Below are 55,972 nucleotides of genomic sequence, written 5' to 3' on the forward strand. Positions count from 1 at the left end.
GGGCCGGATCGTCCTTGGCCTTCATCGGGTCGTAGGCGCCGACCTTGTCGATGAAGCGGCCGTCGCGCGGGGCGCGGGCGTCGGCGACGACGATGCGGTAGTAGGGGCGCTTCTTGGCGCCGCCGCGGGTGAGACGGATCTTGAGGGCCATGGTCTGACTACTTTCGCTGTTGCTCGATCTGGGACTCGTGGTCCGCCTTGATCGACTGGTGGTGCCGAATGACTTCCTTGACCACGAAGGCCAGAAACTTCTCGGCGAAGTCGGGGTCGAGCTTGGCCTCGACCGCGAGCTTGCGGAGCCGGGCGACCTGACGGGCCTCCCGGTCCGGATCGGAAGGGGGGATCCCCTTTCGGGCCTTGAGCTCGCCGACCCGCTGCGTGCAGCGGAAACGCTCGGCGAGGAGGTGGATCAGCGCCGCATCGAAATTGTCGATGCTGTCCCGCAGGCGCGCGAGTTCGGGATCGACGGCCTGGGCCGCGAGCACGCTCATTTCTTCTTCCCCGGCATGAACCCACCGAGACCCGGCAGCTTCGGACCGCCGAGGCCCGGAAGTCCGGGAAGCTTGGGCATCCCGCCCCCGCCCAGGCCCGGCGGCATCGGCGGCAGCTTGCCGCCGAACTGCTTCTCGAGCTGCGCGATCTGCTCCGGCGTCGGCTCCGGCATGCCGGGCGGGAGACCGGGCATTCCACCGCCCATCCCGCCACCGAGGCCGAACATCGAGCCGAGCGCCTGCCCGATCCCGCGCTTGCCCTGGCCCATCGCCTTCATCATGTCGGCCATGGTCCGGTGCATCTTCAGGAGCTTGTTGATCTCCGAGACGTCGACCCCCGAGCCCGCCGCGATGCGCTTCTTGCGGCTGTTCTTGAGGAGGTCGGGGTTCTTCCGCTCCTGCGGGGTCATCGACGAGATGATCGCCCGCTGGCGCTTGAACATCTTTTCGTCGAGGTTGGCGCCCTCGACCTGCTTCTTGATCTGGCCCATCCCGGGCAGCATGCCCATCAGGCCGCCGATGCCGCCCATCTTCTCCATCTGGGCGAGCTGCATGGACAAGTCTTCGAGGTCGAACTTGCCCTTGCGCATCTTCTCCGCGGTGCGGAGCGCCTGCTCGTGGTCGATGGTCTCGGCGGCCTTCTCGACGAGCGAGACGATGTCGCCCATGCCGAGGATGCGGTTGGCCACGCGGGCCGGATGGAACTCCTCCAGCGCGTCGGCCTTCTCGCCGACGCCGACGAGCTTGATCGGCTTGCCGGTGACGGCGCGCATCGACAGCGCCGCGCCGCCGCGGGAATCGCCGTCCATGCGGGTCAGCACGATGCCGGTGACGCCGAGCCGCTGGTCGAAGGCGCGGGCGGTGTTGACCGCGTCCTGGCCGGTGAGCGCGTCGGCGACGAGCAGCACCTCGTGGGGCCTCGTCGCGGCCTTCACCTCGGCGGCCTCGGCCATCAGGCCCTCGTCCACCGTGGTGCGGCCGGCGGTGTCGAGCATCACCACGTCGAAGCCGCCGAGGCGGGCCGCGTCCATGGCGCGCTTGGCGATCTGCACCGCCGACTGGCCGGCGATGATCGGCAGGCTCTCCACGCCGACCTGCTTGGCCAGCACCGCGAGCTGCTCCATGGCGGCCGGGCGGCGGGTGTCGAGCGAGGCGAGCAGGACCTTGCGCTTCTCGCGGTCGGAGAGGCGCCGGGCGATCTTGGCGGTGGTCGTGGTCTTGCCCGAGCCCTGCAGGCCGACCATCAGGATCGGCACCGGGGCGGGGGCGTTGAGATCGACGGTCTCGGCGTCGGTGCCGAGCATCGCCACGAGCTCGTCGTTGACGATCTTCACGACCATCTGGCCGGGCGTCACCGACTTGAGCACGACGGCGCCGACGGCCTTCTCCTTCACCCGGTCGGTGAAGCCGCGGACCACCTCGAGGGCGACGTCGGCCTCTAGCAGGGCGCGGCGCACCTCGCGCATGGCGGCGGTGACGTCGGCCTCGGTCAGGGCACCGCGACGGGTGAGCCCCGAGAGGATGCCGGAGAGGCGGTCGGACAGGCCTTCGAACATGTTCCTGACGCCCCGCCGTTACTGCTCGAGCCCGGCGCGCTCGACGCGGCGCGCCTGGAGGGCGGCCTCGAAGCCGCGCACGGCCTTGGCGAACTTGTCCCGGCAGTCCGGGTTGCAGAAGCCCACCACGGCGCCGTTGTAGAGCGTCAGCGAGTCCGCCGAGATCGGCTTGCCCGACCACGGGCAGGTCTCGTTGATCGCGTCCTCGATCTTCAACGCTTCTTGATCTCGCGTCATGCGGGTGCCTCGGCCGGCGGATCCCGTCCTCGCATATCGGCCAACGCCCATCGCGCCCGAGGGCGCGGACGCGCTGTCGGGCGTTGACCTCCGGCCTCGCGGGACCGGTCGGCTTGGCATCGGTCGATCTGCTACGGATCGGGAGGCCGGGGCGTAGCGGCAGCCGGCCGGAAAGTCAATTTTTCGGCCGGCCCGGCGCCGCGGCGGTGCCGAAACGGGCCGCCGATCGGTGTTAACTTTTACCGATCGTTAAGCATGTTGGGATTGTCTTCGGGCTATATTCGATCAGGACGCCCGCCGATGTCGGAACCCGCCCGCTCTCACTCGCCGACCGAGTCCGGCAGCTTTCCCGCGACCGGTCCGCTCCGCGACTGGCTGACGGCGATGAAGGCCCAGGCGCCGGCCGAGGCCCGCGGCGATGCCCGGCCCGAGGAGACCCAGTACGAGGCGAAGCGGCCGCGCGGCGGGGAGACGGCGTGGTCGCCCCGCGTCGTCCCGGCCCCCGAGGCGCCGCGGGCCGCGGCCGAGGATCCCGACATCGCCGAGCTGATGGCCGAGAACCTGATGCTGAAGGCCAGGCTCCGCGTCGAGGCCGAGCGCCAGGACGAGCTGCAGGCCATCCTGGCCGACGAGATCCGGACGCTCCGCGAGCATATCCGCGACGAGATCGGCTCCCTGGAGGATCTCCGGGCCGAGCAGGAGGACGTCCGCGTCGAGCGCGAGGAGTTCCGCGGCGAGCGGGAGCGTTTCCGGGCCGAGCGCGAGGAGCTGCGCGCCGAGCGCGACCGGGCGATCGCCGAGCGGGACGCCCTGCGGGCCGAGCGGCTGACCCTGGCCGGCGAGCGCGACGCCCTGCGCGAGGAGCGCGACCTGTGGCGCGCCCGGACCGAGGCGCTGGCCCAGCCGCTGTTCCAGTCCCAGCGGCGCTGAGCGGCGCTGAGCGGCGCCGACCGCATGTCCGGACCCTGAAACGCCGAAGGGCCACCCGAGAGGGTGGCCCTTCCATTGCCGAACCGTGTTGTCCGGCGGAACTGTCCCGAGATCGGGTCTCTGACGCGTCTTAGAGCGACGCGCCGGAGGCGACGGTCCAGGTCCGATGAGCCGAGACACACGGCTGATGACAATGAGACACTGGATCACCTCCTTTCGTTGGTTGCGGGTGAGGCGAAGGTATGTGGCCGCGCCCGGCTTGTGAAGCCCCGCGCCTGCGCCCGTTTGTCCTCCCCGGCCCGACGCTTCCCCGTCCCGGCAGCCGGGCGTATGACGGGCGCCCCGAGGTCTGCCCGAACCGCCTTGAACGCGCCCTTCGCCAACCCGCCGCGCCCCGCCGACGAGGCCGCGCTCGATCCCGACGCGATGCGCCAGCCGCTCGGCAACGCGTGGTACTGCGTCGGGCAGTCCCGGAGCCTCGGCAGGGCGGGCGGCCGGTCGGCCCTGCGGGCCGTGGCGCTGAACGGCGAGCAGATCGTCCTGGGCCGCGCCCCCGACGGCGCGCCCTTCGCGCTGCGCGACCGCTGCCCCCACCGCGGCATGGCCCTGTCGAAGGGCCGCTTCGACGGCGACACCCTGATGTGCCCGTTCCACGGCTGGCGCTTCGGCACCGACGGGCGCTGCCGCGACGTCCCGACCCTGTCGGAGCACGACGCCGCCGACTTCTCGCGCATCCAGGTGCAGCGCTTCCCCGTGCGGGAGAGCGCCGGCTTCCTCTGGGTCAACCCGCATCTCGGCCCCGCCGCCGGCGCGGTGCCGGAGGTCCCGGCGCTGGAGTTCGAACCGGCCGGCTCCCTCGTGGTCGAGCTGGAGATCGAGGCCTCCTTCGACCTGACGACGCTGAGCCTCGTCGATCCCGGGCACGTCGCTTTCGTCCACGATTCGTGGTGGTTCCGGCCCTCGAAGCAGCTCCGCGAGAAGGTGAAGACCTTCCAGCCGGTGCCCCACGGCTTCGTGATGACGAGCCACGCCACCACGACGAGTTCACCGGTCTACCGCCTGCTCGGCGGCGTCCCCGAGGTCGAGATCGAGTTCCGCCTGCCCGGCGTGCGGCTGGAGCGCATCCGCGCGGGGGCGAAGCGGGTGGCGAACTACACCTTCGCGACGCCGCTGACGCCGGACCGGACGCTGCTCACCAACGCCCTCTACTGGAGCATGCCGGCCCTGAACCTGCTCAAGCCGGTCGCGCGCCCGCTGATGCGGCAGTTCCTGACCCAGGACCAGCAGGTGCTCCAGCACGCGCAGGACGGGCTCGACCGCAAGCCCACCATGGTGCTGTTCGGCCAGGGCGACCTGCCCTCGCAATGGTATTTCCGGCTGAAGCGCGAGGCCCTGGAATCGGCCCGCGACGGGCGCCCGTTCGTCAACCCGCTGGAGCGCCGCGAGCTGCGCTGGCGCTCCTGAGGCGCCGCTACCGCGCCGTCGCGTCGTCGCGGCAGGGCCGGACCGTCTCCGGCCGCGGGCGCGCCTCCGGGGCGGGGGCCGCGAAGATTGCCAGGTAGGCCCCGTCCGCGAGCGGCCGGAAGCCGGTCTCGCGGTAGCCCGCGGCGGCGAGCTCGCAGCGCAGGAGCGCCGGCGGCGTGCCGTGCCGCGACGGGATCGCGTCGGCATCGACGATCCCGACCCGGCCGCCCGGACGCATCGCGGCGGCGAGGTTGTGGAGCAGGCCGAAGGGCTGGGTGATCTCGTGGTACATGTGGACGAGGATCGCCGCGTCCACCGAGGCCGGGGGCAGGCGCGGGTCGTGCGGCTCGCCGCGCACGACCGTGACGTTCCCGAGCACCTTCACCCGCTTCTCCAAGGCCGCCAGGTAGGACGGCGTCACGTCCTCGGCGAGCACGCGGCCCCGCGGCCCGACCCGGGGGCTCAACCGCACCGCGTAGTAGCCGCTGCCGGCGCCGATATCCGCCACCGTCTCGCCGGGCGCGATGCCCATCCCCTCGGCCACCTGCTCGAACTCGCCCGCCCTGTCGCGCTCGGCCTCCGAGGACCAGCGCGGCGCGACGATCTCGGCCACGGGCCGGTCGGGCCTGGGGAAGGCGGCGGCGGGCGCGCCCGGGGGCGCCAGCGGCTCGGCGGCGCGGGCCGGGCCGGCCAGGGCAGCGGTGGCGGCAGCGGCCGCGAGGAGGGCGAGGGCGCGGATCATGGCCGACAACCCGCGGGGCGCGCCGACGGTGCCGGGCCCGTTGACCGTGCCGCACCCCGCGCGCCATCAAGCGCCATGACGCGCGCGGACACGCCCTGGCGGGCCACGATCCTCACCCTCTACCCGGAGATGTTCCCGGGCCCGCTGGGCGTGTCCCTGTCGGGCGACGCTTTGGCGCGGGGCGACTGGACCCTGGAGGCCCGCAACATCCGCGCGCACGGCCTCGGCCGCCACCGCTCGGTGGACGACACGCCGGCCGGCGGCGGGGCCGGGATGGTCCTGCGCTGCGACGTGCTCGGCGCCGCCATCGACGCCGCGACTTACGACGCCGCGACCGGGGCCGACGACCCGCGCCCGCGCCTGCTGATGTCGCCCCGCGGCCGGCCGCTCACCCAGGCCCGCGTGCGCGACCTCGCGGCGGGACCGGGCGCGCTGATCGTCTGCGGCCGCTTCGAGGGCGTCGACGAGCGCGTGATCGCCGGGCGCGGCCTGGAGGAGGTCTCGATCGGCGACTACGTGCTGTCCGGCGGCGAGATCGCCGCCCTGGTGGTTCTGGACGCCTGCGTGCGCCTCCTGCCCGGCGTGATGGGCAAGGTGGAATCCGGCGTCGAGGAGAGCTTCGAGGGCGGGCTCCTCGAGTACCCGCACTACACGCGCCCCCGCGACTGGGAGGGCCGCGCGATCCCGGACGTCCTCTCCGGCGGCAACCACGCCGCCATCGCCCGCTGGCGGCGGGCGGAGGCCGAGCGGATCACCGCCGAGCGGCGCCCGGACCTGCGCCCCGGGGGCAGCCCCGGTCAGGCCGGCTCGAGGTCGATCACCGGGCCGTCGCGGTCGTAATCCGGCGGGTCGAGCCGCAGCGGCTGCGGCACCAGCCGCGGTGTCCGGCCCGCCTGCAGGAGGCGGGGAATTAAGGCCCCAATAACCAAGAGTAGAACGGACCAGACCGCCAATATCGCGGCGCTGTGGAAAGTCATCGGCGCACCTCAAACGCTACGCGGCACCTCATTAAGGCTAACGGGCCGGGATTAATCGACTGTTCCCCGCCGCCCGGGGCCCTGTCCCGACCGGGGGCAGCGCCGCGAAGACTGCCGCCGGGACAGGCGCTTGCAAGCCGGCCGGTTTCGGCGCATGCGCGAGCCGGGACGCGCCTCCCCCGGGAGCGCGGCCCTCTGCAAGGATGGATCCGCCATGACCAGCCGCCCCACGCAGCGCCCGCGCTTGCCCCACTTCTCCTCCGGCCCCTGCGCCAAGCGCCCCGGCTGGACCCCGGCCGCGCTGGCCGACGCCGCCCTCGGCCGGTCGCACCGCTCCCCCCTCGGCAAGGCCAAGCTCGGCCGGGCGATCGACCTGACCCGCACGGTCCTGCAGGTGCCGTCCGACTACCGGATCGGCATCGTGCCGGCCTCCGACACCGGCGCCGTCGAGATGGCGATGTGGACGATGCTCGGGCCGAAGCCCGTCGAGGTCGCCGCCTGGGAGGCGTTCGGCAAGGAGTGGGTCACGGACGCGCTGAAGCAGCTCAAGATCGCGCCGCGCATCCACCAGACGGCCTACGGGATCCTGCCGGACCTCGCGGCGATCGACACGAAGAACAGCGACGTGGTCTTCACTTGGAACGGCACCGCGGCCGGCGTGAAGGTGCCGGACGGCGACTGGATCGCGGTCGACCGCGAGGGCCTGACGATCTGCGACGCGACCTCGGCGGCCTTCGCCCAACCCCTGCCCTGGGACAAGCTCGATGTCGTGACCTTCTCCTGGCAGAAAGTGATGGGCGGCGAGGCGGCGCACGGCATGCTGATCCTCTCGCCCCGCGCCGTGGCGCGGCTGGAGAGCCACACGCCGTCCTGGCCCCTGCCGAAGATCTTCCGCCTTACCAAGAACGGCAAGCTGATCGAGGGCATCTTCAAGGGCGACACGATCAACACGCCCTCGATGCTGGCCGTCGAGGACTACCTCGACACCCTGGACTGGGCCGAGCGGATCGGCGGCCTGAAGGCGCTGCACGCGCGGGCCGACGCCAACGCGAAGGTCGTCTACGACTGGGTCGCGCGCACGCCCTGGATCGCGCCGCTGGCCGCCGATCCCGCGACCTACTCGAACACGGGCGTCTGCCTCGTGATCGCCGATCCGGACGTGCTCGCCCGCGGCGACGCGGCGGTCTCGGCCTTCGCGGCGGGGATCGTCGAGCGCCTCGACCGCGAGGGCGTCGCCCTCGACATCGGCGCCTACCGCGACGCGCCGGCGGGCCTGCGGATCTGGTGCGGTGCCACCGTGGATACCTCGGATCTGGAAGCGCTGACGCCCTGGCTCGACTGGGCCTTCGCGGAGGAGAAGGCAGCGCTGACGCGGGCGGCGTGAATGCTTCGGGGTCGATGCCCGATCGCCGCCCCGCATCGTCTTTGCGAGCGGAGCGAAGCAATCCAGGGCTTCGCTCCGATTCCGGCCGCAGCGCTTCCCTGGGTCGCTTCGCTGCGCTCGCGATGACGGCGTGACGCAACGGAAAACCCCGGTCCTCGCGGAGCCGGGGTTTTCTCGTTCGGGAGACGCGGCCCCGCGGGGCCGCGCCGTCCGTCTCAGTAGTTGTAGGCGCGCTCGCCGTGATCGGCGATGTCGAGGCCCTCGCGCTCCTCTTCCTGCGTGACGCGCAGGCCGATCGTCACGTCGACGAGCTTGTAGAGGATCGCCGAGCCGATGCCCGACCACAGCAGGGTCAGGCCGACCGCCTCCGCCTGGACGATGAGCTGGCTCATCATGTCGTAGGCACCGACGGCGAGCTCGCCCGGCTTCGAGGTGTAGTCGGGGATGCCGACGCCGCCGAGGTTCGGGTCGACCAGGATGCCGGTCGCCAGCGCGCCCAGGATGCCGCCGATGCAGTGGACGCCGAAGACGTCCAGCGAGTCGTCGTAGCCCAGCGCGTTCTTCACGGTGGAGCACATCACGAAGCAGACCACGCCGGCGACGAGGCCGAGCACGATCGAGCCCATGGGGCCGGCGAAGCCGGAGGCCGGGGTGACCGCGACGAGGCCGGCGACCGCGCCCGACAGCATGCCGAGCAGGGACGGCTTGCCCTTGAGGGCCCACTCGGCGAACAGCCACGCCACCGCGGCGCCGCAGGTCGCCACGAAGGTGTTGAGCATGGCGAGGGCGGCGGTGCCGTTGGACTCGAGGTTCGAGCCGGCGTTGAAGCCGAACCAGCCGACCCACAGCAGCGAGGCGCCGATCATCGTCATGGTCAGGGAGTGCGGGGCGAGCAGGTCGCGGCCGTAGCCGATGCGCTTGCCCATGATCAGGCAGCCGACGAAGCCGGCGATGCCCGCGTTGATGTGCACGACCGTGCCGCCCGCGAAGTCGAGGGCGCCCTTCTGGAAGAGGAAGCCGGCATCCTTGTTGACCGCGTCGAGGGCCGCCTGGGCGGTCGCCTTCGAGGCGTCGTCGGTGGCGGCGGCCAGCGCCTTCGCGGCGTTGCCGACGGCGTCCGGGCCGGCCCAGTACCAGACCATGTGGGCCATCGGGAAGTAGATGATCGTGACCCAGAGGATCGTGAACACCACCAGCGCGGAGAACTTCATCCGCTCGGCGAAGGCGCCGACGATCAGCGCGGGCGTGATCATGGCGAACGTCATCTGGAAGCACAGATAGGCGTATTCCGGGATCACGACGCCGTTCGAGAAGGTCGCGACCGTCGAGTTCGCGTCGACGCCCTTCAGGAAGGCCTTCGAGAGGCCGCCGACGAAGTCGTTGAGGCCGCCGCCGCTGGTGAAGGCGAGGCTGTAGCCGTAGAACACCCAGAGCAGGCCGACGATCGACACGATCGCGAACACCTGGGTCAGCACCGACAGCATGTTCTTGGTGCGGACGAGGCCGCCGTAGAACAGCGCGAGGCCCGGGATGCTCATCATCAGCACCAGGGCCGACGAGATCAGCATCCAGGCCGTGTCGCCCTTGTTGGGGATCGGCGAGGGCGGCGGCGAGGCGGCTTCGGGTGTCGGGGTCTGCGCGAGGGACGGCTCGATCAGGAGGGCGGCGATCGCCGCCCCTCCCAAGCCGAGCATGAGGGCATGACGAAGTTTCATGGGCACGTGGCTCCCGGTCTCAAGTCCGTAGTGTTTCAGGAGGTCTGGGGATCGGCGGGCCCGGGCGCACCGGGCCGCGGATCAGAGGGCGTCGGCGTCGGTCTCGCCGGTCCGGATGCGCACCGCCTTCTCCAGCGGCATCACGAAGATCTTGCCGTCGCCGATCTGGCCGGTCCGCGCGGCCCCCGCGATGGCGTCGATCACGCTGGACGTCAGGTCCGAGGCGACGGCGACCTCGATCTTCAGCTTCGGCAGGAAGCTGACGGCGTATTCCGCGCCGCGGTAGATCTCGGTGTGGCCCTTCTGGCGGCCATAACCCTTCACCTCCGTCACCGTCAGGCCGTGCACGCCGATTCCGGTGAGCGCGTCGCGCACCTCTTCGAGCTTGAACGGCTTGATGATGGCCATCACGATTTTCATGGGCGACGCCCCCTTCGAAGTCCTCGGGAACCGTTGCCGTCACCCGACCTGCGGGACGAGCCGACCCGGACCGTCCGCAGGCTCGGGATGACCCGCGGTCGAAGGCCGCTATTCAAGGACTATGCCAGACAAGCTCGGCCGGGAACATTTTGGCCGGTCGCCATTTTGCCCATCGATTAGCCCGATGCGGCCAGATCGCGGGCAGGACCGGTCGCGTTGCCGCACAAAGACGAGGCAATCTGCCCAATTCCGTGCATCTCGCCCCGTTGCGTGCCGGCAACACACGCGCGGCAACGCGTTTTAATCCCGCGTCGGGCGGATCAGACCCTCCTGGGCCACCGACGCCACGAGGTTGCCGGCCCGGTCGAAGATCTGGCCCCGGGCGAAGCCGCGGGCGCCGCCCGCGACCGGGCTGTCCTGGGCGTAGAGCAGCCAGTCGTCGATCTTCACGGGCCGGTGGAACCAGAGCGCGTGGTCGAGGCTCGCCGCCTGGATCATCGGGTCGAACACCGAGCGCGCGTGCGGGATCAGCGAGACGTCGAGCAGGGTCATGTCGGACGCGTAGGCCAGCACGGCCCGGTGCAGCGCCGGATCCTCCGGCAGCGCCGAGGCCGCGCGCAGCCAGACATTGAAGATCGGGTCCGGCGCCCGGCCGCCCGCGCCGGCGGGCAGGTAGCGGTTCAGATCGACCGGCCGCAGCGCGATCGGCCGCTCGCGGCCGAAATAGGCGGCGATCGCCTCCGGCATCCCGGTGCCGCCGACCGCCGCCAGGGCCTTGCCGTCGAGGAGCCCCTCGGGCCCGGCCACCGCCGGCATCGCCGGCTGGTGCGTGAGCCCCTCCTCGACGACCTGATAGGAGACCGTCGTGGCGAAGATCGCGCGCCCGTGCTGGATCGCCTTGACCCGGCGGGTCGTGAAGCTCCGCCCGTCCCGGATCCGCTCGACCTCGTAGACGATGGGCGTGCGCGGGTCGCCGGGCAGCATGAAGTAGGCGTGAAGGGAGTGGGCGGGACGGTCGTCGGGCACCGTCCGGGTCGCGGCGACCAGGGCCTGCGCCACCACCTGCCCGCCGAAGACGCGCCGCCAGCCTGTCTTAGGGTTCTGGCCGCGGAACAGGTCGACCTCCAGGCGCTCCAGGTCGAGGATGGCGATCAGCTCGGCGACGGCGTCCGTCATCGCGTCGGTGTTGGCGTCGGTCATGACCCGCGGGGTTTCCGTTCGTTGCCCGCGTGCGACATAGGCTTTTCGGACGAACCAATCCACGCGTCCCGCGCGGGACCCCTAGGAGATCCGCCCCGATGACGGCCGAGACGCCTCGCCCCGGCAGCCGCAGCCTCCTGATCGCCGGCGGCGGCCTGCCCAGCCTCGCCCTGGCCCTCGCCCTGAAGCAGGCCCACGGGCCGGCGCTGGCCGTGACGGTGATCGACCCGGGCGCCGCCGACCCCGCCCGGCATCGCGGCCGCGCCTACGCCCTCGCGGCGGGCGGGCGGCGCATGCTGGAGCGCCTCGGCCTGTGGGCCCGGGTCGCCGACGCGGCCGAGCCGATCGGCGAGATGGTGATCAGCGACAGCCGCCTCGCCGACCCGGTGCGGCCGGTCTTCCTGACCTTCGGCCGCGAGGCGGACGCGGAGCGCGACGACGGCGAGCCCTTCGCCCACATGATCGAGGCCGAGCCGCTCGCCGCGGCCCTCGCGGAGGCCTGCCGGGCGGCGGGGGTCGCGATCGTCGCCGCCGGGGTCGTGCGCGCGGTGCCGGAGGGGGCCGCGATCCGCGCGGCGCTCACCACCGGCGAGACCCTGCGGGGCGACCTGCTGGTGGCCGCCGACGGCGCGCGCTCGCGGTTGCGCGAGGCGGCACGGATCGGCTGGGTCGGCTGGTCCTACCCGCAGGTCGGGATCGTGGCGACGATCGGCCACGCCCGGCCGCACGAAGGCCGCGCCTTCGAGCACTTCCTGCCCGCGGGCCCGTTCGCGATCCTGCCGCTGCGGGACGGCGGCCCCCTGGGGCACCGCTCCTCCATCGTCTGGACAGAGCGGTCGGACGACGCCGAGGCCCTGCTCTCCGGCGGCCCCGACGAGGTGCTCGCCGAGATCGAGCGCCGGTTCACCCTGGATCTCGGCGCGCTCGCGCTGGAGCACGGCCCCAGCCGTCACCCCCTCGCCTTCGGCATCGCCCGCGCCTTCCGCGCCGAGCGCCTCGCCCTGCTGGGCGACGCGGCGCACGTGATCCACCCGATCGCCGGCCAGGGCCTCAATCTCGGGCTCGCGGACGCAGCGGCGCTGGCCGAATCCGTGACCGGCGCGCTGCGCCTCGGCCTCGACCCCGGCAGCCCCGACGTGCTGCGCGCCTACGAGCGCGCCCGGCGCTTCGACAGCTTCGCCATGGCGGCGGCCACCGACGGGCTGAACCGGCTGTTCTCGAACGACGCCCTGCCGCTGCGCCTCGCCCGCGACCTCGGCCTCGGGATCGTGGACCGGCTGCCGGGGCTCAAGCGCTTCTTCATCGGCGAGGCCGCGGCCGCGCGCGACTCGCGGCCCCGGCTGATGCGAGGCGAGCCGCTCTGAGGTGCCCGCGGGCCGCGCGCGTCAGGCCCGCCCGGGTGCGGGTCCGCCCTCGGGCGCTCCGGGACTGGGCGCGTCCGCGGCCCACCGCCGCCCGAGCGCCCGCGCGGCGCAGATCGCCAGGACGGCGATGACCAGCCCGGCGATCACGTCGACGAAGTAGTGGCCGCCGTCGATCGGCGTGGCGGCGATGAGGAGGACGTTGACGAGGAGGGCCGGGATCTGGGCCGCGCGCAGGTGCCAGAAGGCCCAGATGTAGAGGGCGCCCAGCGCCGCGTGGAAGCTCGGGAACGTGATGATGCCTTCGACGTGGTCGAGGGAGATCGTCCGGAGCGTGCCGTCGCGCAGGCCGGTCAGGTCCGCGACGTGGACGTAGGACGCGGCCGGGTGCAGGTTGGGGAAGTCCGCCAGGGACAGGCCCAGGTACACGAAGTTCGCCAGGGCCGGCGTCAGCGCGGAGATCAGGACCGTCACCGTGCCGGCGAGGGCGAAGGCCAGGACGAAGTCCCGCAGGGCCCGCAGCCGACCGCTGAAGCCCAGCAGGATGACCGCCAGCATGGTCTGCAGGATCAGGCTCCGGTAGGCCAGCGAGAGCGCCAGCCCGAGCCGCGGATTGCCGTCCACGAAGGCCAGGTAGGCGCGCCAGTCCAGTCCGAGCCGCCGGTCCCATGCGTCGAAGGTCGAATCCCAGAGCGGGCCGCCGGTGCTCGCGACCGTGTACGACAGCGCGGCCGCGCAGGCGCTGAAGGCGATGACCTGCGCCAGCGCGCTCAGCGTCGCGGCGATGCGCGGCTCGGGGCGGCGCGTGCGGTAGACCCGCGCAAGGGCCTCGAGTCCGCCGCAGGCCGCGAGGGTGACGAGGGCGCTGTCCCAGGCGAAGTGCAGCCCGGCGACCGCCATCCAGACGATCGTGGCGACCAGCGTGGCGGCGATGAGGGGCCACGCGCCGACGCCGCCGCGCGGGCGCTCAGCGAACATCGGGGCCCCTGGCGTGTGGCGCTGTCATCGAAGGTCTTGCGGCCGGAATGCCGGCGGATCGTCCCGCACAAGTCTTAAGGATCCGCCCCGGACAAGCCCGGCCGCGCGCGACGCCGGCGACCGGCGAGCCCGTCGACCAAGCCGTCGACCGCGCTGTCGACAACACTGTCGGCGGCCGCGCGGACGGCCCGGATCGGCCCGCGCAGCCCGCGAGCCGCGATCAGGTGCAGGGGCAGGCCGATTGCGGCGAGCAGCACCAGGCCGTCCCACCGGTCCCAGGCGGGCCAGTGCGGCGCCAGGAGGAGGAAGACGCCGCTGACGATGTAGAGTTCGAAGCTCGCCCGCCCCAGCAGGCCGGCCGCGGCGCGCGGCGGGCCGCGCAGCCGGCCGGCGACCGCCAGCGCGAACGCCGAGCCCGCCACCGCCGTCACGGCGAACAGCGCCGGGTCGCCGTAATGCCCGGTCGCGACGTGGACGAAGTTCCGCGGCGCGCAGAGCAGGAGCACGGCGAGGCCGCAGGCGCCGAGCAGCGCCGACACGTCGAACGCCCGTGGCCCGAGCCGCAGGCCCGCGACGTAGAACGGCAGGGCGCCCACGAGCGCGTGGACCTGCCAGTACGGGAACGCCCGCGCGCTGCAGGTCCATGACAGGGCCAGGGCGCCGCCCAGGACGATCCAGTAGCCGCCCGGGAAGGTCGCCGCGCGCGCCGCGGCGTCGATCACCCGTACAAGCCCCAGGGCGACCAGGAACCAGAGCACGCCCAGACCGAAGTCGCGGCCGCACAGCGCGTCGCCCAGCGCGTCCCCGGGCGACAGGGTGCCGGCGAGGGCCTGGGGCACCAGCGCGAGGGTGCCGAACGCCAGCGTCACCGCCACGAGCCGCAGCGCGGAGCGGCAGGCTTCGCCGAGACTCGCCTCGCCCTTGATCCGGTCCACCATCCCGCAGAGCAGGAAGAAGAACGGCATGTGGAAGGCGTAGATGACCCGCCAGACCGCGAGGGCCGGCCCCGGCTCGGGCCCCGACGGGCCGTAGAAGACGGGCTGCAGCAGGTGGCCGGAGAGGACCAGCAGCACGGCGAGACCGCGCGCGGCGTCGAGCTGCAGGTCGCGGGGTGGGGGCATCGGGTCGGTTCGCGGCGTCGGAGCGCCGATGATGCCGCGCCGAGCCTTAGCAAGCCGTGTCACCGGAGCGCGGGATTCAACCTAGATTACGCCTCGTCGGCGCGGCGCGGCGGATGCCGCCGGCGCCCGCGCCTCAGCCGGCGACGAGCGCCCGCGCCCGGCGCAGCCACCGCAGGGACGCCTCGACGAGGGTCGGGCTGCGGTGCTTGAGGATCGCCGATTTCAGGAGCGTCCTCGGCACCTCCCAGAGCTGGACGGACCCGACCGGGAAATGCGCCACGTCGCCCGGCGTCAGGTGGTGGCGGCTGCCGTCGGCGTCGGTGACGAAGACCTCGCCGTCGAGGATGGTGATGATCTCGTCGGCGTGGTGGGTCCAGCGGAACGTGCTGGCCGTGGTGCGCCACAGGTAGACCTGCGCGCTGCCGTCATGGGTCTGCGAGACCTCAGCGACCTCGGTGACGGGGTCGCCGGAGACGACCCAGTCCGCCGGGATCGGCGCCGGGGCGAAGGCGGCGCCGCCCGACCGGACCGCCGTGCTGGCGACGGGACGACCCCGCTCGTGCAGCCGGATCTCCGCCGCGAGGCCGACCAGGGCGAGGCCGACGAGGAGGGCGGCGGCGGTGAGCGGCTTCTTCACGTTGGGCTCCCCACCCCGGCGCGGACGGTTCCGTCCGCGCATCCGCCACGATGGGTAGAGGCTCGGACTGCCCCGTTCCAGGCCGCCGCGCCGAACTTCGCGCGTTTAGCTTAACCCGGGCGCGCCGGATCCGGGGCCGCTCAGGCGGCGTCCGCCCGGCGCTCCGAGATCCAGCGCGTCGCGTCGGCCCGCGGGGCGACCACGTCGGTGTCGATGCGCAGCTGCGGGCTGTAGGCCGGATCCTCCGCGATCACGTCGCCCCAGCGGCGCAGGAAGCGGGCGATCTGCGAGCCCGGCGCGAAGCTGGTCTGCCGCGAGGCGCTCTCGTGGTGCGCCAGCTCGGCGAAGGGCGTGTAGACGATGCGGTAGCCGAGCTGCCGCATCTTCAGGCACAGGTCGACGTCGTTGAAGTCGAGGGCGAAGCCCTCGTCGAAGCCGTTGACCGCCTCGAGCACCGCCTTGCGGGTGGCGAAGAGCGCCCCGGTCACCGCCGAGCAGTCGCGCTGCGTCAGCGCCCAGTCGCCGTAGGTCGGCTCAGCCGCGTCCCGGTTGTACCAGGGGTGGGCGAACACGTCGAAGATGCCGCCGGCCATGCCGGCATGCTGGATCTTGCCCGTGGGGAACAGCAGCCGGCCGCCGGCGCCGCCGACGCCGCGGTCCAGCGCGAAGGTCAGGAGCGCCTCGATCCAGCCGGGCCGGCGCACGACGAGGTCGTCGTTCATCAGGATGACGAGGTCGGTCTCGGCCGCGCGCCAGAGCGTGTTCATCTTGGCCGCGTAGTTGAACCGCTCGCCCGGAGCCCGGGTCGTCAGCAGGCGGGACACGGTGAAGCGGTCGGAGCGGCCGCGGTAGATCGCGTCGTCGGCCACGTCGTCGCCGATCAGCACGCGGATCTTGTCGGCCGGGTAGGTGCTGCGGCCGAGACTGTCGAGCAGGTTGATCACGTGGGGCTTGGCGCCCTCGACGGCGCGGCCCTGATCGTCCTTCGAGCGGCTCTGGTTGGTCGGCACGACCAGGGTCACGGCCGGCCGCGCGTCGAAGCTCCGGCGGATCTCCAGCGTGTCCGGGCTCAGCCCCGGGGCGGCGCGCAGGGGCATGCCGGAGGTCTCGAACCAGCGGTCGAGGGCGTGGGCGCGCGCCGTGCGCGTCGCCTTCGGGCGCTCCAGCGGCGAGGCGATCAGGGTCTGGGGGATCCGGTCGATGCCGATCCCCGCGGAGATCGTGCCGAGCAGGAATCGGAACCACGCGGCGCTGCCGTGGCGCAGGCCGAAATCGGGGCTCAGGCCGGCCAGGGCCGAGACGCGGATCAGCAGCGGGAAGCCGATATAGTCGTCGGCCATCAGGAGGGCCGGGTTGAAGGCCGGCTTGCAGTGGACACTGCGGACCTGGCCGGCGCCGTCCACCACGGCGTCGTCGCCGTAGAAGATGCCGATATCGGGCCGCTCCGCCAGCGCGCGCGTCAGGTGCGCCGCGAGGTCGGGGCGCAGCTCGGAGGCCGTGGGCGCGACGAAGATCGCCCGGCAGGCGGGGAACTGGCCGGAAGCGACCTGGGCGAGCCGGCGCTCGTCGAGGGGGCGGAACTGCCCGTCGAGGGGCAGCGGCAGGATCGCGTCCGGCCACGGGAGCGTGCCCCACGAGGCCGACGGGGTCGGGACCGGCTTCTTCTTCAACACGGGTCGCGTCTCCGGGGATTCAGGACCGTTCGGCGGCCAGGATGCGGGTCAGGCTCGCCTCCATGGCCCGCGCCACCGCGCCGATGGACAGGCGCTCGCGGATGCGCGCCCGGGCGGCGGCGCCGATCCGGGCCGCGTCGCCGCCGGTCACCGCCCGGGCGGCGTCGTTGAGGGCCCGGGTCAGGTCCGCCTCGTCCACCTGGCCCCACTCGGCGCCGCGCAGGTACGGGCCGTAGGTCTGGTCGAGGGCCGTGACCTCGGCCTTCACGGGGAAGCCGCAGGTGGCGTCGAGGAAGTCGCGGCAGCCGCCGTAATCGGTGGCGACCACGACCTTGCCCATCTCCATCGCCTCGGCGATCGTCAGGCCGAAGCCCTCCGAGGAGTGCGACGACGCGTAGACCGCGCAGAGATCGAACAGCGCGCCGAGCTCGTTCTGGGAGAGCGGCTGGTCGATCACCACGACGTCGCCGGACGTGCCCACGAGGTCGAGGAGCTTCTTGCCCTCCTCGGGCAGGTCGAACACGTGCTTGGTCTTGAGCACGAGCTGCCAGCCGGCCTGCCCGAGACCCGCCGCCCGGAAGGCCCGGATCAGCGCGTGCGGGTTCTTGCGGGCGAGGTAGCTGGAGCCGTCAAAGGCGTAGAGGATCACCCGCTTGGACGGGTCGATCGCGAAGGCCTTGCGCAGGTTCGCCTTGGCGGCGGCGCTCACCGGCTCGCCGGCCTCGTTCTCGACCACGTAGGGCACGACGTCGACCGGGATGTCGGTGATCTGCCGGAAGATCGCCGCGCAGAACTCCGTCGGGGCCCAGATCGCGTCGAGGCCGTCGACGGTCGGCAGCCAGCCGCCCGGCACGTGGGAGGTCTCCCAGACGAACAGCCCGATCTTCAGCCGCGCCTCGGCGGCGATCGCCCGCTGCCGGTCGCTCATCAGCGAGTGCCAACTGTCGCCGTTGAAATGCACCAGCGCGACGTCGGCGGGACCCGAGAAGGTCCGGGCCTGCCACGCCGGCGCCACCCGGGCGTGGACGTGGAACGGCCGCTCCATCGGGTGGACGTTCAGCGCGAAGGGGGTCCGATGCAGGGCGCGGGCGTAGCTCCGGGCCGCGACGCCGAGGCCGTTGGCGTAATTCATCGGCGAGACGTAGGCGACGCGCAGCGGCCGCTCCGGCGCCCGGGGCCGGCGCAGGTCGGCCCAGATCTTGGCGCCCGGATACGTGTAGGTCACGTCGAGCCGGTCGAGGTCGAAGCCGCGCTCGGCGATCGCCTCCCGCACCGCCGCCCCGCCGATCGCGGCGTGCTCGCCCAGCAGCGAGCGCTTCACGAACGGGAAGCCCTGGCTGAGCATGTTCTCCCAGTCGAACAGGGTGCGATTGTTGCGCGGGTCGTTGACCAGCGACATGTGCTTGTTCTGGGCCGAGAACAGGCTGCGCATGCCGAGCCCGGCCGCCCGCATCCGCTGCGAGAAGGTCAGCTCGTACTCGGTGATGACCGCGTTCTTGTCCGGCCAGTTCGCCACCGACAGGAGGAAGTGGTTGAACGCGTACGAGGACAGGCAGCGCCGCTTCAGGGCCAGGAAGAAGCTCTGGAGGTGGTGGCTATAGTAGAAATTGTCGGCGAGGCCGATCACCGCTTCCGGGAAGGCGTCGATCTTGGCGAGCAGGCCGGCGAAGTCGTCGCGGTCGAGGGGCCCGACGAGGCTGTCGTTGGCGAGGTAGAGCGTCTCGGAATCGAGGAGGTCGGTGTCCTCCAGGAGGACATGCGCCCAGGCGGCGAAGTCGAAGCCGCTGTTCTCACGCAGGTAGACCGAGGCGCAGAGATCCAGGATCGCCTGCGGCACGGCGTTCTTGTGCTGGTCGGCGGCGATGATCAGGACGAGGTCGGTCCCGTTCTCCGCGAACGCCCGCAGGTACGGCTCGACGTGGCCGCGGATCCGCCCCTCGGGGCAGTGGGTGATGAACAGGGCGGTGCGGCCGTGCCGCCGGGGCTCGCGCTTCAGGCAGGAGAGGCGCGCGTCGGAGGCTTCCGGCACCGCGGCCCCGGGGACGCGGCGGGTCAGGCGGCCCGCCTCCAGGCCGGTCGTGACGTAGTCGATCAGCGGGTTGAGGCCGAGCGCCGCGACCTTCGGGTAGCGGGCGCGGTACCAGGGCGCGTCGAAGCGCGGCGACGGGCTCGTCGTGCGGCCCCCGTCGGCGAGGAAATGCGCCAGCGGGTTCTGCCCCGCTGCGCCGTCGGCCGCGTCGTCTTCAAGGTAGGTCTCGGTGTACCAGCGCGTGGCGAACCAGGGCCCCGGGTCGAGGCCCTCGGCGGCGCCGTGCTCCAGGTAATGGACCAGCGGGTTGAGGCTGTCGGCCCGCACCGCGGCGGACTGGGCCGCGTACCAGTCGGGATCGAACAGCGGGTGGGGCGCGTAGCGGCGGTAGCCGCCGGCCATCACGTAGTGCTCCAGGGGCTCGAGCCCGCTGGTCTCGGCCTCGGGGCAGCGCTCGCGGTAGAACGCGGCGTCGAACAGGCCCGACCGCCGGATCAGGTCGACGTGCCGCGACAGGCCGGCGAACTCCTCCGGGTTGCGCAGGTAGCCCTGCTTCCGGCCGGTCTCGAAGAAGTGGCTCAGCGCGTTGCCGCCGGCCGCGCGGGCATCCGGATAGCGCGACAGGTACCAGGCGGTGTCGAACTCAGGCGACGGGTCGGTGTCGCTGCGCGACAGGAAGTCGGAGAACGCCCGGGCGCGGTGCTCCGCGCCGCCGAGGTAGCGCGTCGCGTACCAGTCCGGATCGAACAGCGGGTTGGGGCGGATGCCCGCCGCGGCGCCGCGGTCGAGGTAGTGGAGCAGCGGGTTGGTGCCCTCGGCCCGGAGGCCCGGGACGGAGTCGAGGTAGAGGTCGCCGTGGAAGAGCGGGTGCGGCCAGCGCCCCTCGCGCCCGCCGTGGACCGCGTAGTGCACCGCCGGATCGATCCCCTCGCCGACCACGTCGGGGTAGCGCCTCGCGTACCAGGCCGGGTCGAACAGGCCGGATTCTTTGACCGCGCGGACGAGGTCCGCCTGGCGGGGTTCGGTGCGGCGGCGGCCCTTGAGGCGCCGGGTCAGCGGGCGCGCGAGGGACTGCGCCGCGCCTGCGAGGCCGGCCTTCTCCGACGATCCGACGACGAACACATCTCGAAGGCGCATGGTCAGGTCCGGATACGCGGGAAGCCCGCAAAGCTGCCCACGCCGCGATCCGCGAGAGACATCAGAGGGTTCGGCCGGTCCGGCGGTCGCGGGTGAGGATCGCCCCGGCTTGGGCGCCTTCCTAAAGGTCCGGGTCGCCCACGCCAAGAGCGGGGCGGGATCGGCGTCCGACCCATCGCGGGCGGCTCCGGTCTCGGCGAGGGCGCCGGACGCCGCCAACGCGGCCGCGAACGGGCGTGCGGCGATCCCGACCTTGCCAGCCCGGCACCTGAAGCCCCACACTTGCGGGATTGGCCGGCGGGTCCCGCGGGGCCCGGGCAGGAGATGGATATCGGCATGACGCAGGGGATCAGCCCGGCCACCACCCTGGACGACGGCATCGTGGCGACGGCGGAGAGCTGCCTCGCCGATGTCGGCGCGGCGCGGGAGGCGATCCACGGGGTGATCTTCGGCCAGGAGAAAGTGGTCGATCTCGCACTCGTGACCATCCTGGCCGGCGGCCACGGCCTGCTGGTCGGCCTGCCGGGCCTCGCCAAGACCAAGCTGGTCGAGACGCTGGGCACGGTGCTGGGCCTCGACGCGCGGCGCGTGCAGTTCACGCCCGACCTGATGCCCTCCGACATCCTCGGCACCGAGATCCTGGAGGAGGACGCCGAGCGCCGCCGGGCCTTCCGGTTCGTGCAGGGGCCGGTCTTCACCCAGCTCCTGATGGCCGACGAGATCAACCGGGCGAGCCCGCGCACGCAGTCGGCGCTGCTGCAGGCCATGCAGGAGGGCCACGTCTCGGTGGCGGGCGCCCGCCACGACCTGCCGCGGCCGTTCCACGTGCTCGCCACCCAGAACCCGATCGAGCAGGAGGGCACCTATCCCCTGCCCGAGGCGCAGCTCGACCGCTTCCTCCTGGAGATCGACGTCGGCTACCCCGACCGCGCCGCCGAGCGGCGGATCCTGATCGAGACCACCGGCGTGGACGAGGCGCGCCCGCGGGCCGTGATGTCCACCGAGCAGCTGCTCACCGCCCAGCGCCTCGTGCGCCGGCTGCCGGTGGGCGAGGCCGTGGTCGAGGCGATCCTCGACCTCGTGCGCGCCGCCCGGCCGGACAGCGGCGACGCCATCGTGAAGGACAAGCTCCTCTGGGGGCCCGGCCCCCGCGCCAGCCAGGCGCTGACGCTCGCAGCCCGCGCCCGGGCGCTGATCGAGGGCCGGGTCGCGCCGTCGGTGGCCGACGTGAAGGCGCTCGCCGAGCCGGTGCTCAAGCACCGGATGGCGCTGAGCTACACCGCCCGCGCCGACGGCGAGACCATCGAGGGCCTGATCGCCAAGCTCGCGGAGAAGCTCTGACTTTGGTCGCGACGAACGCCCTCGACGCCGGCAGGCGCACCCCCGGCCGGCGCGAGAGCGAGGGCGCGACCGCCCTCTCCGACAAGATGCCCCGCCTCGTCCTGGAGGCGCGTCGCGTGTCGAGCCTGCTGGCCCACGGCCTCCACGGCCGCCGCCGCGCCGGGCCGGGCGAGAGCTTCTGGCAGTTCCGCCCCTTCGTCACCGGCGAGGCCGCGGCCCGCGTCGACTGGCGCCGCTCGGCCCGGGACGACCGGCTCTACGTCCGAGAGCGCGAATGGGAGGCGGCCCACAATATCTGGCTGTGGATCGACCGCTCGGCCTCGATGGGCTTCGTGTCGGACCTCGCCTCGGCCCCGAAGATCGAGCGCGCTCTGATCCTGGGCCTCGCCCTGGCCGACGCCTTCGTGGAGGGCGGCGAGCGGGTGGGCCTGCTCGGCCTGACCCGCGCGAGCGCCTCCCGCGGGATCGTCGAGCGCCTGGCCCAGGCGCTCGTGGCCGACACGGCCGGCCTCACCCAGGACCTGCCGCCCCGGGCCAGCCCCGCCCGCTTCGACGAGGTGGTGCTGATCGGCGACTTCCTGACCGAGCCCGACCGGATCGCGGCCTCCGTGCAGAGCCTCGCCGGCCGCGGCAGCCGCGGCCACCTCCTCATGGTGGCGGACCCGATCGAGGAGACCTTCCCGTTCACCGGCCAGGCCGTCCTGCACGATCTCGAGGGCGGCCTCAGTCTCGATATCGGCGACGCCGACGCCTGGGGCGCGCGCTACCGGGCCCGGATCGCCGAGCACCGGGCCGCGCTGGCGTCCATCGCCCGCGGACAGGGTTGGACGCTGACGATCCACCGCACCGACCGGCCGGCGAGCGAGGCGGCCCTGCGGCTCGCCACGCTGATCGCCGCCCGCGGCACCGAGTGAGGCCGCCATGCTGGGTCTGACCTTCGCGGCGCCGCTGGCGCTCGCCGCCCTGATCGGCCTGCCGGCCCTGTGGTTCCTGCTGCGGGTGACCCCGCCGCGCCCGCGCCGGATCAACTTCCCGCCGCTCAAGCTCGTCGCCGACCTGATCCCGCAGCGGCAGACCCCGGCGCGCACGCCGCCCTGGCTGCTGATCCTGCGGCTCCTGATCGCCGCCGCCCTGATCCTCGCGGTCGCGGGCCCGGTCTGGAACGCCGGGGGCGTGGGGGCCGGGGGCGGGCGCAGCGCGCTCCTCGTGCTCTTGGACAACGGCTTTCCCGCCGCCCACGACTGGCGCGACCGCCTGCGCGTCGCCACCGACGCCGTGGAGGGCGCCGCCCGGGACGGACGGCCCGTCGCGGTGATCGGCCTCGCCGACGCCCCCGCGGCCTTCGAGGCGAAGACGCCGGCCGCCGCCCTGGAGCGCCTGCGCGCCCTCGCGCCGCGCCCGATCCTCCCCGCCCGCGACGCGCATCTCGCGACGATCGAGACCTTCCTCGACAAGAACCGGGGCGCCGGCCTCGTCTGGATCAGCGACGGCGTCGCCGGCGCGGGCGACACGCGCTTCGCCAAGGGGCTCGCCGACCTCGCGGGCGACAGGGGCGCGGCCCTCACGGTGCTGCGGGCCGACAGGCCGCCGGCCCTCGCCCTCACCGCCACCGAGAATGCCGGCAAGCTCGTGACCCACGTCCTGCGGGCGGCGCCGAACGGGCGCGACGCGGGCGTGATCCGGGCGCTCGACCAGAAGGGCCTCCCGCTCGCCGAGCGCGACTTCGCCTTCGGGGCCGACGCCACCGAGGCGGACGCGACCTTCGAGATGCCGGTGGAGCTGCGCAACAGCATCAGCCGGCTGGAGATCGCGGGCGAGCGCTCGGCCGGCGCCGTGGTGCTGCAGGACGAGCGCGGCAAGCGCCGCCGGGTCGGGCTCGTGTTCGGCGGCACCCTCGACCAGGCGCAGCCTCTCCTGGCGCCGACCTACTACCTGTCGCGGGCGCTCCAGCCCTTCGCGGACGTGCAGGAGCCGCGGGGCGCCAAGGGCACGGCGGACTCGATCAACCAGCTCCTCGACAATCAGGTCTCGGTCCTCGTGCTGGCCGATGTCGGCGCGCTCGACGAGAAGACCACCGCGCGGATCGAGAGCTTCGTGAAGGACGGCGGGATGCTGCTGCGCTTCGCTGGCCCGCGGCTCGCCGCCGGCAACGACCCGCTGGTGCCGGTGCGGCTGCGGCGGGGCGGCCGGACCCTCGGCGGCACGCTCTCCTGGGACAGCCCCAAGACCCTGGCCCCCTTCCCGCCCGAGAGCCCCTTCGCGGGCCTGACGCCGCCGGCCGATATCGGCGTGCGCCGCCAGATCCTGGCCGAGCCGGACGGCGACCTGCCGAGCCGGACCTGGGCGTCGCTCCAGGACGGCACGCCGATCGTCACCGCGCAGAAGCGCGGCCAGGGCACGATCGTGCTGTTCCACGTCACCGCCGACACCACGTGGTCCAACCTGCCGCTCTCCGGCCTGTTCATCGACATGCTCCGGCGCGTGGTGGCGCTGGCCGGCGCCGCGGCGCCGGTCCAGGGGGACGCGACGCGGGCCGCCGCCCCGGTGCTCGCGCCGCGGGTGACCCTCGATGGCTTCGGCGCGCTGGGATCGCCCCCGGCCTCGGCCACCGCGGTGTCGGCCGACTACGCCGACCGGGCGAACCTCGAACATCCGCCGGGCTTCTACGGCCCGCCGGACGGAGGCATCAGCGTGAACGCCCTGAAACCGGATGACCGGCTGAAGCCCCTCGACACCGCCGCGCTCGAGGGCGCCCGGTTCGGGTCCCTCGCCGGCGCCGAGACCCTGGACCTGCGGCCGAGCCTGTTCACCCTGGCGCTGCTGCTGCTGGCGCTCGACACCCTGGCGGGGCTGTGGCTCGGCGGCTTCCTGCGCCGCGGCGGTCTGGCGGCCCGCCTGCGCGGCCGGCCGGCCGTGCTGGCCCTCGCCGGCCTCGTCCTGCTCGCCGCCCTGCCGGCGCGCCCGGTCCGCGCGGAGGAGCCGCCGGCCAACCGGCCGAACGGCATCGAGTCGGCGCTGGTCACGCGCCTCGCCTACGTGATCACGGGCGACGCCGCCGTCGACGAGGCGAGCCGCACCGGCCTCACCGGCCTGACCCAGATGCTGGCCGCGCGCACCGCGCTGGAGCCGGGCGAGCCGGCCGGGATCGATCCGGCGAAGGACGAGCTGGCCTTCTACCCGCTGATCTACTGGCCGATCGCCCCGAACCGGCCACAGCCCTCGGACGTCGCGATCCGCAAGATCGACGCGTTCATGCGCAACGGTGGCACGGTCCTGTTCGACACCCGCGACGCGCTCACCGCGCGGCCGGGCGGGCCGCCCACCCCGGAAGGAGCCTATCTCCGGAAGATGCTGGCGACGCTCGAGGTGCCGGAACTGGAGCCGGTGCCCCTCGACCACGTGCTGACCAAGGCCTTCTACCTCGTGGACAGCTTCCCCGGCCGCTACGCCACGGGCCAGACCTGGGTGGAGGCGCTGCCGCCCGCCGCCGAGGGCGCCGAGCGCCGCCCGGCCCGCGCCGGCGACGGCGTGAGCCCGATCATCATCACCGGCAACGACCTCGCCGCCGCCTGGGCGGTGGGGCGCCGGGGCGAGCCGCTCTACCCGGTCGTGGGCGGCGACCAGCGCCAGCGCGAGATGGCGTTCCGGGGCGGCGTGAACATCGTGATGTACACGCTCACCGGCAACTACAAGGCGGATCAAGTCCACGTGCCCGCGCTGCTGGAGCGGCTGGGGCAGTGATGATGGGTTCGGACACGCGGCGCGAGGCCGCATCCTCTCCCCGCGCGGCGCGCCTGCCGATCCGAAGCGGGCGCGCGGTGATGCGGCGGCTGCATAGGGCGCGGATTCCCTTTCCCGTGCGGGAGAGGGACAGGGTGAGGGGTGAGACCTGTCCGGACGTGGCGCGCGCTGTCGGCACATCGACGGCGTGCTCGATCCTGAAGCGTATCGTCCCTCACCCCATCCCTCTCCCGCACAGGAGAGGGAGCCCGTCGCGCTCGCCCGGGCCGTTGTGTGAACGGAGCGGCGCCCAGCACGAAACGCGGCCTCGCCTCACGGATCCGGAGCGCTCCGCCCCATGCTGAGCCTCAGCTTCACGCCCCTCTTGCCCTGGCCGGCCATCGCGGTCTTCGGCGCGATCGTCGCCGTCCTGGCGGTGTTCGCCGTCCTGGCCCGGGGCCGCACCGCGCTGCTGCGCGTCCTCGTCCTCGCCCTGGTGCTGGCGGCGCTCACCAACCCGGCGCTGGTGCGCGAAGACCGCGAGCCCGTGAAGGACGTCGCCGCCATCGTGGTTGACCGGTCCGGGTCCCAGCAGCTCGGCGACCGGCCGCAGATGACCGACGCGGTCCGCGCCGAGTTGCAGCGCCGGTTCGGTGCGCTCACCGATATCGAGCCCCGCTTCATCGACGTGCCCGATTCCAAGGACGGCGACGACGGCACCAAGCTGTTCACGGCCCTGAGCCAGGCGCTGGCCGACGTCCCGCCGGAGCGCCTCGCCGGGATCGTGATGCTCACCGACGGCGTGGTGCACGACATCCCGTCCTCGCTGGCGCAGCTCGGCATCAAGGCGCCGCTCCACGTCCTCGTCACGGGACACCCGGACGAGCGCGACCGGCAGATCAAGCTCCTGGAGGCGCCCCGCTTCGGCATCGTCGGCAAGGACCTGACGATCCGCGCCGAGGTCATGGAGCGCGGCGGCACCGGCCACGCCGTCGTCACGGTGCGCCGCGACGGTGAGGAGATCGGCCGGCGGGACGTCGCCACCGACAAGCCGTTCGCCCTCAACCTGCGCATCGAGCACGGCGGCCCGAACGTGGTGGAGATCGAGGTCGAGCCGCTGCCGGGCGAGCTCACCACGGTCAACAACCGGGCGGTCCTACCGATCGAGGGCATCCGCGAGAAGCTCCGGGTGCTGCTCGTCTCCGGCGAGCCGCACCAGGGCGAGCGCACCTGGCGCAACCTCCTGAAGTCGGACGCCAACGTCGACCTCGTCCACTTCACCATCCTGCGGCCGCCGGAGAAGCAGGACGGCACGCCGATCTCGGAACTCTCCCTGATCGCCTTCCCGACGCGCGAGCTGTTCGTCCAGAAGATCAAGGACTTCGACCTGATCATCTTCGACCGCTACGCCAATCAGAGCGTGCTGCCGCAGGCCTATTTCGACAACATCGTCCGCTACGTCCGCGAGGGCGGCGCCCTGCTGATCGCCGCCGGACCCGAATTCGCCGGACCGGCCAGCCTCGCCCGCACCCGGCTCGCCGGCATCCTGCCCGGCGACCCCGACGGCCGGGTCGTTGAGAAGCCCTACAAGGCGACGCCGACGCAGGTCGGCCAGCGCCACCCGGTGACCCGCGCCTTGCCGGGCTCGGACGCGAACCCGCCCGCCTGGGGCGACTGGCTGCGCATCGTCGAGGCCCGGACCCGGCCGGGAATCCAGCCGATCCTGTCGGGGGCCGAGGGCCTGCCGCTGCTCGCTCTGTCGCGCGAGGACAAGGGCCGCGTCGCCCTGCTCCTGTCCGACCACGCCTGGCTCTGGGCGCGGGGCTACCAGGAGGGCGGCCCCTATCTCGACCTGCTGCGCCGCCTCGGCCACTGGCTGATGAAGGAGCCGGCCCTGGAGGAGGAGGCGCTGCGCGCCCAGACCACCGGGCGCGGCCGCGAGGTGCGGGTCGAGCGCCAGACGATGGCGGACCAGGCCGAGCCGGTCACAGTGACGGGCCCCACCGGCAAGGTGACGACGCTGACGCTCAAGCCCCAGGAGCCCGGCCTGTTCACCGCGACCTTCGACGCGGAGACCCTGGGCCTGCACACCCTGCGGTCGGGCAACCTCGTGGCCTTCGTCAGCGTCGGGCCGGCCAACCCGCGCGAGCTCGCCGACGTGTTCAGCGACACCGAGCGCCTGAAGGCCGCGGCCGACGGGTCGGGCGGCTCGGTCCGCCGGGTCGCCGAGTCGGGCGGCATCCAGGTGCCGCGCCTCGCGCTGGTGCGCGGCGGCCGCCTCGCCGGCAGCGACTGGATCGGCTTCCGGCCGAGCGACAGCGCCAACATCCGCGGCGTTGAGGTCTACCCGCTGGCGCTCGGCCTCGCGGCGCTGGCCGCGCTGGCGGCCGCCCTGCTCGCCATGTGGCTGGTCGAGGGCCGGCGGGGGCGGGCGGCGTGACGCGGACTTGCGGCTGGGCGCGCCTTCGGACCCGTGCGGCCCTGTGCGCTCCCGCATGGTCGACGGGCGGCGGTCCGCGTCCTATGACCCCCTGACATGTCGAGAGAGTCCGCGTCCGGCGCGGGCTCGAACCAACGGAGACAGCCTGCCCGTGACAGCGCAGACCGTGACTGGACGCCTCCTCGCCGCGACGCTCCTCGTCGCCTGCCTCCAGCTCGCCCCGGCCCGTGCGCAGGAACCGGCCGCGATGCCGTCGACGCAGCCTGCCGTGCCGGCCACCCTGCCGGCCGCCAACGGCCAGTGGACCCACGCGATCACGCTGATGGGCCAGCCGAAATACGGCCCGGACTTCAAGCATTTCGACTACGCCGACCCGGCAGCCCCCAAGGGCGGCATGGTCCGGTTCGGGGCCCAGGGCGGGTTCGACAATTTCAACATCGTCGTCGCCGGCCTGAAGGGCGACCTCGAGAACGGCATCCAGCAGATCTACGATCCGCTGATGACCGAGTCGTCGGACGAGCCGTTCACCTCCTACGGCCTGCTCGCCGAGGCGGTGCGGATCGCCCCCGATCTCGGCTCGGTCTCGTACCGGCTGCGCGAGAACGCCCGCTGGCACGACGGCAAGCCGATCACGCCCGAGGATGTGGTCTGGTCCTTCGACGTGCTGAAGGCCAACAGCCCGTTCTACGCCGCCTACTACCAGACCGTGGCCAAGGCCGAGGTGACCGGGCCGCGCGAGGTGACCTTCACCTTCACCGAGACCGGCAACCGCGAGTTGCCGCAGGTGATCGGGCAGCTCCGCGTCCTGCCCAAGCACTGGTGGACCGCCAAGGATTCCAACGGCAAGGCGCGCAGCGTCACCGAGACGACCCTGGAGCCGCCGCTGGGCTCGGGCCCCTACCGCCTCGCGAAGTTCGAGCCGGGCCGCACCACCACCTACACCCGCGTGCCCGATTACTGGGGCAAGGACCTGCCGGTGAACGCCGGGCGCTACAACTTCGACACCGAGCGCTACGAGTATTTCCGCGACGGCACCGTGCTGGTCGAGGCGCTGAAGGGCGATCTCTACGATTTCCGGGTCGAGAACATCGCCCGGAACTGGGCGACCGCCTACGAGGATTTCCCCGCCGTGAAGGAGGGCCGCCTGATCAAGGAGGCGTTCCCCGAGCGCGGCATGGGCATCATGCAGGCCTTCGCGTTCAACACGCGCCGGGACAAGTTTAGGGATCCGCGCGTCCGCCGGGCCTTCAACCTGGCGATGAACTACGAGGAGATGAACAAGGCGCTGTTCTACGGCCTCTACAAGCGCATCAACTCCTACTTCTTCGGCTCGGAGCTGGCCTCCTCGGGCCTGCCGGAGGGCGAGGAGAAGGCGATCCTCGAGAGCGTCAGGGACAAGGTCCCGGCCTCGGTCTTCACCACCCCCTACGCCAACCCGGTCAACGACGGCCCCGAGGCGGTGCGCAGGAACCTGCGCGAGGCCGTCGGCCTGCTGCGCGAGGCCGGCTACGAGCTGCGCGGCGGCAAGATGGTCAGCAAGGCCACCGGCGAGCCGCTGACCGTCGAGTTCCTGGAGTTCCAGAACACCTTCGAGCGGGTCATCCTGCCGTTCTCGGCGCAGCTGAAGCTGATCGGCATCGACGCCACCCTGCGGGTCATCGACCAGGCGCAGTATCAGAACCGCATCCGCAACTTCGACTTCGACGTCACCACGGCGTCGTGGGGCGAGTCGCTCTCGCCCGGCAACGAGCAGCGCGAGTACTGGGGCTCGGCGGCGGCCGACAAGCCGGGCTCGCGCAACCTGATCGGGATCAAGGATCCCGGCATCGACGCCCTGATCGAGACGGTGATCTTCGCCAAGGACCGACACACCGTGGTCGCGGCGACGCGCGCCCTCGACCGGGTGCTCCTCGCCCACGACTACGTCGTCCCGCAATGGTCCTCCGACCAGCAGCGGACGCTGCGCTGGAACCGGTTCGGCCACCCGGCGATCCTGCCGCTCTACGCCAGCTCCGGCTTCCCGACGACGTGGTGGTACGACGAGAAGCTCGCCGCCAAGACCGGGGCGCCCCGTTGACGGGCGGTCCCGGGATGCCGACCCGGCGCGGGCTGGTCCTCGGGGCCGGCGCCCTCGCGGCGATGCCGCCGTGGCGCCCCGCCCGGGCCGCCGACGCGCAGGAGCGCCACGGCCTGTCCAGCTTCGGCGAGCTCAAATACGGCCCGGACTTCGCGCATTTCGACTACGTGAACCCGATGGCGCCCCGCGGCGGGCGCTTCTCGGCGCAGCTCGCCGCGACGACCGGCAATCAGTCGCTCAACACCTTCAACACGCTCAACGTCTACGTGCTGCGCGGCGACGGGGCCGCCGGCATGCCCCTGACCTTCGACAGCCTGATGGTCCGCGCCCTCGACGAGCCGGACGCCCTCTACGGGCTGGTGGCGCGCGCCGTCACGGTCAGCCCGGACGGCCTGACCTACACCTTCGCGCTGCGCCCGCAGGCGCGGTTCCACGACGGCTCGCCGCTGACCGCGCGGGACGCGGCCTTCAGCCTCAAGCTCCTGCGCGACAAGGGCCACCCCGAGATCGCCGAGGTGATCCGGCCCATGACCGACGCCCGGGCCGCGGGCGACGGGCGGCTCGTGGTGACCTTCGAGCCGGGCCGCGCCCGGGACCTGCCGCTGTTCGTCGCGCAGCTGCCGCTCTTCTCCGCCGCCTACTACGCCGGCCGGGACTTCGAGGCCTCGACCCTGGAGGCGCCCCTCGGCTCCGGTCCCTACCGGGTCGGCACCGTCGATCCGGGCCGGTCCATCGGCCTGGAGCGCGTCCCGGATTACTGGGCCGCCGAGCTGCCGGTGAATGTCGGCCAGAACAACTTCGACGCGATCCGCTACGAGTATTTCCGCGACCGCACCGTGGCCTTCGAGGCGTTCAAGAGCGGTGCCTTCACGTTCCGCGAGGAGTTCACCGCCCGGGTCTGGGCGACCGGCTACGACTTCCCGGCGATGACCGAGGGCCGCGTCGTCCGCGAGACGGTGCCGGACGCGCGGCCGAGCGGCACGCAGGGCTGGTGGATCAACACCCGCCGCGCCGCGTTCCGCGACCCGCGGGTGCGCGAGGCGATCGGCCTGTGCTTCGATTTCGAATGGTCGAACCGCAACCTGATGTACGGCGCCTACGCGCGCACGGCCTCGTTCTTCGAGAATTCCGACCTCAAGGCGACCGGCAAGCCCTCGGCCGAGGAGCTCGCCCTGCTGGAGCCGTTCAAGGACCTGCCGCCCGAGGTGTTCGGCGAGGCCTGGGCGCCGCCGGTCTCCGATGGGTCCGGCCAGGACCGGGCGCTGCTGAAGCGCGCCGACGCGCTCCTGCGGGAGGCCGGCTGCACCCGCCAGGGCGGCAACCTGCTGCTCCCCGGCGGCCAGCCCCTGACCCTCGAGTTCCTCGACGAGGATCCGGTCTTCCAGGCGGTCACGCAGCCCTTCATCCGCAACCTGGGGCTGCTCGGCATCAGGGCGAGCCTGCGCACGGTTGACCCGTCTCAGTACCAGGCGCGGCTGAAGGATTTCGACTTCGACGTCACGCCGCGCCGCTACAGCAGCGGGCTCACCCCCGGCGCGGAGCTGCGCGAGACCTACGGGTCCCGCTCCGCCGGGACGGCGGGCTCCAACAACCTCTCGGGGATCGCCAGCCCGGCGATCGACGCGCTGCTCACCGCCGTCGCCGACGCGACGTCGCGGGCGGACCTGACCACCGCCTGCCGGGCGCTGGACCGGGTCCTGCGGGCCGGGCGCTACTGGGTGCCGATGTGGTACGCCTCGACCCATCGCCTCGCCCTCTGGGACGTGTACGACCGCCCGGCGACCCCGCCGAAATACGACCTCGGCGCCCCCGGGACGTGGTGGTTCGACGCCGACAAGGCCAAGCGGATCGGGCGGGACTGACGCCATGCTCGCCTACATCCTGCGCCGCATCGGCCTGATGATCCCGACCCTGTTCGGGATCATGCTGATCACCTTCACCATCGTGCAATTCGCCCCCGGCGGACCGGTGGAGCGGGTGCTGTCGCAGCTCCAGGGCCAGCGCGACGGGGCCATGTCCCGCGTCACCGGCGGCTCGGGCGACCTCGGCGGCGCCAGCCGGCCGTCGGGCGGCGGCGGCGACGCCGGTTCCCGCTATCGCGGCGCCCAGGGGTTGAGCCCGGAATTCATCGCCAAGCTCGAGAAGCAGTTCGGCTTCGACAAGCCGGCGCCCGAGCGCTTCGCCATGATGCTCTGGGACTACGTCCGGTTCGATTTCGGCCGCAGCTACTTCCGCGACGTCACGGTCATCCAGCTGATCAAGGAGCGGCTGCCGGTCTCGATCTCGCTGGGCCTGTGGATGACGCTGCTGTCCTACGCGATCTCGATCCCGCTCGGCATCCGCAAGGCCGTGGCGGACGGCACGCGCTTCGACCGCGCGACCTCCTTCGTGGTGATCATCGGCTACGCGATCCCGGGCTTCATGTTCGGGCTGATGCTCATCATCCTGTTCGCCGGCGGCTCGTTCTACCAGTGGTTCCCGCTGCGCGGCCTGACCAGCGAGGGCTGGGAGAGCTTCTCGCCCTGGCACAAGGTGACCGACTACGCGTGGCACATGGTGCTGCCGCTGACCGCCCTGGTGATCGGCGCCTTCGCCACCTCGACCCTGCTGACCAAGAACTCGTTCCTCGACGAGATCCGCAAGCAGTACGTGCTGACCGCGCGGATGAAGGGGCTGTCCGAGCGGCGCGTGCTCTACGGGCACGTGTTCCGCAACGCCATGCTGATCGTGATCGCGGGCTTTCCGGGCGCCTTCATCTCGGCCTTCTTCACCGGCTCGCTGCTCATCGAGACGATCTTCTCCCTCGACGGCCTGGGCGAGCTGTCGTTCCGGGCGATCGTCGGGCGCGACTACCCGGTGGTGTTCGCAACGCTCTACATCTTCTCGCTGCTCGGGCTCGCGGTGAACCTGCTGTCCGACCTGATCTACGTCTGGATCGACCCGCGGATCGATTTCTCGGCGCGGGCGACCTGACCGCGCGCCGCGCGGAGCCTCAGGCCTCCGGGAGGCTCGCGGCGCCGGCCGGCACCGGCGGCTCGTCGCGCGGGGGGCCGGCCAGGCCCAGCAGCGCCGCGATGGCGTCGCCGTCCGGCGCGCCGAGGAGGTCCGCCAGGGTGTAGCGGTCGAGGACGGCGAGGAACGCCGCCAGGGCCTCGCCCAGCACCCGCCGGAGCCGGCACGGGGCCGTGATGGCGCAGGCGCCGCCGCCGAAACACTCGACCAGCGCCAGGTCGTCCTCGGTCTGGCGCACCACTGCACCGACGACGATCTCCTCCGGCGGCTTCGCCAGCCGAAGGCCGCCGCCCCGGCCGCGGATCGTCCGGATCAGGCCGAGCCGACCCAGCTGGTGGACCACCTTGGTCAGGTGATTTTCCGAGATGCCGTAGGCGCGCGCGATCCCGGCGATCGAACTCTGCTCGGGCTCGTGGAGCCCGACGTAGATCAGCGTGCGCAACGCGTAATCCGTGTAGCGGGTCAGGCGCATCTCAACTCCAGAAGACGATCCCTGCCGTGGGGCGATGCGATGTCCGCCGCGGTCCGAGTCCGTACGCGCAGCCGCGGACCGGCACCACCGCAGGCAGGCGAACAGGCACCGTCCCTATAAGATGTATTTCCCTTGCATCTTTTCGAGGGGGTGCTAAAAGAAGCATGTCGTATGCACCTTTTGAGCTGTGCCATGCCCGCGCCCCTCTCCCCCGCCACCGTCGCTCTCATCAAGGCCACCGTGCCGGCCCTGGAGGCCCACGGCCTCACCATCACGAAGCGCATGTACGAGCGCCTCTTCGAGAACGCCGAGATCCGCGATCTCTTCAACCAGTCCCATCACGGCGAGACCGGCTCTCAGCCGAAGGCCCTGGCCCAGGCCGTGCTCGCCTACGCCCGCAACATCGACAATCTCGGCGTCCTGGCGGGTGCGGTCGAGCGCATCGCGCAGAAGCACGTCGCCCTGAACATCCTGCCGGAGCACTACCCGCACGTGGCCGACGCCCTCCTCGGCGCGATCGGGGATGTCCTCGGCGAGGCCGCCACGCCGGAGATCGCCACGGCCTGGGGGGAGGCCTACTGGTTCCTGGCGGAACTGCTGATCGGCCGGGAGGCCGCGATCTACCGCGACCATGCCTCCAAGCCGGGCGGCTGGAACGGCTGGCGCGACTTCGTGGTCGACAGCGTGACCCAGGAGAGCGAGACGATCCGCTCCTTCGTCCTCGTGCCGGCCGACGGTGGCCCGGTGCTGCGGCATCGGCCGGGCCAGTATCTCGGCTTCCTCCTGGACCTGCCGGGCCGCGGTGTGCTGAAGCGGAACTACTCGGTGTCCTGCGCGCCGAGCGACCGGGCCTACCGCATCACCGTCAAGCGCGAGGCGGCGCCGGGCCGTCCGGCCGGGATCGCCTCGAACTGGCTGCACGACCACGCGCGGCCCGGCACCGTGCTGAAGGTCGCCGCACCGGCGGGCGACTTCAGCCTCGACACCGAGAGTGACGCGCCCGTGGTGCTGGTCAGCGGCGGCGTCGGGCTGACCCCGATGATCAGCATGCTCGAGACCATCGCGGCGGACAGCCCGGACCGGCCGACCTGGTACGTCCACGGCGCCCTGTTCGGCCGCGTCCACGCCCTGCGCGACCACGCCCGGGCGCTCGCGGCGCGGGCCCGCGCCGCGACGCTCGTGACGTTCTACGCGGAGCCCGAAGCCGCGGACCGGCCGGGTGAGCACTACGACGTCCAGGGCCTGATCACGGCGGACTGGCTCGCGGAGCACACGCCGCACGACCGCGCGACCTACTATTTGTGCGGTCCCAAGCCGTTCCTGCGGGATCTCGCCACCGGCCTGCTGCGCCGCGGCGTCCCGGCCGAGCGGGTGAAGTTCGAGTTCTTCGGCCCGGCCGACGAGCTCTTCGAGGAGCCCCGACAGGCAGCCTAAGCGGCGCTCACGCCGACCCCGCCGCCGAGCGGGCGCTCCGGGCCGAGCACCCGCGCCACGGTGGTCCGCAGCGCCTGCGCGCTCCGGTAACCCACGGCCGCCGCGACCGCCCGCGGCGGCCGCCCCTCGGCCGCGAGCGCCAGCGCCCGGATCACGCGGGCCCGCGCCCGCCAGTCGCCGAAGCTGAGGCCCGTCTCCGCGCGGAACCCGCGCGTGAGCGTGCGCCGGCTCGCCCCGGCACGGTCGGCCCAGGCGTCGAGATCGGCCTCCGAGGCCGGATCCTCGATCAGCGCGAGACAGACCCGGCGCAGGCGCGCGTCGCGCGGGAGCGGCAGCGCGAGCGGCGTCGCGGGGGCCCGGCCGATCTCGTCGAGCACCAGGGCGGCGAGGTGGCCGCCGCGACCCGCTTCTGCGTAGAGCACCGGCTCCTCCGCCAGCGCGGTGAGCGCGGCCGCGAGGAGCCGCGACACCGCGATCACCCGGCAGCTCGCCGCGAAGGACCGGACCGCGGCGGGATCGAGATAGGCGGAGCACATCGCGACCGCGCCGTGGGTCGCGACCGCGTGCGGCAGAAGCGGCGGGATCCAGAGGGCGTGCCCCTCGGGAACCACCCAGGTGCCGTCCTCCGCGAACGCCATCATCAGCCCGGACGTGGCGTAGAGCAGCTGCGCCCGGGGATGGAAGTGCCGGGCGAGATGCATCCCGGCCGCGTAGGTCTTGGGCATCACCGCGACCGGGCGGGGCACGTCCTGATAGTCGGCCGCCTCGGTCGACCGCCCCGCGGCGCCGCGCGCCTCCGTCGAGATTGGCCCGTTCGCGTACATATCCGGCCCAACACCGCCATCGGGTCAGGCTATCAGGGTGCCGTCCCGGAGGATACGCCGCGATGGATTCGGACACGCTGTCCCGCCGCACCCTGCGCTTCGTCAACGTCGCGCACGCCCTCGACCACTTCGTGCTGCTGATCTACCCGACCGCGGTGATCGCCATCGCGGCCCAGACCGGGCTCGGCTACGGCGAGCTGATCGGGCTCGCCACCGGCGCCTTCGTGGCCTTCGGCTTGTGCTCGCTGCCGATGGGCTCGCTGGCCGACCGGTTCGGGCGGCGCAACATGCTGGCGGTGTTCTTCTTCGGCTACGGCCTGTCCTGCCTGGGCGTGGCGAGCGCCTCGACGCCGCTGGGCTTCGCCCTCTGGCTCTGCGTCCTCGGGCTCGCCTCGGCGATCTACCACCCGGTCGGCTCGGCCATGCTGGTGACCCATGCGCGCCGGCTCGGGCACGATCTCGGCATCAACGGCGTCTGGGGCAATCTCGGCGCGGCCTCGGCCTCCGGCCTGACCGCGCTGCTCGCCGCCACGGTCAGCTGGCGCGCGGCCTTCATCGTTCCCGGCCTCGTCTGCCTCGCCAGCGGGGCCGCCTTCGTGGCCCTGGTCCCGGGCGACGGCGACGCCGCGGGGAGGAAGGCCGGCGGCGCGGCGGTGATCCCCGTCACCCGGCCCTGGGCGCTCATGGCGATGTTCGCCCTGTCGATCTTCGCGGGCGGCCTGACCTTCAACCTGACGACGATCAGCCTGCCCAAGGTGATCGACGAGGGCGTCGGGCAGGCGCTGCCGCTGGCGCTGACCGGCTCGATCGCCACCGGCGTCTTCCTGTTCGGCGCGCTGATGCAGCTCGCCATGGGCCGGCTGATCGACCGCTACAGCCTGCCCTCCCTGTTCGTGGCCCTGTCGGTGCTGCAGCCGCTCGGGCTCGGGATCGCGGCCGTCTCCACCGGCCTGCCGCTGCTCGCCGGGCTCGTCCTCGCCATGACGGCGATCTACGGGCAGGTGGTGATCAACGACGCGATGATCGCCCGCTACGTGCCGCCCGCCTACCGGGCCCGCGCCTACAGCGTGCGCTACTTCGTCGGCTTCACGGCGAGCGGCTTCGTGGTGCCGGCGATCGCCCTCCTGCACGACCGCGGCGGCTTCGCGCTGGTCCTCGGCGTCGCCGCCGCCTGCGGCGCGGTGATCTGGCTCGCGGCCCTGGGCTTCCTGAGGCTGACGCAGGGCGGCGCGCGGCCCGCCCTGGCCGCCGCCGAGTAGCGCGGCGGTTTGCGGGGCGAGCCCCGCGCTGCTACGCGGCGCCCGTCCGACCCGCGAGTACCCCGTGACCGACCTGTCCCTCGTCATCCGGCCGGAGCGGCCGGAGGATGCCCCCGCCATCGAGCGCCTCCATGCCCGGGCCTTCGGTCCCGGCCGCTTCGCCCGCACCGCCTACCGCCTCCGCGAGGGCGCGGCCGAGCGGATCGATCTCGGCATCACCGCCTCCGTCGGCAGCTTCCTCGTCGGCTCGGTCCGGATGGGTCCGGTGCGGACCGGGGCGACGCCCTTCGTGATGCTCGGACCCCTGGCGGTCGATCCGAGCTTCGAGGGCCGCGGCATCGGAGGCACCCTGACCCGCGCGGCGATCGAGGGGGCCCGGCGGGCGGGAGAAGGTCTGGTGATCCTCGTCGGCGACGCGCCCTACTACGCCCGCTTCGGCTTCACGCCGGTTCCGCCCGGGCGCCTGACCCTGCCGGGGCCGGTCGACCCGGCGCGCCTTCTGTGGCTGGAACTGGCCGCGGAGTTCCGTGCGGGCGTGTCGGGCCCGATCGAGGCGGTCAGGACCTGAAACGGGGCCCGGCGGGCGTGCCTCAGCTCTCTGACGGTGATTTCGATCCGCACCCGGCTGGTCTTCTGCATGCGCGTGAATGGCTCAGCTCAACCCACACGCAGCCGCCGTCATTGCGAGCGAAGCGAAGCAATCCAGTAGCGCCACACTTGCGGAGGGCGCGCTGACCCTGGGTCGCTTCGCTGCGCTCGCGATGACAGAGGGGGCCGACGGGTCCGCCGAGCAGCGAGCGCCGCCAGGGCTGGCGCTCGACCGTTCGAAACCCCGCTCAGGCCCGCCGGAGCGCCAGCGCGGCGATCAGCCCGGCCGCGAGCAGCGCCAGCGCCACCGGCGTCGCCGAGGTCGCCGGCCACGCCGAGGCGGCGGCCGTGAACAGCGCCCCGAACGTCATCTGGGTGAAGCCGTAGAGGCTGGAGGCCGACCCGGCGGCGTGCGGGTCGACGTTCATCAGCCCCGCCACCGCGTTGGGGCTGAGCAGACCGACGCCCACCGCGTAGACGAAGAGCGGCACGATCAGGCTGACCACGCCGAGCATGCCGGTGCGGTCCACGACCAGCAGCGACAGCGCCGCCCCGATGCAGAGGAGGTTGCCGCTCCGCGCCGCCTTGCGGATCGGCACCCGGGCGGCGAGCCGGCTCGCCAGGACGGCGCCGCCGACCATGCCGAACACGACGATCAGGCAGTCGAAGCCCACCTCCTGCGAAGAGCGCCCGAGCCGGTCCACGAGGAGGAACGGCGCCACCGCCAGGAACGCGTAGAGACTGGTGCCGCCGCAGGCGCCCGCCACCAGGTAGGCCCGGAACACCGGGACCCGCACCAGCCGCAGGTAGCCGGACAGGACAGCGACGAAGCCCGGCAGCGCCACCTTGTGGCGGTTGGTCTCGGGCAGGGTGAAGACCACGAGCGCGCCCAGCACGGCGACGAGGCCGGCCAGCACCACGAACACCGCGCGCCAGCCGAAGACCTCGTTCACCACGCCGCCGATCGCAGGGGCCAGCGCGGGCGTGAGCGTCATCGCGGTGGTGAGGATCGCGAGCTTCCGGGCGGCGTCCTCGCGGGTCGAGACGTCGCGGACCATCGCCCGGCCGATCACCAGCGAGCCGCAGGCGCCGAGGGATTGCAGGACGCGGGCGACGAGCAGGACGCCGATGTTGGGCGCGGGGATCGCGAGCAGCAGGCCGGCGAGGTAGAGGCCGAGTCCCCCGATCAGGATCGGGCGCCGCCCGTACCGATCCGAGAGCGGCCCGTAGAGGAGCTGACCGCCCGCGAGCCCGATCAGGTAGACGGTGATCGTCAGCTGCGCGCCGGCGGCGTTGGTGCCGAGGTCGACGGCCGCCGCCGCCAGCGCCGGCACGAAGATGTGCAGCGCCACCGTCCCGGTCATGGTCACGGCGACGAGGAGCGGCAGGGGGGCCCGGCGCTCCGGCACGGCGGGACGTCGATCAGTCAAGGGGCCCTACGCGGTTCTCGATCCGGCCGGATGCCGGGGCGCAGCCGCCTTAGAGCAAGGGCCACGCCCGGAGCCATGCCGGCGGAACGCGCCAGGCACGCGAGGGGCGGGACCGTGCCCGGCCCCGCACCCGGCCGTGCCGTCTACTCCTTCGGCAGCGGCTGCGGGGTCGGCAGCGGAGCGTTCAGATCCTTGGTCGGGCCGCCGACCTCCAGATCCTTCGCCCGCTCGACGGCCTCGGGATTGGCCTTCGCGGCCGGCTCCTTGGCGGCCGGCGCCGTCGGCGCGGTCGGCTCGGCGGGGATCAGGCTCGAGGGCTGGCCCTGCTGGTCGCTGTCGTGTGCGCTGGCCGGGGGAGCCGGCGCGTTGCGGTCGCTCGACTCGCCAGTCGTCCGCGGGCTGCCGGGCGACTTCGCCTCGACCGGCTTGGCGGTGCCGGTATCGGCGGGCTTGGCCGGGCTGTCCTTACCCTCGGACGCCTTGTTGGCGGCGGGCTTGTCGGCGGACGGCTTGTCGGCGGCGGGCTTGTCCTCGGGCTTGGCCGCGGCGGGCGTGGCCGCCGGCGCGGCGTCGGTCTTCTCGACGGCCGGCAGCGGCTTCGGCGATTCGGCGAGCGTCCGCAGGTAGGCGATGACGTTGGCCCGCTCCTGCGGCGCGGCGATGCCCGCGTAGGCCATCTTGGTGCCCTTCACGTAGGCCTTCGGGTTGGTCAGGAACTCGTCGAGGTCGGCGTAGGTCCAGGTGCCGCCCTTCTCCTTCATGGCCGCCGAGTAGTCGAAGCCCGCATGCCCGCCCTTCGGCCGCTCGACGATGCCGTACAGGTCGGGACCGACCTTGTTCGGGCCGCCCTTCTCGAAGCTGTGGCAGGCGTGACAGGCCTTGGTGCCGGCCTCGCCCTTCTCGGCATTGGCGCTCGCGAGGCGGACGGCGATCGGCTCGACCTTGGCCTCGGGCGCCGCCGCGGCGGTCTCGGGCTGCGGCTCGGGCAGGTCGTAGCCGGCATTGCCCGCCGGCTTCGGGTGGTAGATCAATTCGGCGACGAAACCCGATCCGGCCGCGAACAGAAGGGCGCCGAGGACCGCACCCAGGACCTTGTTCACCTCGAACGAGTTCATGCTCTTCTCGCAACTCGGCCGTGCCGAACGCGCGCCTGACACGGGCGAGCGGGCTCGGACACCGGACATTGGAAGATTTCGAGGTTGCCTTAGCGGTTCCGGGCGGCTCCTGACAATGCCGCAGGGGCGTTCCGCGTCGCTCCGGCGCAGGATTGTTCCACCGAATTGTCCAGCTTGTCACCGGGTGGCACCTTTTCTCCACCGCGGCCCGGCCCGTTTCCGCAGGCCCGTTCCCGGGGGACGACAACCGGGGGCCGGCCTGTTAAGCAGCCGGCCGCCTCCCGTCGCGGCCGCTCGATCCGCGCATCCGGATCCGAATCTCGATGTCCGATCCCCTGGTCCTGATCCCGGCGCGCCTCGCCGCGACCCGCCTGCCGAACAAGCCGCTGGCCGACATCGCCGGCGAGGCCATGATCGTCCACGTTTGGCGCCGCGCCGTCGAGGCCGGGATCGGCCCGGTGGTGGTCGCCACCGACACGGCGGAGATCGCCCGCACGGTCGAGGCCGCGGGCGGCCTCGCGGTGATGACCCGGGCCGACCACCCGTCGGGCTCCGATCGCCTCGCCGAGGCCCTGGAGATCGTCGATCCGGAGGGCCGCCACGACGTGGTCGTCAACGTGCAGGGTGACCTGCCCACCATCGACCCGGCGATCATCGGCGCCTCCGTCGCGCCGCTCGCCGACCGCACCGTCGACATCGTCACCCTCTGCGCGCCGATCACCGATCCGCACGAGGCCGACAACCCCAACGTGGTCAAGCTCGTCGGCCACGCGGTCGGTCCCGGGCGCCTGCGCGCCCTCTACTTCACCCGCGCCCGCGCGCCCTGGGGCGACGGGCCCCTCTGGCACCATATCGGCCTGTACGCCTACCGGCGCACGGCGCTCAGCCGGTTCGTGGCCCTGCCGCCCGGCGAGCTGGAGGTGCGGGAGAAGCTGGAGCAGCTGCGGGCCCTCGAGGCCGGCATGCGCATCGATGCCGCCATCGTCGACGACCTGCCGCTCGGCGTCGACACCCCCGCCGACCTGGAACGGGCCCGCGCCCTGCTGCAGGGCCGGCGCCCGAACTGATCCGACGAACGAATCCGCGCCGCCATGACCGACCGCACCATCGCCTACCAGGGTGAGCCCGGGGCCAACTCGCACATCATCTGCGCGGAGGCCTACCCGGACTGGACACCGCTGCCCTGCCCGACCTTCGAGGACGCCTTCGCGGCGGTGACGGAGGGGCGCGCGCAGCGGGCGATGATCCCGATCGAGAACTCGATCGCGGGCCGCGTCGCCGACATCCACCACCTGATCCCGATCTCGCCGCTGCACATCGTGGCCGAGCACTTCCTGCCGATCCACTTCCAGCTGATGGTCCTGCCGGGCACGAAGCTCGAGGCGCTGAGGAGCGTCCACAGCCACGTCCACGCGCTGGGCCAGTGCCGCCGCATCATCCGCCGGCTGGGCCTGAAGGCCGTGGTCGCCGGCGACACCGCCGGGGCGGCCCGCGAGATCGCCGAGATTGGCGACCCGAGCCGGGCGGCCCTGGCGCCCGCCCTCGCCGCCGAGGTCTACGGCCTGGACATCCTCGAGCGCGACGTCGAGGACGAGGCGCACAACACCACCCGGTTCGTGGTGTTCTCCCCCGAGCCCGAGCCGGTCGCCCAGGGCGTCGAGCCCTGCGTGACGAGCTTCGTGTTCCGCGTCCGCAACATCCCGGCCGCCCTCTACAAGGCGCTCGGCGGCTTCGCGACCAACGGCGTCAACATGTCGAAGCTCGAGAGCTACATGGTCGACGGCGAGTTCACCGCCACGCAGTTCTACGCCGAGGTCGACGGCCATCCGGAGGATACGGGCCTCCGCCGCGCGCTGGACGAGCTCGGCTTCTTCTCGCGCGAGCTGCGGGTGATCGGGACCTACCCGGCCCACCCGTTCCGCGAGGCGGCGCGGCCGCCCGCGGAGTGATTCTCACTCCCGCCGCAGGATGCGGTCGGCGGCCAGATCCGACCAGAAGCCCGGCCGGAAATCCCGCTTGAGCGCCTCGGGATCGTAGACGGTCTCGACCCAGGTCAGGAAGTCGAGGCCCTGCGCCTCGCCCTCGACGCGGTAGCGTGCGAAGAACGCGTCGAGGATCCCGGTCTTGGCGAAGCGGAGATGGCCGTAGCGGGCGGAGAGCTGCCGGGCGGCCTCGGCCACCGGGCGGCCCTCGTGCAGGATCAGGTACAGGGCCGAGGCGAGGCCGGCCCGGTCGGCGCCGGACTTGCAGTGCATCACGGCCGGGTACTCGATGCCGGCGAAGAACGCCTTGGCGCCGAGGATGGTGGTGCGGTCCGGCGCCTCCCGCGAGCGGAGCACGAACTCGACGAGCTTGAGGCCGTGGCGCTCGCAGGCCTCGCGCTGCAGCGGCCAGGACCCGTGCTCGCGCCCGCCGCGAAGGGAGATGATCGTCCGCACGCCCTCGGCCCGGAAGCGGGCGAGCTGGTGGGGACCGGGCTGGGCCGAGCGCCAGACGGCGCCGGTGCCGACCCGGTGCCGGTTGAGGTAGGCGAGGCGGAACACGCCGTGGTCCATCAGCAGCATGCTGGCCCAGGCCATCAGCCGGTCGCCGGGGCCGGCGATCGGCCGCTCGAAGCGGGCGATCCGGGCCATGCGGCGCGCGTAGCGCGTCTCGGGCTTGAGGAAGCGGTTGAACAAGGCCGGGCTGCCGAGGGAACGAGCCCGGGCTCTACCAGCCACCCGGCGGCCCGGCAATTCGCGGGCCCGGCCCCCGACCGGCACGCGGTCGACCACACACCGACGCGTTCCGGCGCCGTTCTTGCCTCCACTCCGCCCGGATCGGCATCGAACCTGCGCGGACCGCGCGAGTTATCCGCCGGTCGGACGATGGGAGGCCCGAGGCCCATGAGCACGCGCACCACGAGCATCCGCCGGGCCCGCGAGGCCGACCTCGGCGGCTTGTCCAAGGTGTTCGACGCGTCGTGGCGCGAGGCCTATCGCGGCATCATCCCGGGCGTCGCCCTGGAGCGGCTGATCTCGACCCGGGATCGGGCGTGGTGGCGGGGCGCCCTGCGCCGCGGCCGGCCGATCGCGGTGGTCGAGACGGGCGAGCTCGTCGTCGGCTACGCGGCCTACGGGCGGACGCGCAGCCAGTCGCTCGGCACCGAGGCGGAGATCGACGAACTCTACCTGCTGCCGGAGTACCAGGGCGTCGGCCTGGGCCGCCGCCTGTTCCGGGCGGTGCGCAACGACCTCGCGGATCACGGCCTCGCGCGGCTCGGCGTGTGGAGCCTGGAGGACAACGCCCGCGCCAGCGCCTTCTACGAGGGGCTCGGCGGCGTCGCCGGCCCGCGGGTGCTGGACCGCGTGGCGGGCCTCCCGCTCCCGAAGGTCGGGTTTCTCTTCGGCTAACGTTTTCCAGCGCTCGTTGCCGGGCCGTACCATCGACTGATTTGCTTTGCCAGGCGGCGCCTCTAAGAGATCCGGGAAGCGGACGAGACCGCATTCCGGAAGCGACACGCCATGAAGATCGACGCCATCCCGCTCGGCAAGAAGCCGCCGCACGACGTCAACGTCATTGTCGAGGTGCCGCTGGGCGGCGAGCCGATCAAGTACGAGATGGACAAGGAATCCGGCGCGCTGGTCGTCGACCGGTTCCTGTACACGCCGATGTTCTACCCGGGCAATTACGGCTTCATCCCCCACACCCTGTCGGGCGACGGCGATCCCTGCGACGTGCTGGTGGCCAACACCCGCGCGGTGCTGCCGGGCGCGATCATCAGCGCGCGTCCCGTGGGCGTCATGGTGATGCAGGACGAGGGCGGCGAGGACGAGAAGATCATCGCGGTGCCCTCGCGCCACCTGACCAAGCGCTACGACCGGGTCGAGAACTACACCGACCTGCCCGACATCACGATCCAGCAGATCCAGCACTTCTTCGAGCACTATAAGGATCTGGAGCCCGGCAAGTGGGTCAAGTTCGTCCGCTGGGGCGACAAGGAGGAGGCCCACCGGCTGATCGAGGAAGCGATCGAGCGCGGCAAGGCCAAGAAGTAAGGGTGTTGCGGCCGCTCCTCCGGGGAGCGGCCCGTACCCGTCAGCCGTCGATGCGGCGCAGCCCGGCCCGGTAGCGCCGGGCATTCTCCACGTAGCGCAGGGCGGCCTGCCGCAAACCCTCGATCGCGGCCTCGTCGAGGGTGCGCACGGCCTTGGCCGGCGCCCCGACGATCAGGCTGTGATCCGAGAACTCCTTGCCCTCGGTGACCAGCGCGTTGGCGCCAACGAGGCAGCCGCGGCCGATCCGGGCCCCGTTCAGAACCGTCGCACCCATGCCGACGAGGCTGCCGTCCCCGATGGTGCAGCCGTGCACGATCGCGCCGTGCCCGATCGTGACGTCGGTCCCGATCACGAGGGGGAAGCCGGGATCGACGTGCATGATCACGCCTTCCTGGACGTTGGTGCGGTCGCCGATGCGGATCGGCTCGTTGTCGCCGCGCAGGGCCGCGCCGAACCAGATGCCGACATCGAGGCCGAGATGCACCCGGCCGATCACCTGCGCGTCGGGCGCGATCCAGACCCGGGCCGGGTCGGCGAGGTCGGGGACGTGCTCGTCGAGGGCGTAGAGCGGCATGGCGGCCTTTCACGGAAGAGCGGTGGTATCGGCCGCGCGGCGCGGCCGGGATCGCGACAGATGACGCGCGGCACGTGTCGCGGGAATGGTACGGCGCGTCCAGGCTGCCAATGCTAGGCTGGCTCCGCAAGCGGTCGCGACCCGGATCGGAGACAGAGATGGCACGCCTCCCGGCCCTGATCGGTCTGACGCTTCTCCTGCTGACGCAGGGGGCCGGGGCCGCGGACCTGCGGGGGCCGGCGGCGCTGGGCCGGTTCCGGGCGACGTGCGAGGATCTCGGGACCTTCTGCTTCGCCGACGCCTGCGGCGGCGATCAGATCGCGGCGGCCGAGGGCTGCCGGGCGCGCTGTCCGAGCGCGTCGATCGTCGAGGTCGTCCCGGCCGCCTGCCCGCTGCCGGACGGTCGGTCCGTGCCGATCCTCCGGCGCCGCGGCTGAGAATCGGCCGCGATCGAGGGCCGGGAGAAATATCGGACGTCCGCGGCAACGAAACGCGGAACGCGGCATTGACCGTTTCGAACACGCGAACAACGGAGACGCGGACAGATGCTCGCGAACGCGCGCGATGCCCGCCGGCGCACGAAGCTGACCAGCGATCTCCGTCCGCCCGAAGCGGGAGCGAACGCCGATCCCGTCCTGTACGGCGTGGCCGCGGGTCTGGCGGCCCTGTTCCCGCCCGTGATGCTGCGCTCGGAGGCCGCGCCCGAGACGCACCGCGCCTCCGAGACCTCGCGGGCGCCGGACGCGACCGGCACCCGCTGAGGCTAGGACCGGTCGGCGCAGGCTCCCCTCAGGCCGCGAGCCGGACGAGGAGGAGGAGGGTCGCCAGGAGCGGCGCCGCCGCGGCGAGCCAGAGGGCGCCCGGATGGAAGCCCTCGGGTCCCGAGAAGCGCACGGTCCGCGTCACCGCGGGACGCAGGGGATCCCCGCGTCCGATCCCGATCCCGACTGGCATCCGCTCACTCCTCGATACCGGAGGAGTGAGCGCCGACGTCCCTCAAGAGCGTCTGAATCGGCGGCCGTCGTCGTTCGGCGTGGTGAACCGGCCCTTAAAGGGCCCGGTCGAACTTCAGCTCGCCGTTCGGGCTCTTCAGAACGAGCTGCGAGCCGACCATGTCCCACGCCGCCGAGGTGCGCAGGGCGATGAAGAACGCCTGCTCGGCGGCCGCGAGGCTCTTGTCGCAGCTCTTCTTGGTGAGCGCGAGCGGGCCGACGGCGATGTGCTGCTCCTTGAGCGGGAAGGCGGTCGCCGCGAAGGTGTTGCAGCCGCCGTAGCCGCGGGCGCGGTACTGCTTGTCGATGATGAAGCTCGGCCGGTCGCCGCCCGTGAACGGCTTGCCGTTCAGGCTCACGGCGGTCCACGTCGAGTCCAGCGGGAACATCTTCTCGCTGGCCTTGGTCCCCGGCACGTACTGGGGCTTCTTCTCCTCCTCGCCGCCCGGCCGGCGGTTGCCCCGGCCGAAGCCCGTGGGCGAGCCGCCCATCTGCGCCTGCGCCTGCGTCGCCGCGGTCAGGTCCATGGCCAGCACGGCACAGGCCAAGCTCGCGATCAGCACCCCTCTCATCGTCCAGTCCCCATGTCGCGCGCGCCGCGCGCAGGTCATCCCGGTCCGGAAGCGCCGCGCGGGCCGCGCGGTCCGGCCCCTCGCGTGGGCCGCTCCGAATCCTTGCGCCTTGCCGGATGCGACAGGATTTCAGCACAATTATGGTCGCGCTCGGCCGAAGACCGCCCGGAAACGATCCGGGACCGCGATCGTTGTTGATCAGTGCGAAGCAGGAGGATCACCTTGGCAGGATCGGACGAGGGCGCGCAGAGCGGGACCCAGGCGCTCGCCATGACCCCGGCGCAGTCGCGGGCGGCCCGCGGGCTGCTCGGCTGGTCGGAGGCCGATCTCGCCGGCAAGGTCGGCCTGGACGAGCGATTCGTGCGGGATTTCGAGGGCGGCTACAGCGACGCGCCCAGCGGCCAGGTCGAGGCCCTGCGCAGCGCCCTCAGCGCCGCCGGGGCGGTCTTCCGCGACGCGCCGACGCCCGGCGTCCATCTCGCGGCGGGCCGGGGCGTCGACGAGGGCACCCGCGCCGACGCGCTCACCACCGAGAACGATCGCTGACACCCGCCGGCCGGCCCGAACGCGCCGCTCATGGCGCGTTCATGCGCCGCGCCTGACAACCCGGGACGCCACAACCCGCGCACCGTCCGTGGAGCGTCCCGTGATCGATCCCGTCAGCAGCCCGTCGCGGTGCGACCGGCGCTTTCCCTTGGCCTTCGTCTTGTCGGCCTCCGACCGGATCGGAGGCCGCTGATGCGCGCCGACGCCTTCCTCGCCGCCGCCGACGCGCTGCCCGTGGCGAGCCTCGACGCCCTCCTGGGGAGCCGGGGGCTCGTGGTGGTCGCGCCCCATCCCGACGACGAGAGCCTCGGATGCGGCGGGCTGATCGCCGCCGCCCGGGTGTCGGGACGGCCCGTGCATCTCGTCGTGGTCAGCGACGGCTGCGGGTCGCACACCCATTCCCGTCTCTACCCGCCCGAGAAACTGCGCGCCCTGCGCGAGGCGGAGACACGGCGGGCCGTGGCGGTTCTCGGCCTCGGGCCCGAGGCCGTCACCTTCCTGCGCCTCCCGGACGCGCACGTCCCGAGCGACGGCCCCGAGGCCGAGGCCGCCGCGTCCGCGGTCGCCCGCGCGGCCGCGGCGATCGGGGCCGGCGCGGTCTTCGTCACGTGGCGCCACGATCCCCACTGCGACCACAAGGCGGCCGCGGCGATCGTCGCCCTCGCGCGGCCGCAGATGCCGGGGGTCCGCGTCTACGAGTATCCCGTCTGGGGCTGGACCCTGCCGCCCGAGACCGAGGTCGGGCCGAGCCCCGCCGGCCTGCGCCTCGACGTCTCCGCCTATCGCGAGACCAAGGCGCGCGCCGTCGCCGCCCACGAATCGCAGACCACCGACCTGATCGCGGACGATCCCCAGGGCTTCCGGCTCGAGCCCGCCATGATCGACCGGCTCTGCGGCCCCTACGAGCGCTTCGTCGCGGTCCCCGCATGAGCCGCCGGACGCAGACCCTGCCGGAAGACTACTTCCTCGGCATGTACGCCAGCGACCCGGATCCCTGGCGCTTCACCTCGTCGTCCTACGAGCGCGACAAGTACGCGGCGACGCTGGCGGCCCTGCCGCAGGCGCGCTACCGGGCCGCGTTCGAGCCGGCCTGCTCCATCGGCGTCTTCACCCACGCCCTGTCCGAGCGCTGCGAGCGTCTGCTCGCCACGGATCTGGTTCCGGCCGCCCTGGAGGACGCCCGGGCGCGCTGCGCGGATCGCCCCCACGTCGAGATCCGGCAGGGCACGATGCCGGCGGACTGGCCCGAGGAGCGGTTCGACCTGATCGTCCTCTCCGAGTTCCTGTACTTCCTGGCCCCGGAGGATTTCGCCGCGCTCGTGCGCCGGGCCGGCGCGACGATCGCGCCCGGCGGCGACATCGTGCTGGTGCACTGGCTGGGCGAGACCGACTACCCGCTCTCGGGCGACGGCGCCGCCGAGGGCTTCATCCGGCTGTCGGCACCCTTCGCACAGGTCCTGAGTCAGGCGCGGACGGACAAGTACCGCATCGACGTCCTGCGCGCCGGAACCGCCCCGTGAGCGTCGCGGTCATCACCCTCAACAAGGGCCGGCGCGCGCACCTGACCCGTCTGCTCGAAGGCCTCGGCCGCGGCGACCCGCCCGACCGCTGCGTCGTCGTCGAGATCGGCGACGACGCGGCGCCCTACCCGGCCCTGCCCTTCCCGGTGGAGCGCGTGCCGTTCCCGCATGCCGGCCTGCCGCTCGCCGCGGCGCGCAATGCCGGGCGCCGGGCCGCCGGTGCCGACACGCTGATCTTCCTCGACGTGGACTGCATCCCCTCGGCGGGGCTCGTCGCGGGCCTGTCGCGGGCGGTGGCCGAGCGGGACGGCCTGATCTGCTGCGAGATCGGCTACCTGCCGGCCGGCGCGGTCGCGGACGGGTGGCGCGAGACGGATCTGGCGCGTCTCGGCGCGCCGCACCCGGTGCGGGTCTTCCCGCCCGCCGGCACGGTGGCGCCGGCGCCGCAGCCCGGCCTGTTCTGGTCCCTCGCCTTCGCGGTGCGGGCCGCGACCTATGACCGCCTCGGCGGCTTCGACGAGACCTTCTCGGGCTACGGCGCGGAGGACACCGACCTCGCCTTCCGGGCCGAGCGGGCCGGCGTGCCGATCCTGTTCCTCGGCGGCCCCCGGGCCTACCACCAGCATCATCCGGGCTACGACCCGCCGCTGCAGCATTTCCGCGACATCGTCGCCAACGCGGCCCGCTTTCACGATCGGCACGGGATCTGGCCGATGGACGGCTGGCTCGACGGGTTCGCGCGGCTGGGGCTCATCGCGGCGGATCGGTCGAGCGGCATCGTGGTTCACCGGGACCCAACGCCGGGCGAGATGGTAGCGGCGCGGTTGCCGGACGATCGTCCTTTCTGACGGGACCCGGGCCGCGCGGCGCCGCCGTCCTCGCGCGCGCAGCGAGGCAACCCGGCAGCGACACGCATGTCGCCGTAGCCGCGACCCTGGATTGCTTCGCTGCGCTCGCAACGACGAGACGTTCCTCGCAGTGCGGAGGGCGGATCCCGGCCCTGTGCCGGGATCCGCCCGGGGGCTGCCTCAGCCCTTCATGGCGTTCGCCTTCTCGATCAGCGCCTCGGCCATGCGGATCGAGGCGATGTCGATGAGGCGGCCGTCCAGGGAGACGGCGCCGCGGCCGGCCTTGGCGGCCTCTTCCATGGCCTCGAGGATGCGGCGCGCCTTGGTGACCTCGGCCTCCGACGGGGTGAACACCTCGTTGGCGAGCTCGATCTGGCTCGGGTGGATCGCCCACTTGCCCTCGAAGCCGAGAGCGGCGCAGCGGCGGGCCGCCGAGCGGTAGCCGTCCGGATCCGAGAAGTCGCCGAACGGTCCGTCGATCGGGCGCAGTCCGTAGGCGCGGCAGGCGACCAGCATGCGGTTCTGGGCGAACAGCCACGGATCCTGCCAGTGGGTCTGGCGGCCGCCGGACTCGTCCTTGTCGGTGAGCACCGAGAAGTCGGGGTTCACGCCGCCGATGACGGTGGATCGGGCGCGGGTCGAGGCGGCGTAGTCGGCGACGCCGAAGGACATCGCCTCCAGCCGCTTCGACGACTGGGCGATCGCCTCGACGTTGGCCATGCCGAGGGCCGTCTCGATCAGCACCTCGAAGCCGATCTGCTTCTCGCGCTTCTTGGCCTGCTCGATCTGGGTGACCAGCACGTCGATGGCGTAGACGTCGGCCGGCACGCCGACCTTGGGGATCAGCACCATGTCGAGCCGCGGGCAGGCTTCGACGATGTCGACCACGTCGCGGTACATGTAGTGGGTGTCGAGACCGTTGATGCGGATCATCATGGTCTTGTTGCCCCAATCCAGGTCGTTCAGCGCCTGGATGATGTTGGTGCGGGCCTTCTCCTTGTCGTCCGGGGCAACCGCGTCCTCGAGATCGAGGAAGATCACGTCCGCCGCCGAGGAGGCCGACTTCTCCATGAAGGTCGGGTTGGAGCCGGGCACGGCGAGTTCGGAGCGGTGCAGGCGCGGCTTGGCCTGCTGGATCAGGGTGAAGCTCATCTTGGGTTCTCTCTCCTGGTGACGGTTCTGGTGCCGTTGCGGGATGCGGTCCCGTTCATCGGCGGCAAATGGCGCGCGCGTGGACCGCTGACAGGGCGCGGCTGCACGAATGGACCGGGTCCCCGGTACGGGATCGAGGCACGGGTCCCGTCTCCCGCGCGGGAGAGGGAGCCCGCTGGACCCTCCCCTATCCGGTCGCCCCGAAGCCGACCGCGATGCAGTTGATGGACAGGAGCAGGGCCGACTTCACCGCCTCGCGCCGGTCCTCGTCGGTCTCGGCGCGGTAGCGGGCGAGCAGCTCGACCTGCTCGCGGCTGACCTGGTTGATCGTCGGGAGCCGGCCCTTCAGGCGGTCCCGGAACAGGGGGAAGCGCTCGGCCAGCTCCGTGCCGCCGCTCACCCGCAGCACCATCTCGCGGGTGAGCGCGTACTCGGCCTCGATCATCGAGAAGATCCGGTCCCGGACGCCCGCGTCCTGGACGAGGCCCGCGTAGGCGCGGGCGATGTCGAGATCGACCATCATCAGCGTCTTCTCGACCTCGTCGAGGACGAGGCGGAGGATGCGGGACTCGTTGAACAGCCGCTTGAGGGTCGCCTCGCCGTCGCGGCCGCGCACGTCGATGAAGCTCGCCAGCCCCGAGCCGACGCCGTACCAGCCGGTGATCACGTGCCGGTTCTGCGACCACGCGAACACCCAGGGGATCGCGCGGAGGTCCGAGAGCGAGCGCGCGCCGAAGCGGCGGGCCGGACGCGAGCCGATGTTGAGCAGGGAGATCTCGTCCAGCGGGCTCGCCGCCTGGAAGTAATCGACCAGGCCGTCGGTCTGGAGCAGCTGGACGTAGGCCGCCCGCGAGGCCCCGGCGAGCGCCTCGAGGGCGTCGTCGTGGCCGGGGCCCGCCCGCTCGCCGTCGCCGGCGAGCGCGTGCTCGAACACCGAGGCCGCCAGCAGCTCCATCTGGTAGGCGGCCGTGCCGCGGTTGGCGTACTTGAACGAGACGACCTCGCCCTGCTCGGTGGTCCGGAACCGGCCGCGGATGGAGCCCGGCGGCTGGGCCATGATGCCCTTCTGGGTCGGCACGCCGCCGCGGCTCACCGAGCCGCCGCGCCCGTGGAAGAAGGCGATCCCGACGCCGAGCTCCTCGCCGAGCCGGGTCAGCTTGCTCTGCGCCTTGTAGAGTTCCCAGTTGGCGGCGACGAAGCCGCCGTCCTTGTTGGAGTCGGAGTAGCCGATCATCACCTCCTGCACGCCGCCCTGCCAGCGGGTGGAGCGGCGGACCACCGGCACGTTGAGCAGCGCCCGCATGATCGCCGGGGCGGCACGCAGGTCGTCGATGGTCTCGAACAGGGGCACGATCGGCAGCGGGCAGATCTCCGTGCCGGCGGCGTCGAGGAACACCCCCGCTTCCTTGGCCAGCAGGTACGCGCCGAGCACGTCCTCCACCGAGCGGGTCATCGACAGCACGAAGGCGCCGAACGCCTCGCGGTCGAGGGCCTCGCGCATCTCGGCGACGAGGGCGAAGGTGGCGAGCGTCTCGCGGGCGGCGTCGGGCAGGTCCTCGAAGGACCGCTCGGGATCGCGCGGCCGGGCGAGCTCCGTGTCGAGCCACTGGCGCCACGCGGCCGAGCCGAGGGCCGGCGGCTCGCCGTCGCCGTTGCGCTGGCGCCAGAGGGCGTGGAGCGTGTCGGTGGTCCGGGTCGTGTTCTCGCGCAGGTCGAGGCGGACCGTCGAGAAGCGGAAGATCTCCACCATCCGCCGCACCGGGCGGACGAGATCGCGCGCCAGCGCCCCGCACTTGGCCTCGGTCAGGCCGCGCTCCAGGGTGCGCAGGTCCTCGATCAGCCCGTCCGCGCTCGCGTAGTCGGGGCCGGACGGGTGCTCGCCCTCGTTGCGGGCGATCGTCGCCTCGATCTTGCGCAGGACGCAGGAGAGGTACTGGCGATAGGGCTCGCCCGGGTTGCGCCGGGTGATGGCGCGGGCCTGGCCGCTCTCGGCGAGATTCCGGTCGAGTTCCGCGCGGAAGCTCTCGGGCAGCGGCAGCGAGCGCTCGGTGAGCGAGAGGGTCCGCCCCAGCTCGCGGACGCCGTCGCGGTAGCGCGTGAGCGAGGCGAGCGCGTTCCGGTGCAGAGTCTGCCGGGTGACGGCCGCCGTGACGTAGGGGTTGCCGTCCCGGTCGCCGCCGATCCAGGAGCCGAACTGGAAGAACGGCGGCACTCTGAACTCGGTGCCCGGATAGGTCTCGGCCAGCGCCTCGTGGAGGGTCTCCAGGGTCTCGGGCAGCATCTCGAACAGGGTCTCGTCGAAGAAGTGCAGCCCCCAGGCCACTTCCCGCTCGACGGTCGCCTTCTCCAGGTGCAGCTCGCCCGTCATCCAGACCAGCTCGATCTGGTCGCGCAGCTCGTTCATGAGCCCGTTGCGCTCACGGTCGGTCCAGCGCGGCATCTCCAGCTCGCGCAGCACGAGGTAGATCCGGCGGAACTTCTCCAGCACCGTCACCCGCTTGCCCTCGGTCGGGTGGGCGGTGAGCGTCGGGCGGATGCGCAGGTCGCTCAGCAGCGCCTGGATTTTTTCAGGGGGCACCCCCTGTTTGCGCGCGTCGGAAAAAACCTTGGCGAAGGAGCCGCCGAGCGCGGCCCGCCCCTCCGTGCGCTCCACGTGCCGGCGTCGGCGCATCGCGGCGTTCTGCTCGGCGATGGAGATCAGCTGGAACCAGATGCCCTGCACCTGCAGCGCGCGCGCCAGCATCTGCGGCGAGAAGCGCGAGATGTCGGCCGTCCCGTGCAGGACCGCCTCCAGGTCGGGGTCGTGCCGGCGGGCGACGTCGAGCAGCGCCTGGAACAGGATGTCCAGCGCCTGTTCCGACGACGTGCCGACGATCACCGGCGGCGCGAAGGCCGTGGCATCGACGAGACCGGGGGTTGCGTGAAGGGTGCGGGTCATGGAGCCACCTCGTGGCGCACGGTCTTTCTCGAGGATGTTCAGCGCGATGCGCCGTCACCTCCGGGAGGGAGGCGCGCATCGGCCGGTGCCCAGCGCGACGCGCGCCCTCTCCCGCTCGGGAGAGAGGACCCGCGCCGCGTTCCGGGCGTAAGGCGGGCCGGCCGCGCTACGCGGCCCGGGCCAGCACGTCGGCCACCGTCTGCCCGAAGGAGCCCGGATCCGGCGCCACCGTCAGCCCGTAGGAGCGCATGATCTCGGCCTTCTCGGCGGCGCTGTCGCCGGCCGCCGAGATGATCGCGCCGGCATGGCCCATGCGGCGACCCTTCGGGGCGGTCAGCCCGGCCACGAAGCCGATCACCGGCTTCGACATGTTCTCGCGGATCCAGGCCGAGGCCTCGGCCTCCTGCGGGCCGCCGATCTCGCCGATCATCAGGACCGCGTCGGTGTCCGGGTCGGTCTCGAACAGGGCGAGGTGGTCGAGGAAGGACGAGCCGTTGATCGGGTCGCCGCCGATGCCCACCGAGGTCGAAATCCCGAGCCCGAGTTCCTTGAGTTGCGAGGCGGCCTCGTAGCCCAGCGTCCCGGAGCGGGAGATCACCCCGACATTGCCCGGAAGGTAGATGTGGCCGGGCATGATGCCGAGCATCGCCTTGCCGGGCGAGATGATGCCGGCGCAGTTCGGGCCGACCACCATGGTCCGCTTCTCTTTGGGGTAGCGGTACAGGTAGCGCTTCACCCGCATCATGTCCTGGGCCGGGATGCCGTCGGTGATCGAGCAGACCAGCCGCAGGCCGGCATCGGCCGCCTCCATGATGGCGTCCGCCGCGAAGGGGGGCGCCACGAAGGTGATCGACGTGGTGGCGCCGGTCGCCGCCACCGCCTCCTTGACGGTGTTGAACACCGGCAGGCCCAGATGGGTGCGCCCGCCCTTGCCCGGGGTGACGCCGCCGACGACGTTCGTGCCGTAATCCAGCATCTCCTTGGCGTGGAAGGTGCCCTTGTCGCCCGTGATGCCCTGGACGATGATCGGGGTGGTCTCGTCGATGAGGATGCTCATGGCGCGGTCTCCCCTCTCAGTGCTGCGTCTTGGCGGCGGAGCAGGCGTCGACCGCCTTCTTGGCCGCCTCAGCCAGCGTGTCGGCGGTGATGAGGTCGAGGCCGCTCTCGGCCAGGATCTTCTTGCCGGCCTCGACGTTCGTGCCGGCGAGCCGGACCACGAGCGGCACATCGATCTTCACCTCGCGGGCGGCCTGGACGACGCCCTCGGCGACCCAGTCGCAGCGGTTGATGCCGGCGAAGATGTTGACCAGGATCGCCTTCACGTTGCGGTCCGAGAGTACGAGCCGGAAGGCCGTGGCGACCCGCTCCGGAGACGCGCCGCCGCCGACGTCCAGAAAGTTCGCCGGCTCGCCGCCCGCGTGCTTGATCATGTCCATGGTGGCCATGGCGAGGCCCGCGCCGTTGACGATGCAGCCGATCTCGCCCTCGAGGCCGATGTAGCTGAGGTTGTGCTCGGCGGCCTGCGCCTCGCGGGGATCGCCCTGGGACGGGTCGTGCATGTCGGCGATGCCCGGCCGGCGGAACATCGCGTTGTCGTCGAAGCTCATCTTGGCGTCGAGCGCCAGCACCCGGTCGTCCTTGGTGACGACGAGCGGGTTGATCTCCAGCATGGTGCCGTCGCAGTCGCGGAACGCCCGGTAGGCGTTCATGATCGTCTTCACCGCGGCCGAGACCTGCTTGATGTTGAGCCCGAGCTGGAAGGCGATCTCCCGCGCCTGGAACTGCTGCAGGCCGACCGCCGGCTCGACCACCACCTGGATGAGCGAGTCGGGCTCCTTGGCGGCGATCTCCTCGATGTCCATGCCGCCGCGCTGGCTGGCGATGACCCGGACGCGCTCGGCCTTCCGGTCCAGCACGTAGCCGAGGTAGAGCTCGCGCTCGAACGGGTCGGCGGTCTCGACGTAGACCCGCTGCACCGGCTTGCCCTCGGGGCCGGTCTGGTGGGTGACGAGGCGCTTGCCGAGGAGGTCCTTGGCGGCGTCGCGGACCTCGTTGTAGGTCCGGCACAGCTTGATGCCGCCGGCCTTGCCGCGGGCCCCGGCGTGGATCTGCGCCTTCACGGCCCAGAACGAGCCGCCGAGCTCTGTGGCCGCGTAGACCGCCTGATCCGGGCTGAAGGCGATCGCGCCTTTCGGGACGGCCACGCCGAAGCTCGCGAGCAGCTCCTTGGCCTGATACTCGTGGACGTCCATTCGGCGCCTCCTCCGCGGTTCGTTGCCGCCGTTGACGCCCTCTACTTTAGTTGAGTCGAAAGATTACGCCCGTCAAATTTTTTAAGCTCCTGATTGACCGCGACTTTTTCGCGGTCGCAGCACAGATCGTATTTCATATTGCAACGCAGCATACAGGAAAACAGCGAGGCCGGGAGCACGATGCACCCGGCCTCGACTGTTGAATCGCTACAAAGTACGTCGGAACGCTTCGTTCAGGACGCTCTGTCCGTCATCGCGAGCGCAGCGAAGCGACCCAGGGCAGCGCGACGCCTGCGAGGGTGGCGCCGACTGGATTGCCTCACTCGCTTGCAGAGACGGCGGCGTCGACGGGGCCGACCGGGCACGCTGAGACGCGCGGTGCTGACCCAAGTCGCCGGTTCAGTTCACCTTGTCCTTGACGACCGCGTAGACCTTCTCGGTGAGTGCGCCGGCCTCGCCGAGCAGATCCTCCAGCTCCTTCAGCCGCTCCTCGGCGAACGCGCGGTCCTCGAGACCCTTGGCGTTCACGTAGACGTTCAGCGCCGCGCTGCGCAGGCCGGCATAGGCGGAGAGCACCGCCACGCCGGCATCCGACACGACGTTGAGGTTGCCCTTGTCGGCGGTGATGGCCGCGAGGTCGATCACCGCGCGGCAGGCCCGGCAGCAGGCGAGCGGCACGTCGCAGGCGGTCTTGAGCGCCGCCTGGATCTTCTCGGCGCGGGCTGCCTTCTCGTCGTCGGTGTTCTTGGGCAGGCCGTAGGCGCCCATGACGGCGTC

51 protein-coding genes (2 of these 51 running past the window's edge) are annotated in these 55,972 nt (G+C 72.4%); 25 read left to right on the top strand and 26 right to left on the bottom strand.

The features are described from left to right. The 4 genes in view from rpsP to BLW78_RS11325 are tightly spaced (at most 18 nt apart) and all read right to left on the bottom strand, a layout consistent with a single transcriptional unit that may run on beyond the window. Positions 1-151, bottom strand: the beginning of a protein-coding gene (rpsP, locus tag BLW78_RS11310; protein ID WP_020092607.1) for a 30S ribosomal protein S16. The gene continues 212 nt to the left of window position 1, outside the view; the window shows 151 of its 363 coding nt (coding positions 1-151); the start codon lies at positions 149-151; its stop codon lies off the left edge, out of view. Between the two features lie 7 nt (positions 152-158). After that, positions 159-491 (bottom strand): chorismate mutase, encoded by a 333-nt coding sequence (locus BLW78_RS11315; RefSeq protein ID WP_012320554.1) that lies wholly within the window; start codon positions 489-491, stop codon positions 159-161. Beyond that, positions 488-2,047: a signal recognition particle protein gene (gene ffh, locus BLW78_RS11320; protein WP_091679527.1), complete on the bottom strand. Its 1,560-nt coding sequence runs from the start codon at positions 2,045-2,047 to the stop codon at positions 488-490. Before ffh ends, BLW78_RS11315 begins: the two co-directional genes overlap by 4 nt. Positions 2,048-2,065: 18 nt before the next feature. Beyond that, positions 2,066-2,284: an eL24 family ribosomal protein gene (locus BLW78_RS11325; protein ID WP_026604841.1), complete on the bottom strand. Its 219-nt coding sequence runs from the start codon at positions 2,282-2,284 to the stop codon at positions 2,066-2,068. A 300-nt stretch (positions 2,285-2,584) separates the two neighbouring features. Here BLW78_RS11325 and BLW78_RS11330 point away from each other — a divergent pair, with 300 nt between their 5' ends. Continuing rightward, on the top strand, positions 2,585-3,214 hold the full coding sequence (locus BLW78_RS11330) for an ATPase (protein ID WP_091679530.1): 630 nt from the start codon (positions 2,585-2,587) through the stop codon (positions 3,212-3,214). A 330-nt stretch (positions 3,215-3,544) separates the two neighbouring features. Continuing rightward, positions 3,545-4,678 carry an aromatic ring-hydroxylating oxygenase subunit alpha gene (locus BLW78_RS11335; protein WP_091679531.1) on the top strand — a complete coding sequence of 378 codons (1,134 nt, stop codon included), beginning with the start codon at positions 3,545-3,547 and terminating at the stop codon, positions 4,676-4,678. 7 nt (positions 4,679-4,685) lie between these two features. On the opposite strand, the gene BLW78_RS11340 is transcribed toward BLW78_RS11335, so the two are convergent. Then, complete coding sequence (locus tag BLW78_RS11340; RefSeq protein ID WP_091679534.1) at positions 4,686-5,420, bottom strand: class I SAM-dependent methyltransferase; 735 nt, start codon at positions 5,418-5,420, stop codon at positions 4,686-4,688. A 75-nt stretch (positions 5,421-5,495) separates the two neighbouring features. Between BLW78_RS11340 and trmD the strand changes: the two genes are divergently transcribed. After that, on the top strand, positions 5,496-6,260 hold the full coding sequence (gene trmD / locus BLW78_RS11345; protein ID WP_020092613.1) for a tRNA (guanosine(37)-N1)-methyltransferase TrmD: 765 nt from the start codon (positions 5,496-5,498) through the stop codon (positions 6,258-6,260). A 351-nt stretch (positions 6,261-6,611) separates the two neighbouring features. Beyond that, a complete protein-coding gene (locus BLW78_RS11355; protein ID WP_091679540.1) occupies positions 6,612-7,781 on the top strand; it encodes a phosphoserine transaminase in 1,170 nt (389 codons plus the stop codon). Positions 7,782-7,996: 215 nt separating this feature from the next. Here the strand turns inward: BLW78_RS11355 and BLW78_RS11360 are convergent, their stop codons facing one another. The 3 genes from BLW78_RS11360 to tesB all read right to left on the bottom strand — a co-directional run bounded on the left by BLW78_RS11360 (position 7,997) and on the right by tesB (position 11,116). Beyond that, positions 7,997-9,496: an ammonium transporter gene (locus BLW78_RS11360; protein ID WP_091679542.1), complete on the bottom strand. Its 1,500-nt coding sequence runs from the start codon at positions 9,494-9,496 to the stop codon at positions 7,997-7,999. An 81-nt stretch (positions 9,497-9,577) separates the two neighbouring features. Then, positions 9,578-9,916 (bottom strand): P-II family nitrogen regulator, encoded by a 339-nt coding sequence (locus BLW78_RS11365; RefSeq protein ID WP_010683623.1) that lies wholly within the window; start codon positions 9,914-9,916, stop codon positions 9,578-9,580. Between the two features lie 300 nt (positions 9,917-10,216). Then, on the bottom strand, positions 10,217-11,116 hold the full coding sequence (tesB, locus tag BLW78_RS11370; RefSeq protein WP_091679545.1) for an acyl-CoA thioesterase II: 900 nt from the start codon (positions 11,114-11,116) through the stop codon (positions 10,217-10,219). Positions 11,117-11,214: 98 nt separating this feature from the next. Here tesB and BLW78_RS11375 point away from each other — a divergent pair, with 98 nt between their 5' ends. Continuing rightward, complete coding sequence (locus tag BLW78_RS11375; RefSeq protein ID WP_091679548.1) at positions 11,215-12,480, top strand: FAD-dependent monooxygenase; 1,266 nt, start codon at positions 11,215-11,217, stop codon at positions 12,478-12,480. Between the two features lie 21 nt (positions 12,481-12,501). Here the strand turns inward: BLW78_RS11375 and BLW78_RS11380 are convergent, their stop codons facing one another. From BLW78_RS11380 to BLW78_RS11400, 5 genes are all read right to left on the bottom strand, one after another. After that, entirely contained in the window at positions 12,502-13,455 is a 954-nt protein-coding gene (locus tag BLW78_RS11380; RefSeq protein WP_091679550.1) for a phosphatase PAP2 family protein, read from the bottom strand. A 74-nt stretch (positions 13,456-13,529) separates the two neighbouring features. Continuing rightward, on the bottom strand, positions 13,530-14,576 hold the full coding sequence (locus BLW78_RS11385) for an acyltransferase family protein (protein ID WP_091679553.1): 1,047 nt from the start codon (positions 14,574-14,576) through the stop codon (positions 13,530-13,532). Positions 14,577-14,709: 133 nt separating this feature from the next. Further along, entirely contained in the window at positions 14,710-15,213 is a 504-nt protein-coding gene (locus BLW78_RS11390; RefSeq protein WP_020092621.1) for a cupin domain-containing protein, read from the bottom strand. 140 nt (positions 15,214-15,353) lie between these two features. Continuing rightward, positions 15,354-16,886, bottom strand: coding sequence for a glycosyltransferase family 2 protein (locus BLW78_RS11395; RefSeq protein WP_091679555.1), 1,533 nt, complete (start codon positions 16,884-16,886; stop codon positions 15,354-15,356). A gap of 19 nt (positions 16,887-16,905) precedes the next feature. After that, on the bottom strand, positions 16,906-20,052 hold the full coding sequence (locus BLW78_RS11400) for a rhamnan synthesis F family protein (protein ID WP_091679558.1): 3,147 nt from the start codon (positions 20,050-20,052) through the stop codon (positions 16,906-16,908). A gap of 336 nt (positions 20,053-20,388) precedes the next feature. Between BLW78_RS11400 and BLW78_RS11405 the strand changes: the two genes are divergently transcribed. From BLW78_RS11405 to BLW78_RS11435, 7 genes are all read left to right on the top strand, one after another. Beyond that, entirely contained in the window at positions 20,389-21,393 is a 1,005-nt protein-coding gene (locus BLW78_RS11405; RefSeq protein WP_026604846.1) for an AAA family ATPase, read from the top strand. 2 nt (positions 21,394-21,395) lie between these two features. After that, on the top strand, positions 21,396-22,307 hold the full coding sequence (locus BLW78_RS11410; RefSeq protein WP_091679560.1) for a DUF58 domain-containing protein: 912 nt from the start codon (positions 21,396-21,398) through the stop codon (positions 22,305-22,307). A gap of 7 nt (positions 22,308-22,314) precedes the next feature. Then, a complete protein-coding gene (locus BLW78_RS11415; RefSeq protein ID WP_091679563.1) occupies positions 22,315-25,134 on the top strand; it encodes a DUF4159 domain-containing protein in 2,820 nt (939 codons plus the stop codon). Between the two features lie 337 nt (positions 25,135-25,471). Next, complete coding sequence (locus BLW78_RS11420; RefSeq protein WP_091679565.1) at positions 25,472-27,553, top strand: hypothetical protein; 2,082 nt, start codon at positions 25,472-25,474, stop codon at positions 27,551-27,553. A 151-nt stretch (positions 27,554-27,704) separates the two neighbouring features. After that, complete coding sequence (locus tag BLW78_RS11425) at positions 27,705-29,630, top strand: extracellular solute-binding protein (RefSeq protein ID WP_091679568.1); 1,926 nt, start codon at positions 27,705-27,707, stop codon at positions 29,628-29,630. A 14-nt stretch (positions 29,631-29,644) separates the two neighbouring features. Further along, entirely contained in the window at positions 29,645-31,492 is a 1,848-nt protein-coding gene (locus BLW78_RS11430; RefSeq protein WP_091679570.1) for an extracellular solute-binding protein, read from the top strand. A 4-nt stretch (positions 31,493-31,496) separates the two neighbouring features. Beyond that, positions 31,497-32,603 carry a microcin C ABC transporter permease YejB gene (locus tag BLW78_RS11435; RefSeq protein ID WP_091679572.1) on the top strand — a complete coding sequence of 369 codons (1,107 nt, stop codon included), beginning with the start codon at positions 31,497-31,499 and terminating at the stop codon, positions 32,601-32,603. A 19-nt stretch (positions 32,604-32,622) separates the two neighbouring features. Here the strand turns inward: BLW78_RS11435 and BLW78_RS11440 are convergent, their stop codons facing one another. Continuing rightward, positions 32,623-33,114 (bottom strand): Rrf2 family transcriptional regulator, encoded by a 492-nt coding sequence (locus BLW78_RS11440; RefSeq protein ID WP_020092631.1) that lies wholly within the window; start codon positions 33,112-33,114, stop codon positions 32,623-32,625. Positions 33,115-33,306: 192 nt separating this feature from the next. Between BLW78_RS11440 and hmpA the strand changes: the two genes are divergently transcribed. Further along, the gene (hmpA, locus tag BLW78_RS11445) at positions 33,307-34,548 is read left to right on the top strand and encodes an NO-inducible flavohemoprotein (protein ID WP_020092632.1); all 1,242 of its coding nucleotides are present in this window, start codon (positions 33,307-33,309) and stop codon (positions 34,546-34,548) included. Here the strand turns inward: hmpA and BLW78_RS11450 are convergent. After that, complete coding sequence (locus BLW78_RS11450) at positions 34,545-35,372, bottom strand: AraC family transcriptional regulator (RefSeq protein ID WP_091679575.1); 828 nt, start codon at positions 35,370-35,372, stop codon at positions 34,545-34,547. The two genes, hmpA and BLW78_RS11450, sit on opposite strands and share 4 nt — an antisense overlap. Positions 35,373-35,434: 62 nt before the next feature. On the opposite strand from BLW78_RS11450, the gene BLW78_RS11455 reads away from it, so the two are divergent. Next, positions 35,435-36,631: an MFS transporter gene (locus BLW78_RS11455; RefSeq protein ID WP_091679576.1), complete on the top strand. Its 1,197-nt coding sequence runs from the start codon at positions 35,435-35,437 to the stop codon at positions 36,629-36,631. 64 nt (positions 36,632-36,695) lie between these two features. Next, positions 36,696-37,199, top strand: a complete 504-nt coding sequence (locus BLW78_RS11460; RefSeq protein WP_091679579.1) for a GNAT family N-acetyltransferase — start codon at positions 36,696-36,698, stop codon at positions 37,197-37,199. 268 nt (positions 37,200-37,467) lie between these two features. Here the strand turns inward: BLW78_RS11460 and BLW78_RS11465 are convergent, their stop codons facing one another. Continuing rightward, positions 37,468-38,628: a multidrug effflux MFS transporter gene (locus tag BLW78_RS11465; RefSeq protein ID WP_091679581.1), complete on the bottom strand. Its 1,161-nt coding sequence runs from the start codon at positions 38,626-38,628 to the stop codon at positions 37,468-37,470. Between the two features lie 164 nt (positions 38,629-38,792). Beyond that, complete coding sequence (locus BLW78_RS11470) at positions 38,793-39,764, bottom strand: c-type cytochrome (protein WP_091679584.1); 972 nt, start codon at positions 39,762-39,764, stop codon at positions 38,793-38,795. Positions 39,765-40,087: 323 nt separating this feature from the next. On the opposite strand from BLW78_RS11470, the gene BLW78_RS11475 reads away from it, so the two are divergent. Further along, the gene (locus BLW78_RS11475; protein WP_091679586.1) at positions 40,088-40,831 is read left to right on the top strand and encodes a 3-deoxy-manno-octulosonate cytidylyltransferase; all 744 of its coding nucleotides are present in this window, start codon (positions 40,088-40,090) and stop codon (positions 40,829-40,831) included. A 24-nt stretch (positions 40,832-40,855) separates the two neighbouring features. After that, a complete protein-coding gene (locus BLW78_RS11480; RefSeq protein WP_091679589.1) occupies positions 40,856-41,713 on the top strand; it encodes a prephenate dehydratase in 858 nt (285 codons plus the stop codon). Positions 41,714-41,716: 3 nt separating this feature from the next. Here the strand turns inward: BLW78_RS11480 and BLW78_RS11485 are convergent, their stop codons facing one another. Beyond that, positions 41,717-42,442 carry a tyrosine-protein phosphatase gene (locus tag BLW78_RS11485; RefSeq protein WP_091679592.1) on the bottom strand — a complete coding sequence of 242 codons (726 nt, stop codon included), beginning with the start codon at positions 42,440-42,442 and terminating at the stop codon, positions 41,717-41,719. Positions 42,443-42,649: 207 nt separating this feature from the next. On the opposite strand from BLW78_RS11485, the gene BLW78_RS11490 reads away from it, so the two are divergent. After that, on the top strand, positions 42,650-43,156 hold the full coding sequence (locus tag BLW78_RS11490) for a GNAT family N-acetyltransferase (protein ID WP_091679594.1): 507 nt from the start codon (positions 42,650-42,652) through the stop codon (positions 43,154-43,156). A 111-nt stretch (positions 43,157-43,267) separates the two neighbouring features. Then, complete coding sequence (gene ppa, locus BLW78_RS11495) at positions 43,268-43,801, top strand: inorganic diphosphatase (RefSeq protein ID WP_020092642.1); 534 nt, start codon at positions 43,268-43,270, stop codon at positions 43,799-43,801. Between the two features lie 40 nt (positions 43,802-43,841). Here ppa and BLW78_RS11500 read toward each other — a convergent pair whose 3' ends face one another. Continuing rightward, positions 43,842-44,375 carry a gamma carbonic anhydrase family protein gene (locus BLW78_RS11500; RefSeq protein ID WP_091679597.1) on the bottom strand — a complete coding sequence of 178 codons (534 nt, stop codon included), beginning with the start codon at positions 44,373-44,375 and terminating at the stop codon, positions 43,842-43,844. A gap of 158 nt (positions 44,376-44,533) precedes the next feature. Between BLW78_RS11500 and BLW78_RS11505 the strand changes: the two genes are divergently transcribed. Together BLW78_RS11505 and BLW78_RS11510 are read left to right on the top strand one after the other, a co-directional pair. After that, entirely contained in the window at positions 44,534-44,812 is a 279-nt protein-coding gene (locus BLW78_RS11505; protein ID WP_020092644.1) for a hypothetical protein, read from the top strand. 108 nt (positions 44,813-44,920) lie between these two features. Next, complete coding sequence (locus tag BLW78_RS11510; protein WP_091679600.1) at positions 44,921-45,136, top strand: hypothetical protein; 216 nt, start codon at positions 44,921-44,923, stop codon at positions 45,134-45,136. Between the two features lie 28 nt (positions 45,137-45,164). On the opposite strand, the gene BLW78_RS31340 is transcribed toward BLW78_RS11510, so the two are convergent. Both BLW78_RS31340 and BLW78_RS11515 read right to left on the bottom strand, forming a co-directional pair. Next, positions 45,165-45,329, bottom strand: coding sequence for a hypothetical protein (locus tag BLW78_RS31340; protein WP_170855142.1), 165 nt, complete (start codon positions 45,327-45,329; stop codon positions 45,165-45,167). A 94-nt stretch (positions 45,330-45,423) separates the two neighbouring features. Further along, positions 45,424-45,939: an META domain-containing protein gene (locus BLW78_RS11515; RefSeq protein WP_091679602.1), complete on the bottom strand. Its 516-nt coding sequence runs from the start codon at positions 45,937-45,939 to the stop codon at positions 45,424-45,426. Positions 45,940-46,161: 222 nt separating this feature from the next. Between BLW78_RS11515 and BLW78_RS11520 the strand changes: the two genes are divergently transcribed. The 4 genes from BLW78_RS11520 to BLW78_RS11535 all read left to right on the top strand — a co-directional run bounded on the left by BLW78_RS11520 (position 46,162) and on the right by BLW78_RS11535 (position 48,853). Next, entirely contained in the window at positions 46,162-46,485 is a 324-nt protein-coding gene (locus BLW78_RS11520; RefSeq protein ID WP_091679605.1) for a helix-turn-helix domain-containing protein, read from the top strand. A 192-nt stretch (positions 46,486-46,677) separates the two neighbouring features. Then, on the top strand, positions 46,678-47,415 hold the full coding sequence (locus BLW78_RS11525) for a PIG-L deacetylase family protein (protein ID WP_091679607.1): 738 nt from the start codon (positions 46,678-46,680) through the stop codon (positions 47,413-47,415). Further along, positions 47,412-48,005, top strand: a complete 594-nt coding sequence (locus BLW78_RS11530; RefSeq protein WP_091679610.1) for an SAM-dependent methyltransferase — start codon at positions 47,412-47,414, stop codon at positions 48,003-48,005. Before BLW78_RS11525 ends, BLW78_RS11530 begins: the two co-directional genes overlap by 4 nt. Then, positions 48,002-48,853, top strand: coding sequence for a glycosyltransferase family 2 protein (locus BLW78_RS11535; RefSeq protein ID WP_091679613.1), 852 nt, complete (start codon positions 48,002-48,004; stop codon positions 48,851-48,853). Before BLW78_RS11530 ends, BLW78_RS11535 begins: the two co-directional genes overlap by 4 nt. A 180-nt stretch (positions 48,854-49,033) precedes the next feature. Here the strand turns inward: BLW78_RS11535 and BLW78_RS11540 are convergent, their stop codons facing one another. From BLW78_RS11540 to fchA, 5 genes are all read right to left on the bottom strand, one after another. After that, entirely contained in the window at positions 49,034-50,005 is a 972-nt protein-coding gene (locus BLW78_RS11540; RefSeq protein ID WP_091679616.1) for an HpcH/HpaI aldolase/citrate lyase family protein, read from the bottom strand. A 187-nt stretch (positions 50,006-50,192) separates the two neighbouring features. Further along, positions 50,193-52,943 carry a phosphoenolpyruvate carboxylase gene (locus BLW78_RS11545; protein WP_056525893.1) on the bottom strand — a complete coding sequence of 917 codons (2,751 nt, stop codon included), beginning with the start codon at positions 52,941-52,943 and terminating at the stop codon, positions 50,193-50,195. 166 nt (positions 52,944-53,109) lie between these two features. Further along, the gene (gene sucD / locus BLW78_RS11550) at positions 53,110-54,000 is read right to left on the bottom strand and encodes a succinate--CoA ligase subunit alpha (protein WP_010687110.1); all 891 of its coding nucleotides are present in this window, start codon (positions 53,998-54,000) and stop codon (positions 53,110-53,112) included. Positions 54,001-54,016: 16 nt separating this feature from the next. After that, positions 54,017-55,195 (bottom strand): malate--CoA ligase subunit beta, encoded by a 1,179-nt coding sequence (locus BLW78_RS11555; protein ID WP_020092653.1) that lies wholly within the window; start codon positions 55,193-55,195, stop codon positions 54,017-54,019. Positions 55,196-55,594: 399 nt separating this feature from the next. After that, a protein-coding gene (gene fchA, locus BLW78_RS11560; protein ID WP_020092654.1) for a methenyltetrahydrofolate cyclohydrolase crosses the window boundary here: on the bottom strand, positions 55,595-55,972 show its 3' portion. The gene runs 264 nt beyond the window's last position; 378 of the gene's 642 nt are visible here — the last part of the coding sequence; its start codon lies off the right edge, out of view; its stop codon occupies positions 55,595-55,597.

The sequence above is a fragment of the Methylobacterium sp. 275MFSha3.1 genome, assembly GCF_900108435.1.
In the GTDB taxonomy this organism is placed as follows: Bacteria; Pseudomonadota; Alphaproteobacteria; order Rhizobiales; family Beijerinckiaceae; genus Methylobacterium.

Bases quoted from the DNA above. Each gene is read 5' to 3' on its own strand.
- BLW78_RS11315 (WP_012320554.1), bottom strand. From the start codon at position 491: ATGAGCGTGCTCGCGGCCCAGGCCGTCGATCCCGAACTCGCGCGCCTG.
- ffh (WP_091679527.1), bottom strand. From the start codon at position 2,047: ATGTTCGAAGGCCTGTCCGACCGCCTCTCCGGCATCCTCTCGGGGCTC.
- BLW78_RS11325 (WP_026604841.1), bottom strand. From the start codon at position 2,284: ATGACGCGAGATCAAGAAGCGTTGAAGATCGAGGACGCGATCAACGAG.
- BLW78_RS11330 (WP_091679530.1), top strand. From the start codon at position 2,585: ATGTCGGAACCCGCCCGCTCTCACTCGCCGACCGAGTCCGGCAGCTTT.
- BLW78_RS11335 (WP_091679531.1), top strand. From the start codon at position 3,545: ATGACGGGCGCCCCGAGGTCTGCCCGAACCGCCTTGAACGCGCCCTTC.
- BLW78_RS11340 (WP_091679534.1), bottom strand. From the start codon at position 5,420: ATGATCCGCGCCCTCGCCCTCCTCGCGGCCGCTGCCGCCACCGCTGCC.
- trmD (WP_020092613.1), top strand. From the start codon at position 5,496: ATGACGCGCGCGGACACGCCCTGGCGGGCCACGATCCTCACCCTCTAC.
- BLW78_RS11355 (WP_091679540.1), top strand. From the start codon at position 6,612: ATGACCAGCCGCCCCACGCAGCGCCCGCGCTTGCCCCACTTCTCCTCC.
- BLW78_RS11360 (WP_091679542.1), bottom strand. From the start codon at position 9,496: ATGAAACTTCGTCATGCCCTCATGCTCGGCTTGGGAGGGGCGGCGATC.
- BLW78_RS11365 (WP_010683623.1), bottom strand. From the start codon at position 9,916: ATGAAAATCGTGATGGCCATCATCAAGCCGTTCAAGCTCGAAGAGGTG.
- tesB (WP_091679545.1), bottom strand. From the start codon at position 11,116: ATGACCGACGCCAACACCGACGCGATGACGGACGCCGTCGCCGAGCTG.
- BLW78_RS11375 (WP_091679548.1), top strand. From the start codon at position 11,215: ATGACGGCCGAGACGCCTCGCCCCGGCAGCCGCAGCCTCCTGATCGCC.
- BLW78_RS11380 (WP_091679550.1), bottom strand. From the start codon at position 13,455: ATGTTCGCTGAGCGCCCGCGCGGCGGCGTCGGCGCGTGGCCCCTCATC.
- BLW78_RS11385 (WP_091679553.1), bottom strand. From the start codon at position 14,576: ATGCCCCCACCCCGCGACCTGCAGCTCGACGCCGCGCGCGGTCTCGCC.
- BLW78_RS11400 (WP_091679558.1), bottom strand. From the start codon at position 20,052: ATGCGCCTTCGAGATGTGTTCGTCGTCGGATCGTCGGAGAAGGCCGGC.
- BLW78_RS11405 (WP_026604846.1), top strand. From the start codon at position 20,389: ATGACGCAGGGGATCAGCCCGGCCACCACCCTGGACGACGGCATCGTG.
- BLW78_RS11415 (WP_091679563.1), top strand. From the start codon at position 22,315: ATGCTGGGTCTGACCTTCGCGGCGCCGCTGGCGCTCGCCGCCCTGATC.
- BLW78_RS11420 (WP_091679565.1), top strand. From the start codon at position 25,472: ATGCTGAGCCTCAGCTTCACGCCCCTCTTGCCCTGGCCGGCCATCGCG.
- BLW78_RS11430 (WP_091679570.1), top strand. From the start codon at position 29,645: ATGCCGACCCGGCGCGGGCTGGTCCTCGGGGCCGGCGCCCTCGCGGCG.
- BLW78_RS11435 (WP_091679572.1), top strand. From the start codon at position 31,497: ATGCTCGCCTACATCCTGCGCCGCATCGGCCTGATGATCCCGACCCTG.
- BLW78_RS11440 (WP_020092631.1), bottom strand. From the start codon at position 33,114: ATGCGCCTGACCCGCTACACGGATTACGCGTTGCGCACGCTGATCTAC.
- hmpA (WP_020092632.1), top strand. From the start codon at position 33,307: ATGCCCGCGCCCCTCTCCCCCGCCACCGTCGCTCTCATCAAGGCCACC.
- BLW78_RS11450 (WP_091679575.1), bottom strand. From the start codon at position 35,372: ATGTACGCGAACGGGCCAATCTCGACGGAGGCGCGCGGCGCCGCGGGG.
- BLW78_RS11455 (WP_091679576.1), top strand. From the start codon at position 35,435: ATGGATTCGGACACGCTGTCCCGCCGCACCCTGCGCTTCGTCAACGTC.
- BLW78_RS11470 (WP_091679584.1), bottom strand. From the start codon at position 39,764: ATGAACTCGTTCGAGGTGAACAAGGTCCTGGGTGCGGTCCTCGGCGCC.
- BLW78_RS11475 (WP_091679586.1), top strand. From the start codon at position 40,088: ATGTCCGATCCCCTGGTCCTGATCCCGGCGCGCCTCGCCGCGACCCGC.
- BLW78_RS11480 (WP_091679589.1), top strand. From the start codon at position 40,856: ATGACCGACCGCACCATCGCCTACCAGGGTGAGCCCGGGGCCAACTCG.
- BLW78_RS11490 (WP_091679594.1), top strand. From the start codon at position 42,650: ATGAGCACGCGCACCACGAGCATCCGCCGGGCCCGCGAGGCCGACCTC.
- ppa (WP_020092642.1), top strand. From the start codon at position 43,268: ATGAAGATCGACGCCATCCCGCTCGGCAAGAAGCCGCCGCACGACGTC.
- BLW78_RS11500 (WP_091679597.1), bottom strand. From the start codon at position 44,375: ATGCCGCTCTACGCCCTCGACGAGCACGTCCCCGACCTCGCCGACCCG.
- BLW78_RS11505 (WP_020092644.1), top strand. From the start codon at position 44,534: ATGGCACGCCTCCCGGCCCTGATCGGTCTGACGCTTCTCCTGCTGACG.
- BLW78_RS11510 (WP_091679600.1), top strand. From the start codon at position 44,921: ATGCTCGCGAACGCGCGCGATGCCCGCCGGCGCACGAAGCTGACCAGC.
- BLW78_RS31340 (WP_170855142.1), bottom strand. From the start codon at position 45,329: ATGCCAGTCGGGATCGGGATCGGACGCGGGGATCCCCTGCGTCCCGCG.
- BLW78_RS11515 (WP_091679602.1), bottom strand. From the start codon at position 45,939: ATGAGAGGGGTGCTGATCGCGAGCTTGGCCTGTGCCGTGCTGGCCATG.
- BLW78_RS11525 (WP_091679607.1), top strand. From the start codon at position 46,678: ATGCGCGCCGACGCCTTCCTCGCCGCCGCCGACGCGCTGCCCGTGGCG.
- BLW78_RS11530 (WP_091679610.1), top strand. From the start codon at position 47,412: ATGAGCCGCCGGACGCAGACCCTGCCGGAAGACTACTTCCTCGGCATG.
- BLW78_RS11540 (WP_091679616.1), bottom strand. From the start codon at position 50,005: ATGAGCTTCACCCTGATCCAGCAGGCCAAGCCGCGCCTGCACCGCTCC.
- BLW78_RS11545 (WP_056525893.1), bottom strand. From the start codon at position 52,943: ATGACCCGCACCCTTCACGCAACCCCCGGTCTCGTCGATGCCACGGCC.
- sucD (WP_010687110.1), bottom strand. From the start codon at position 54,000: ATGAGCATCCTCATCGACGAGACCACCCCGATCATCGTCCAGGGCATC.
- BLW78_RS11555 (WP_020092653.1), bottom strand. From the start codon at position 55,195: ATGGACGTCCACGAGTATCAGGCCAAGGAGCTGCTCGCGAGCTTCGGC.